Origin of the sequence: Propioniciclava coleopterorum (assembly GCF_011393335.1) — a bacterium.
Taxonomy (GTDB): Bacteria; Actinomycetota; Actinomycetes; order Propionibacteriales; family Propionibacteriaceae; genus Propioniciclava; species Propioniciclava coleopterorum.
Map to the genome: position 1 here is coordinate 844,444 of NZ_CP049865.1, position 56,152 is coordinate 900,595.

Here is a 56,152-nt window from a genome sequence, read left to right on the forward strand (position 1 = left end):
CCAGCGCGTCCATCGGCACGAACAGCCGGTCGCCGGGGTGGCCCCGCTTGGACGGCGCGTACTCCAGCACCAGGTACTCGCGGGTGGCGCCCGCGACGGTGCGGGTGACCATCTCGACGTACTTGCCGACGCCGTGGGCGTCGTGGACGACGAAGTCGCCGGGCTTCAGCTCGAGCGGGTCGATCGCGTTCTTGCGGCGGGTCGGCATCCGGCGGGGCGCCTTGTCGACGCCCTGGACGCCGGACAGGTCGCCGGAGGTGAACACCTGCAGGTTGACCTTGTCGAGGCGGAAGCCGTGCGGCAGGTCGGCGATCACGATGTCGACGCGGCCGGCCAGGTCGTGCTCGCCGAGCACCTCGTGCAGCCGGCTGGCGCGGCCGGGAGAGTCGGCGACCAGGGTGACGCTCATGCCCTGGGCGAGCGCGGCCGCGATGGCCGCCAGCGCCGCCTCGATGTCGCCGCGGAAGGGCTCGTTCTCCTCGGCGAGGATCTGCAGCGACTCCGGGTCCTCCGCGTAGGCGGACAGCGTCCACCAGCCCAGCCCGCGGCCCAGGGCCTCGGTGCGCACCTCGCCCAGGGTGCGGTAGGCCGACCCGGCCAGGTCGATGGGCGCCTTGCCTCCCTCGGCCGCGGCCGCCCAGGACGCCATCAGGAACTCCTGGCTGGTGGCGTGCAGTTCCAGGGCGCGGGCGCGGACCTTCTCGGGGTCGCTCACCAGCACCGTCGTGTCGGCGGGGAGCACGTCGACGAGGAGTTCGAGCCGGTCGACCAGCACCGAGGCCAGCGCCTCCATGCCGTCGACGGCGTGGCCGTCGGCGATGCGGGTGAACATCTCGGTGAGCTGCTCGCCCAGGTCGCCGCGCAACGCCAGGGTGGCGGCGCGCTCGCGGACCTCGTCGCTGAGCAGCAGTTCGCGGCACGGGTCGGCGACGATGCCCGGCACCGTGTCCTCCATCGAGCGCTGGTCGGCCACCGAGAACGGGTGGATCTCCTCCACCTCGTCGCCGAAGAAGTCGACGCGGAACGGGTGCTCGCTGGTGGGTGGGAACACGTCGATGATGCCGCCGCGGATCGCGAACTCGCCGCGGCGCTCGACCAGGTCGACGCGCACGTAGGCGGCTCCCACGAGGGCGGCCGCCAGGTCGTCGATGTCGTAGTCGCGGCCCACCTCGACCGCGACGGGGCGCAGGTCGCCCAGGCCGGCGACCTGCGGCTGCAGCACGGCCCGGACGGGCGCGACGATCACCCGGGGCGCGGGCTGCGGGGCGTTCCCGGCGATCCGACGCAGGACGCCGAGGCGGCGCCCGACGGTGTCCGAGCGCGGCGAGAGCCGCTCGTGCGGCAGGGTCTCCCAGGCCGGGTAGTAGGCGACGGCGTCCTCGCCGAGCAGGGACGCCAGCGCGTCGCGCGCGTTCTCGGCCTCCCGGTAGGTCGAGGTGACCACCAGCAGGGGCCGCCCGGCGTCGGCGCTCAGCGCGGCGGCGAGCAGCGGGCGCAACGCGGCCGGGCAGGTGACGTCCAACGTCGGGTCGGTCCCCGTGCGCGCGTGCTGGATGAGCTGCGCGATGACGGGTTCGGACGCGACGAGCTCGAGCAGGCCCGCGATTTCCACGTCGATCAGTGTAGGACGCCGCCCGGACACTCCCGACCGACCTCGCCCCCGACCGCCTCGCGCCCGACCGCCCTCGCGCTCCCCCACGAGACGACCCCACGAGGTTCGGGCGGCGAGGACTCCCCGGCGGGGTTGACGGCCGCGGCGGCGTCCGACATCCTGGAGGGCTGCCCGGGCGGGCGGCCGGCGTACACGCCGCAACCGAACGAAGGGTCGAGACAGTGAGGCAGGAACAGCTCCGTCGCTATGAGGCGATGTCGCAGCGCTGCCCGGTCGCGCCCTTCGATCTCCAGGTCCGGCCGGCGACACGCTGAGCCGGGCGCACGCCCGCCTCGGCCGTCCCTCGGCCGCACCGTCTCCTCGCAACACCCGTGTGCTCTGCGACGACGACACGCCCCGACGAACGCCGAGCGCCGTGCGCTCCCCCACGAAGAAACAACGAGAGGAAGAATCATGTCCACGTTCCCGGTGCCCCTGACGGGCACCGACAACACCTTGATGTGGGCCACCGAGGCCGACATCGAGGACGCCGCGCGCCGGCAGCTGCGCAACGTCGCCGCCCTGCCGTGGACGCACGGCCTGCGGGTGATGCCCGACGTGCACTACGGCTACGGCGCCACGGTCGGCTCCGTGATCGCGATGCGCCAGGCCGTCGCCCCGGCGGCCGTCGGGGTCGACATCGGCTGCGGGATGACCGCGGTACGGACCAACCTGCGCCCCGACCAGCTGCCCGAGGACCTGCACCTGCTGCGGTCAGGCATCGAGCGGGGCGTCCCGGTCGGCTTCGCCGCGCACAAGGGCGAGGCCCGCACGCTGAGCAGGCACCCCGATCTGGCCGCCCGGTACCGCACGCTGATGGCCGAGTTCGACGACCTGCGCGCGCGGCACCTGACGCGGGCGGCGTCCTCGGGCAAGGCGACCGCGAAGGCGATCAGCCAGGTCGGGACGCTGGGTGGCGGAAACCACTTCATCGAGCTGTGCGCCGGCGACGACGACCGGGTGTGGATCACACTGCACTCCGGCTCGCGCGGCACGGGCAACCAGCTCGCGCAGGTCCACATGGAGGCCGCGCAGGCCCTGTCGCACAACCAGGGGCTGGTCGACCGCGACCTGGCGGTCTTCCTCGCGGGCACCCCGCAGATGGACGACTACCTGCACGACCTGTGGTGGGCGCAGGCCTACGCGCTGCTGAACCGCGACGTGATCCTGCAGGCGGTGTGCGACGAGCTGAGCCACCGCATCGAGGGCATCGCGTTCGAGGCGCCGATCAAGTGCCACCACAACTACGTGGCGGTGGAGACCTACGACGACACCGAGCTGATCGTGACCCGCAAGGGCGCGATCCGCGCCGGGGCGGGTGACCTGGGCGTGATCCCGGGTTCGATGGGGACCGGCTCCTACATCGTGCGCGGGCTGGGCAACCCGGCGTCGTACCAGTCGGCGTCCCACGGCGCAGGGCGGCGGATGTCGCGGAACGCGGCGAAGCGGCGCTACAGCACCGAGGATCTGGCCAGCCAGACCGCGGGCATCGAGTGCCGCAAGGACGCGGGCGTGATCGACGAGATCCCGGCCGCGTACAAGGACATCAACGAGGTCATCGACGCGCAGCGCGACCTGGTCGATGTCGTGGCCCGGCTGCAGACCCTGCTCTGCGTGAAGGGCTGAGGACGGCGTCCGCTCGGAACTCTCCGGGCGGGCGTCGTTCCGCGTCCCGGCCCCGACGCCGCCTCAACGGGGACGCCGCCGCGCGGCCCGCGCCTCGTCGGCGCCGATGGTCGCCACCGGCAGCGGCGGCAGGCCGGGCGTGGCCGGACGCAGCCGCTGCGCCTTCACCAGCGCGTTGAACGCGGCCACGGCGGCGTCCGCGGCCGCGTCGCTGGGGTGGCCGGGCAGCTCGGCCAGCAGTTGGGCCCGCTGCCGGCGCAGCTGGATCTCGGCGGGCGCCAGCGCGGAGGTGTCGCCGGCCTCGCGCAGCTTGCGCTTGACCCACCAGTCGGGGTCGCCGGCGTCCGACAGGTCGAGCGGACGCCCCGCGCCCGGCAGGTCGTCGAACTCGCCGCGCTCCATCGCCTCCCGGATCAGACGGTCCTGCAGGCTCTCGAACGGCTGCTGCGTCATGGCCCCAGTATGGCCTCAGGCGGTGAGCAGGAGCGCGATCAGCGACGCGGCGACGACGACGTAGCCGAGCAGGCACCACCGCAGGACGCGGGGTCGTCGGGCGGCGGGGAACACCCACGGGATCGAAACGCTCGCGACGAGGCCGGTCACCAGCGCACCGAAGGTCCCGAAGATCAGGGTGTAGCCGTGCGGATCCGTGGCGGGTCCGCCGAACCTGCTCCTCAGCACCGCGACGAGGAGCAGGGCGAACGGAAGGCCTGCGACCAGCGAGACGACGGCACCGATGATCCGCGGGACCGGGCTTCCGGACGGCGTCGCCTGCCCGGCCGACTCAGGGGGTGGAGGAGCCATCGCCGACATCATCCGCCCATCCGGGGCAGGAGCGCGGACAGCCCGGCGGAGCGGACGAACCGTTCCGCGATCAGTGCGTGCGTCTCCTCGTCGGGGTGCAGCCCGTCCGGCAGCGGGTGCGCCTCGGCGTCCGCCTCGCCGTAGAGGGCGAGCCCGTCGATCAGGCCGAGCCGGTCGTCCGCGCGCTCCTCGATGATCTCCGCCAGCTCCGAGCGCACCACCTCGAGGGTCAGCGCGCCGCCGGCCACCGCGGCAGGGTCGCCGGTCGCGATGAAGCGGACCTCGCCGCGGGCGAGGGCCTTCGGATCGAAGGCCCCGGGCCCCGGGGTCTTCTCGTGGATCGCGCACCAGGTCGGCGTCAGGAGCCCGATCGGGGTCTCCGGGTGCGCGTCCCGCAGCGCGTCGACGAACCCGTGCACCGCGGACCGCAGGGCCCTGCGCCGCATCAGGTCGGCGTTGACGATGTTGATGCCCAGCGCCACGGTGAGAAGGTCGGCGGGCAGCGCGGCCATCGCTCTGGCGGTGAAGGAGTCCGCCAGCGCGCTCCCCCGAAACCGAGGTTCGTCAGGTCCAGCCCCAACGAACGGGCCGCCCGCGCGACCCACGTGGCGCTCGGCCCGCCGGCGTTCGAGCCCTGAGAGATCGAGCTGCCGTGGTGGACCCACCTCGGCCGGCCCGAGGGCACCGGGCGCAGTTCGGCGGCCGCGGTGATCGAGACCAGCTCGACCGACTCGGTGTGCGGCAGCCAGATCTCCACCCGCTTGTCCCCGGCCGGCAGCCCGATCCGCAGCGTCTCCGGCTCGGCGACGGTGGTGGAGCGCCGCCCCGACGCCATGTCCGTGAGGTGCTGCGTCGCCGTCTCGAGGCTCGCGCGGGCATGGAGGTCGCCGTCGACCAGCACATCGAAGACCCCGACGGCCCGCGGCGGCACCCCCACGTAGCCGAAGCGCTCGGCTCTGGCGGTCAGCTCGACGACGGTGGCGCTGGTGTCGAACGCCAGGCGAACCCCCGACGGCTGGGAGGCCGACATCGCCAGCTGCGGGTCGGCGGCCCGACGGATCGCCCACCCGGGCAGCCGCATCGGGCGCAGCCCCGCCCCGGTCGGGACGATCTCGACGGCGCCGTGCAGCAGCGCCCGATCGATCGGTTCCTGCGTCATGGGGTCACCGCCCTTCCGGCCTGTCCTGCTCGCCAGCATTCCACGAACCGCTCGCCCCGACCATCCGGCCGTCCGTCCGGGGCGAGCGAGCGTTCGGCGCCCGGGCGAGCCTTCAGGAGTTGAAGCGGTTCTGCACCGCGGCCAGGTCGCCGGAGATCAGGGCCTCCACGGCGTCGGCGTTGCGGGACACCTCGACGGCGTAGTCCTCGCGCAGCGAGGCGGGGATCGGGGCCAGCACGTAGTCGGCCGCCTGCTGGCGGCCGGGCGGACGGCCGATGCCGAACCGGATCCGGTAGAAGTCGCCGGTGCCCAGGTGGGCGCGCATCGACTTCAGCCCGTTGTGGCCGTTGTCGCCACCGCCCTTCTTGGCGCGCAGCCGGCCGAAGTCCAGGTCGAGCTCGTCGTGGACGGCGATCACATGGTCGGGGTCGATCTTGAAGAAGGCGCAGGCCTTGGCCACGGCGGCGCCGGAGTCGTTCATGAACGTGCGCGGCTTGAGCAGGATCACCCGCTGCGCGTCCGCGCCGACCCCGCCCATCCCGGAGGCCGCCAGCCGCGTCTCGACGACGTCGGCCCGCATGCCGCGGGGGGCGGCGAACGGCGCGCGCGCCCGCCCGGCCAGCTCGTCGGCGACCATGAAGCCGACGTTGTGCCGGGTGGACGCGTAGGTCGGGCCCGGATTACCGAGCCCGACCACCAACCACGGTGACGCCAACGGATTACTCCGCGGCGTCCTCGGCCTCGGCCGACTCCTCGGCCTCGGCCGGAGCCTCGTCGGAGGCACCCGCGACCGCGGCGTCCAGCTCGGCGTCCAGCTCCTCGGTCGTGGGGGCCGGAGCGATCGACAGGATCAGGTCGGTCGGCTCGCCGGGGAACACGGCGCCCTCGGGCAGGTTCAGGTCGGCGGCGGTGACCTGCTCGCCGATCTCCAGCTCGCCGGCCGGGATCTCGATGTGCGCCGGGATGTTGGTCGCGGCGACCTCGAGGGTGATCGACTGCTGGTCCATGACCAGGATGCGGTCGTCCTTGACGGTGCCGGTGACGAGCAGCGGAACCTCGACGGTGACCTTCTCGCCCTTCTTCACGATGACCAGGTCGACGTGGTCCAGGAAGCCGGTGATCGGGTCGCGCTGCACCTGCTTGGGCAGGGCGAGCTGCTTCTTGCCGCCGTCGATGACCAGCGTCAGCAGCGCGTTCGCGGTGCGCAGCGCCAGCAGGGTCTCGTGGCCCGGAAGCGAGATGTGGATCGGGTCGCCGCCGTGCCCGTAGATCACGGCGGGCACCTTGTTGGCGCGACGGATGCGGCGGGCGGCGCCCTTGCCGAACTCGGTACGGCTCTCGGCCTCAAGCCTCAGCTCGTCAGTCATGATGGTTCTCCTCAACCTTGGCGATACGCGTGGCAAGGGAGGGCCTTGTCGATCACGGGACGCAAGTCCCCTCGCCAAGCAACTTCCCCAGCGTACCCGAGGCTCCGGGCTGACGGGAAACCGGGGCGCCCGCCTCCTCCGGGGATAGGCTTTCGGCGCAATGCTCACCGACCTCGGGGGTGCCCATGGACGTCCTGGCCGTGCTCGGCTCGCTCGCCAACGGCTTCGGCGCGCTCGTCGGCGGCGTCCTGCAGGCCTGGCTGCTCGTGCACGCCGCGCGCCGGGTGCTGGGGGTGCCGGTCGGCTGGATCCGCGCCTTCCTCGTCTCGTTCGTGACGCTGGGCATCTTCTTCGCCGTCGTCACCTGGCTGCTGGAGTCCGGCACCGTGGCGATCACCGACGCCAACGGCGGCGCGGTCATGGCCGTGCTGGCCGTGGCGGCGCTGTGGGCGTTCGCGTTCAGCGCCGCGGTGCTGGTCGGGCTGGAGGTGCTGTGGCCGACCGGCTCGCTGCCGCCGCTGCGCACCTGGCTGTTCGGCTGGAAGCGGCGGCTGGCCACCGCCCGACGCTCCGCGCAGATCAGCGCCATCCTGGCGCGCCACGGACTGGGGTCCCAGCTGCGGGGGCTCGCGGCCAGCAACCGGCCCGCCCAGACCGCCCGGTCGCTGCGGCTGGCGCTGCAGGACTCCGGGGTGACCTTCGTCAAGCTCGGCCAGATGCTGTCCACCCGCGCCGACCTCATGCCGCCGGTGTTCATCGCCGAACTGTCGCACCTGACCAACCGCGTCCCGCCGCAGCCCTGGCCCGTCTTCGCCGAGACGGTGACGACCGAACTGGGACGCCCCCTGGACGAGGTGTTCGCCAGCATCGAGGAAGAGCCCCTCGCGTCGGCGTCCCTGGCGCAGGTGCACACGGCGCGCCTGCTGGACGGCCAGGAGGTCGTCGTGAAGGCGCAGCGCGCCAGCGCCTCCGACCAGGTCGCCCTCGACCTGGAGATCCTGCGGCGCCTCGCCCGGCGGCTCGAACGGTCGGCGCCCTGGGCCCGGCGGCTGGGCGTCGCCGGCCTGGTCGAGGGGTTCGCGGATTCCCTGGACGAGGAACTGGACTACGGCGTCGAGCTCGACAACATGGCGGCGCTGCGCCCCAGCGCGGACGCGCGCGGCATCCGGATCCCGCAGGTCGACGCGTCCCTGTGCTCGTCGCGGCTGATCGTGATGGAGCGCCTCACCGGCACCCCCATCGCGCAGGCGTCCGACCTGATCGCCGGCCTGGACGCCGACGTGCGGGCCGCCGCCGCCCAACGGCTGCTGGCCGCGGTGCTGGGGCAGTTGCTGGACGACGGCATCTTCCACGCCGACCTGCACCCGGGCAACGTGGTGATCTGGGACGACGGCTCGGTCGGTTTGCTGGACTTCGGCTCGGTCGGACGCCTCGACGCCCCGTCGCGGCAGACCCTGGCCATGCTGCTGTGGGCCATCGACGCCGACGACCCGGTGCTGGCCACCGACTGCGTCCTCGAACTGCTGGACCGCCCCGACCGGCTCGACGAGCGCGGGCTGCAGCGCGAGCTGGGCCAGCTCATCACCCGGTACCGCGGCGGCCTGGGACGCGGCGGCAGCCTCAAGGTGTTCAGCGAACTGCTGTCCATGGTGATGCGGCACGGCTTCGGCGTCCCGCCGCAGATCGCGGCCGCGCTGCGCTCGCTGGGCGCCCTGGAGGGCACGCTGAAGCAGCTCGACCCCGGGCTCGACCTCGTGGACGCCGCCCGCACGGTCGCCCGCGAGGTGACCGGCGACCTCACCCCCGAGACGGTGCGGGCCCAGGTGGAGCGCCGGCTCATCCGCGTCCTGCCGGTGCTGGAGCATCTGCCCCGCCGCGTCGACAAGCTCACCGAGGACCTGACCGAGGGCCGGTTCACCGTGCGCGTCCGGGCGTTCAGCGACCCCGCGGACCGTCACTTCCTCACCGGCCTGGTGCAGCAGCTGGTGCTGGCGCTGCTGTCCGGCGCCTCCGTGCTGGGCGGCATCCTGCTGGTCACCACCGCCGCCGGCCCGCAACTGCTCCCCGGCCTGGGGGTGTTCGCGCTGCTGGGCTACCTGCTCGCGTTCGCCGGCCTGGTGTTGGCGCTGCGCGCCGTCGCGCTCATCTTCACGCGCCCGGGCTGAGCCGCCCGTCACCCGGGCCGCGTCCGCCGGGACGCCCCGCCCGCCGACCGCGTCGGCCTACAGGCTGGCCCCGTCGAACAGGCTGGTCACCGAGCCGTCGGTGAAGATCTGGTGGATCGCCTCGGCGATCAGCGGCGCGACCGACAGGATGGTGAGGTTCGGGACGTTGACGCCCTCGGGGATGGGCAGCGTGTTGGTCATGATGACCTCCTCGAACGGCGCCGCGTTCAGCCGCTCGGCGGCCGGCCCCGACAGGATCGGGTGGGTCGCGGCGGCGATCACGGCGGCCGCGCCGTGCTCCTTGAGCGTGTGGGCGGCGGCGGCGATCGTGCCGGCCGTGTCGATCATGTCGTCCACCAGCAGGCAGACCCGCCCGCGGACGTCGCCGACGACCTCCCCCACGGCGACCTCGTTGGCCTTGTTGGGGTCGCGGCGCTTGTGGATGATCGCCAGCGGCGCGCCCAGCCGGTCGGTGTACGCGTCGGCCAGCCGGACGCGGCCGGCGTCCGGGCTGACGACGGTGAGGTTGTCCAGCGGGTACTTGGCGGTGATGTAGTCCACCAGCACCGGCAGGGCGATCAGGTGGTCGACCGGGCCGTCGAAGAAGCCCTGGATCTGCGACGCGTGCAGGTCGATCGACATGAGGCGGTCCGCGCCGGCGGTCTTGTAAAGGTCGGCGATCAGGCGGGCCGAGATCGGCTCGCGCCCGGCGTGCTTCTTGTCCTGGCGGCCGTAGGGGTAGAACGGCGACACGACCGTGATGCGCTTGGCGGAGGCCCGCTTGAGCGCGTCGATCATGATCAACTGCTCCATCAGCCACTCGTTGACCGGCGCCGGGTGCGACTGGATCACGAAGGCGTCCGCGCCGCGCACCGACTCCTCGAACCGGACGTAGATCTCCGAGTTCGCGTACGTCAGGGCCCGGGTCGGGACGAGGTCCACCCCCAGCAGCGACGCGACCTCATCGGCGAGCTCGGGGTAGGCCCGGCCCGACGCGAGGATGAGGTGCTTCTCGGACTGGCGCTTGATCCCGGTCACTGCTCGGCGGTCCCTTCGTTGTCGCCCGCCTCGGCGGCGGCCTGGTGCGTCTTGGTGCCTTCGCGGCGCTTGGCCACCCAACCGGGAATATTACGCTGCCGTCCCCGGGCCACCGCCAGTTCGCCCGGCCCGACCGGCTCGGTGATCGCGGACCCGGCGGCCACGTAGGCCCCGTCCGCCACCTCGACCGGCGCGACGATCACCGAGTTGCTGCCGACGAAGCTCGCCTTGCCGATGACGCTCTTGGACTTGGTGACGCCGTCGTAGTTGGCGAAGATCGTGCCGGCGCCGATGTTGGCCGACTCCCCGATCTCGACGTCGCCGGCGTAGGTGAGGTGCGGCACCTTGGCGCCGGGCCCGATCTTGGCGTTCTTCGTCTCGACGAAGGTGCCGATCTTGCCGTCCTCGCTCAGCTCCGTGCCGGGGCGCAGGTACGCGAACGGCCCGACCGAGGCGCGGACGCCGATGATCGCGAGCGACCCGTGCGTCCGGACGACCGAGGCGTCCTCGCGGACCTCGACGTCGATCAGGGTGGTGTCCGGCCCGATCGTCGCGCCCGAGGCGACCGAGGTCGCCCCCTCGAGGCTCGTGCCGGGCAGCAGGGTGACGTCGGGTGCGAGGTCGACGGTGTCGTGCACCCACGTGCTCGCCGGGTCGAGGATCGTGACGCCGGCGCGCATCCACTTCTCCAGCAGCCGGCGGTTCGCCTCCTGGCCCAGCGCGGCGAGCTGGACGCGGTCGTTGACGCCCTCAGCCTGCCAGCGGTCGTCCAGGATGTGGGAGTGCACGTCGCGGCCCTCGCCGCGGGCGAACTTCACCACGTCGGTGAGGTACAGCTCGCCCTGGGCGTTGTCCGTGGTCAGGGACGCGAGCCCGTCGCGCAGGATCTCGGCGTCGAAGACGTAGATGCCGGCGTTGATCTCGGTGATCGCCGCCTGCGCCGGGGTGGCGTCCTTCTGCTCGACGATGGCCGCCACCTGGTCGCCGTCGGAGTCGCGCACGATGCGCCCGTAGCCGAACGGTTCCTCCAGCACGGTGCTCAGGACCGTCACGGCGTCGCCGTTGGCGCGGTGGACCCCGACGAGTTCGGCGAGGGTCTCGCCGGTGAGCAGGGGCACGTCGCCGTAGGTGACGACGATCTCGCCGTCGACGCCGGCGAGTTGCTCCAGCCCCGAACGGACCGCGTCCCCGGTGCCGTTCTGCTGCTCCTGGACGGCGATCGTGACCTGCGGCGCGATGTCGGCCAGGTGCTCCTCGATCTGCTCGCGCTCGTGCCCGACGACCACGACCAGGTGCTCGGGGTCCAGGTGTTCGGCGGCGCGGATGGCGTAGCTCAACAGCGAACGGCCGGCGATCTGGTGCAGGAGTTTCGACGTGCGCGACTTCATGCGCGTCCCCGCGCCCGCCGCCAGCACCACGACTCCCGCGACTCCCGCTACCTGTTCGTCCATGATCGCTCCTTCGTTGGGGACGCTCGGCAGCCTACCGAACCGACCGCGGTCACCCGTGGTCCCGACAGGGTTCGGGCGGCACAATGGCGCCGTGGAAACAGCCCTCATCCTCGTCGGCATCGCCGTGGTGGTGTTGGGTGGCGAGGCGCTCAGCGAGCGCTTCAACGTCCCCGCCCCGCTCCTGCTGATCGCCGTCGGCGCCGCGGCGTCCTACGTGCCGGTCCTGCCGGAGATCCACCTGGAGCCCGAGGTCGTCCTGCTCGGGCTCCTGCCCCCGCTGCTCTACACCGCCTCGATCCAGACCTCGCTGGTCGACTTCACCGCGAACCGGACGCCGATCCTGGCGCTGTCGGTCGGCCTGGTGGTCGTCACGACCTTCGCGGTCGGGGCCGTCGTCAACTGGCTGATCCCCGACCTCGGCTGGCCCGCCGCGCTCGCGATCGGCGCCGTCGTGGCGCCCCCGGACGCCGTCGCCGCCACCGCCATCGGACGCCGGATCGGGCTGCCCCGCCGGATCGTGACGATCCTGGAGGGCGAGTCGCTGCTCAACGACGCCACGGCGCTGGTGGCGCTGCGCACCGCCATCGCCGCGATCGCGGGCGCGGTGTCCCTGGGCGAGATCGGCCTGGACTTCCTGGTCGCGGCCGGCGGCGGCGCGGCGGCGGGCTTCATCGTCTTCGCGCTGGTGGCGTGGCTGCGGCGCCGGGTCACGACCCCGGTGATCGACACCACGATCTCCCTCATCACCCCGTGCGCGGCCTACATGCTCGCCGAGTCGGTGCACGCCTCGGGCGTGATCGCCGTCGTGGTCGCGGGCCTGCTGCTGGGCCACAAGGCCCCGATCATCCAGACCGCCCCGTCGCGGATCGCCGAGCGCACCACCTGGGGCGCCATCGCGTTCCTGCTCGAGAACGCGGTCTTCCTGCTGATCGGGTTGCAGACCAGGTGGATCGTCGAGGACGTGATCGCCAGCCACCTGCCCCTGGGCTGGATCGTGCTGGTGTGCGTGACCGTGCTCGCGACGGTGATCGTCGTCCGGCTCGGCTGGATCTTCGCGCTGCGCGTGCCCCTGCTCCTGACGTCCAACCGGGGCGCCCCGGCTGGGTGCCGAGCGCGTTCCTGGTCGGCTGGGCCGGGATGCGCGGCGTCGTGACGCTCGCGGCGGCGTTCATCATCCCGCTGTCGGTCCCGCACCGCGAGGTGCTGCTCCTGATCGCCCTGACCGTGGTGGCGGGCACGCTCTTCCTGCAGGGCCTCACCCTGCCCTGGCTGACGCGGCGCCTCGACGTCGAGACCCCCGACCCGGCCGCGGACGCCCTCACCCGCGCCGTCGTCCTCGAGGACGCCGGCCGGGCTGGCCTCGAGCGCCTCGGCACGCTGCACTTCGACGACCCGCACCACGTGCTGGACCTGGTCCGCAAGCGGATCGACGAACGCAGCTTCGCCGCCTGGGAGCGGCTCAGCACCGCCGGGGACCGCGAGTCGCCCTCGCAGCTGTACGCGCGCGTCCGGCGGGAGATGCTGCAGGCCGAGCGCGAGAAGGTGCTCGAGATACGCGGCAGCGGGACGGTGCCCGGCGACATCATCGCCGAAGTGCTGCAGATGCTGGACGTCGAGGAGTCGATGAGCGACACCCGCACCGAGCGGGCGGAGGCGATGCGGACCGCCGGGCTGCGGCTGCGCGAGGCGCAGCAGTGCGACGACCTGGCGTCGCACCCGGCGATCGACGACGCCGAGGCGTCCGCGTGCCCCGCCTGCGTCGCCGAGGGCACCGACTGGGTGGCGCTGCGGCGCTGCCTCGACTGCGGCAACGTCGGGTGCTGCGACTCCTCGCCGTCCCGGCACGCGTCCCGGCACTTCCGCGAGAGCCACCACCCGGTGATGGAGTCGGCTGAGCCCGGCGAGGCGTGGCGCTGGTGCTACGTGCACCACATCACGGGCTGAGCCCCGCGCCGCCGGCCGACGAACCGGCCCGCCTCAGGCGCGGAACTCCGCGGCGCGGAGCTCGGCCAGGTGTTCGTGCACCAGCGCCACCACCGTGGCGCCCTCCCCGGTGGCCGCGGCGACGCGCTTCATCGAGCCGGCCCGGATGTCGCCGGCCGCGAAGATCCCCGGCACGGCGGTCTCCAGGCTCGCCGGCGGCAGCCCGTCGACCCACAGCTCCCGGGGCACGTCGCGCCCGGTCTGGACGAAGCCGGCCTCGTCGCGGCGAACCCGCGCGGGCAGCCAGTCGCAGGCGGGATCGGCGCCCAGCAGGAGGAAGAGCCCGCCGGCCTCGACGCGCTCGACGTCGCCGGCCACCGACAGGTCGAGCCACTCCAGCCGCCCGTCGCCGCCGCCGCCGACCACCTCGGAGCGAGGGCGGACGTCGATGTTCACCGTCGCGTCGATCTCGCGGATCAGGTACTCCGACATCGTGTCCGCCAGGCCGGCGCGCCGCACGACGATCGACACGTGGGCGGCGAACTTGGCCAGGTGGATCGCCGCCTGGCCCGCGGAGTTCCCGCCGCCCACCACCGCGACGCGGCGTCCCTTCATCTCCCGGGCGACCGCGGTGGCCGCGCCGTAGTGGACGCCCACCCCGAGGTACGCGTCCAGCGCGGGGACGCCCAGCGTCCGGTAGGCGACCCCGGTCGCGACCACGACGGCGCGGGCGCAGATGCGCGCGCCGCGCACGAACACGTGGTGGTGCGGCGGCTCGTCGTCGGGGCCGTCCTGGATGTCGGTGACGGGCCGCCCCGTGTAGAACCGGGCGCCGAACCGGAACGCCTGCGTGCGGGCGCGTTGGGCCAGCCGCATCCCGGAGATGCCGCGCGGGAAGCCCAGGTAGTTGCGGATCATCGAGCTCGACCCGGCCTGCCCGCCGATCGCCTCGGACTCCACCACGATCGTGCTCAGCCCCTCCGACGCCGCGTACACCGCGGCCGCGAGCCCGGCCGGTCCGGCGCCGACGATCACGACGTCGGCGACCTGGTCGGCGGGGATGTCGTCGTGGCCGCCGTACATCGCCTCGGCCGCCTTGGCGACCGTCGCGTCGGAGAGGAACTGCCCCCGGAACGCCCGCATCAGCGGCAGGACGGCGTCCGGGCCTGCGGCCTCGATGATCGCCCGCCCCTCGGGGCTGTCGGCGCGATGCGACCGCGACGGCATCCCAGTGCGCTCCAGCCAGTCGCGCAGGGCCGCCACGTTGGCGTCCGGCCGGTCGTAGACGAGCTCGACGCCGGCGACGACCGGGCCGGCGACGGACCAGCCCCAGTCCGACAGGGTCTCGACGAGGGCGGTGTGGAACTCCTCGTCGCGCAGCCCGCGCGGGATCACGAGGTAGGCGTCGAGGTCGTTGTCGAGCGTCGCGAGGCGCAGGGTGTCCGCGGCGTCCGGGAAGTCCTCCGACGCCAGCAGCGTGATCCGGCGCGCCGTCGGGACCAGCGGCCGGAGCCGCCGGAACACGTCGAGCGAGTCGGCGTCCGGCAGCCGGTGTTCGACGGCGACCAGGGCGAGCTGGTGCCCCTTGCGGAGCAGGTCCGCCACGACCTTCTCGGCGTCGTGCCCGCTGGTCGCCGGCACGATCTCGTAGTCGCGGGAGTAGCGCTGGAACTCGCCCAGCAGGGTGGCGCGGTGGGTGTCGGTCACCAGCAGGATGACCGGCCGCTCACCCATGACGCTCCCCCGCTCCGCCGAGGGTGGGGGCGCCGGACGCGTGCGGGTGGAGCACAGCCATGACCCACATGCTGACAGACCCCGCCCGGCCGCCGGAAGAGGGGGAGGATCGGGGGCGAGGTCAGCCGGCGCGGCGGTACAGCGAGGCGACCGCGCCGGAGCGGAAGTCGCGGCGCTCGACCAGCTCCAGGCGGGTGCTCTCCCGCAGCCCTGCGAGCAGCGCGGGCCCGTGACCGACGATCACCGGGTGCACGACGAACTGGAACTCGTCGATCAGGCCGAGGTCGGCCAGCGCCAGCGGCAACCTGACCCCGCCGACGAGCCCGTGGCCGGGTTCCTCCTTGAGTCGGCGCACCGCCGCGCCCAGGTCGCCGCCGAGCAGTTCGGCGTTCCAGTCGGGGGCCGGCAGCGTGGCCGACACGACGTACTTCCTCGTCGGGTCGATGGCCTCGGCGAACGGGATCTCCCACTCCTCCATCCAGGCGGGCCAGACGCCGTTCGCGGGCCTGCGCCACGCGGATTCCATCATGCCGTAGGTCACCCGGCCGTACAGCAGCGCGTCGACCCGCTCCATCTCGGCGGTCCAGAACGCCATCGACTCCGGGTCGGGGGGCAGGCCCGCCTGGTGGTGGACGCAGCCGTCCAGCGTGACGTTGATCGAGTAGCGAAGTGGCCTCATGGCATTCCCCGTCCGGCCCCACGTGACTTCGGGACGCCTTCAGGCTACTGCGGGCGTCCAGCGTCGCCACGGTGCCGCCGCTCCCCGGGTAGGAGTCGAACCTACTTCGCTAATCCTGATTCAAAGTCAGGCGGGCCCTGCCGAAAGACCAACCGGGGACTGGACCCCAGCGGGTCCTCGGCCGAGTGTAGGCCAGCGGGCGGTGCCCCGCACGCGGCAACGGGCGCGGTTCATTGGCGCCCACGCGTCGCTCGCGAGACACTACACGGGTGACCACCCAGCCGAGCACCACGCCGCGCGCCCGCCGCGGGCGGGTGCGGATGACGCGCCAGCAGCGCCGCGAGCAGCTCGTCGGCGTCGCGCGCGAGCTGTTCGCCGAGCGCGGGCTGGACGGCACCTCGGTCGAGGAGATCGCCGCGCACGCCGAGGTGAGCAAGCCGGTGGTCTACGAGCACTTCGGCGGCAAGGAGGGGCTGTACGCGGTCGTCGTCGACCGCGAGGTCCGCCGCCTGCACGACGCGATCTACCAGGCGATCTCCCGCCCGCACACCGACCCGCGCTCGCTGATCGAGCTCGGCACCCTGGCGCTGCTGGACTACATCGAGGAGGAGCCGGACGGCTTCCGCATCATCAGCCGCGACTCCTCGCCGTACGCGCCCGGCGGGACGTTCCAGACGATCCTGTCCAGCGTGGCGAGCCGCGTCGAGGGGCTGCTGGCGTCGCAGTTCGAGCGGCGCGGCTTCGACCCGGGCACCGCCCCGCTGTACTCCCAGATGCTGGTCGGGCTCGTCGCGCTGGCGGGCCAGTGGTGGGTCGAGTCCCACAACCAGACCACCCTGACCAAGCCGCAGGTCGCCGCGCACCTGGTGAACCTGGCCTGGAACGGCATGCGCAACCTGCAGCCGCAGCCCATCCTGCGGGTCAGCGACGCTCTCCCCGCGCCGGACGCCGAGCAGGACTGACCGCCGCCCTCCAAATGCCCGACCGCGGGCCGCGCCGCGCCGGTGTCGTCGTGGTGCCCCGAGAGCCCGACCCCGCCCGCATCGTTCCTTGTCGCGGTGAGCCGGCGCCGCACTGGCGGCACCAGAACGACACGGTGGGGTCAAGTGCCGCGCGTGCACCGCGACGCGCAGCGCCGCCTCAGAGGCCGAGGTCAGCGCGGGTGGGCAGGCCCTCCCAGTCCCCGGGCGAGGCCACGCACGCCGACGCCACCGCGACGCCGCGCTCCAGCGCGGGCGCGAGGTCCAAGCCGTCCAGCAGCCCCGACAGCAGCCCGGCGCACAGGGCGTCCCCGGCGCCGATCACGTCCACGACGGGCACGCGCTGCGCGGGGACGTCGACCCGGCCGGACGCCGTGAACGCGCTCGCCCCCCGCTCGCCGCGCTTGACCACCACGGTCCCCACGCCCGCGTCGAGCAGGGACGCCACCGCGTCCGCCTCGTCGCCGGTGGCGACGAGCTCGAGCTCGTCCTCCGAGGCGATCAGCAGGTCGGTGTGCGGCACGAGCTCGCGCAGCGCCTCGGACGCCGCCGCGGCGTCCCACAGCGCGGGGCGGTGGTTCACGTCGAAAGAGACCGGCACCCCGGCGCCGTGCGCGGCACGTCCCAGCCCGAGCCAGGCGGCGCGCGCGGTCTCCGACAGGGCCGGCGTCACGCCCGTGAGGTGGACGCGGCGGGCCCCCGGCAGCGCGGCCAGCACGTCGGCGGCGGTCAGGGCCGCGCCCGCGGAGCCGCGGCGCAGGTAGGTCGCGCGGCGGGCGTGGTCGGCGGGCGACTCCAGCACCATCGCGCCGGCGGACCGGCGGTCGGCCACGGCGTCCGCGACGTCGACGCCCTCGCCGGCCAGGGTGGCCAGCACCCAGCGCCCCAGCGCGTCGTCGCTCACCCGCCCCACCCAGCGCGCGGCGTGCCCCAGCCGAGCCAGGCCGATGGCGACGTTCGACTCGGCGCCCGCCACATGCGCGGACGCGCGCCAGCCGGGCGCGATCTCGTCGGTGCGGAAGGAGACCAGCGCCTCCCCGATCGTCAGGACGTCGGCGCCGCTCATGCGAACTCCGCCGCCAGCGCGGCGAAGGACGCCGCCCGCTCGGCGAGCTCGTCCAGCGAGCCGCCCGCGACCGCGTCGCCCAGCAGCGGCGATCCGACGCCCACGGCGACGGCGCCGACGCGCAGGTACTCGCGCGCGGCGGCGGCGTCCACGCCCCCGACGGGAACGAACGGGAGCCCGGGCAGCGGGTCGCGCAGCGCCTTGAGGTAGCTCGGGCCCCCGATGGAGGCCGGGAACAGCTTCACCGCCGTCGCGCCGAGCTGCATCGCGGTCAGCGCCTCGGTCGCGGTCGTCGCGCCCGCGAGCACCGGCAGTCCGTGGCCGGCGGCCACGGGCACGGCGTCGGTGATCGCCGGGGTGACGATGAAGGACGCGCCCGCGTCCTCGACCAGGGCGACGTCCTCGGGGCTCAGCACGGTGCCCGCACCGACGATCGCGCCGGGGATGCCGGCGAGTTCGGCGATGGCGTCGGCGGCGTCCGGGGTGATGAGGGACACCTCCAGCAGCGGCAGTCCGGCGTCCACCAGGACGCGGCCGGCCGCGACGGCGGCGGCGGCGTCCCGGGCGCGGATGATGCCCAGCACGCGGTGGGCGGCCAACAGGGGCAGCAGCTCGATGCTCATGCGTCCACCCTTCCGCACGCGGACCGGCCGCGGGAAGGCCGTTCGCGATCCGGCCCCCGGCTCACCATTCCGCGAAGGCGCCGTTGTCGTGCCGCCACACGGGGTTGCGCCAGGCGTGGCCGCGCTTGTCGGCGTCCCGGACGGCGGCCTCGTCGATCTCGATGCCCAGCCCGGGGCCGGTCAGCCGCTCGACGTGGCCGTCCACGAAGCGCAGCGGCGCGGTGTCGGCGACGTAGTCCAGCACCTCGGCGCCCTCGTTGTAGTGGATGCCGATGCTCTGCTCCTGGATCAGGTGGTTCGGCGCCGCGAACCCGACCTGCAGGCTGGACGCGAACGCGAGCGGGCCGAGCGGGCAGTGCGGGGCGAGCTGCACGTCGAAGGTCTCGGCCAGCGACGCGATCCGGCGCACCTCGGAGATGCCGCCGGCGTGCGAGAGGTCCGGCTGCGCCACGGCGATGCCCGCCTGCAGCACCGGCAGGAACTCCTGCCGGTTGTAGAGCCGCTCCCCGGTGGAGATCGGCACGGTGGTGGACTCGACCATCTTGCCGATCAGGTGGCTGTTCTCGGGGATCACCGGCTCCTCGATGAAGAACGGGTGGTACGGCTCGATCATCCCCGCGACGCGGCGGGCGTCGGCGAGCGTGAACCGGCCGTGCAGGTCGACCGCGACGTCGCGGGTGGGCCCCAGCACGTCGCGGGCGGCCGCGACCCGGCGCTCCACCCCGGCCAGTTCGGCGGCGGTCGCGATCGGCGACATCTTCCCCGACGCGTTCATCTTCACCGCGGTCATGCCCGCCTCGACCTGCGCGGCGACGTGGTCGGCGACCTCGTCCGGCTCGTCGCCCCCGACCCAGGCGTACACCCGGATCCGGTCGCGGACCGGCCCGCCGAGCAGTTGGTGCACCGGCAGCCCGACCGAGCGGCCGAGCAGGTCCCACAGCGCCTGGTCGATGCCGGAGACGGCCGAGGACAGGATCACGCCGTAGCGGTAGAAGGACCCCTTGCTCATCACCTGCCAGTGGTCCTCGATGCGGAACGGGTCCTGCCCGATGAGGTACTCCGAGAGCTGCTCCACGGCCGTGCGGACCGTCTCGGAGCGGCCCTCACACGACGCCTCGCCCCAGCCGACCAGCCCGCCGGAGGTCTCGATCCGGACGAACAGCCAGCGGGGGGCGACCAGGAAGGTCTCGACCCGTTCGATGGTTTCCACGTGCGGTTCCTACTCCCTCGTCGGCTGAGCGACGCTCAGCCCTTGGTGGCTCCGGCGGTGAGGCCGGACACGATGTACTTCTGGGTGAAGAGCGCGATCACCATGATCGGCACCGTCACCACGGTGGACGCCGCCATCAGCGCGCCCCAGTCGATGGCCGCGTACCCGATGAAGTCGTAGATGGCCACGGGCAGCGTCTTGGTGGACGAACTCGACAACACGAGCGCGAACATGAAGTTGTTCCAGCTGAAGATGAACGCCAGGATGCCGGCGGTCGCCATGCCCGGCGTGGACAGCGGCAGCATCAGGTGCCAGAACGAGCCGATCGGGGTGAGCCCGTCCACCTGGCCGGACTCCTCCAACTCGACGGGCAGGCCGTCGAAGAAGCCCATCATGATGTAGACGATCAGCGGCAGCGCCACGAACATGTGCGACAGGATCAGCACCCAGTAGGTGCCCACCAGGCGCATCTGGCTGAACAGGTAGTACCACGGCACCAGCAGCGAGACGCCGGGGATGACGCGCGCCATGAGGACGACCAGCGCCGACTTGTTCATGACGAACCGCGACATCGCGAACGCCGCCGGGACGCCCAGCACCATCGACAGCCCGGTCGCGGCGACCGCGATGAGCGCCGAGTTGAAGATGTACTGCCCGAAGTTGCCCTGGGCGAACACCTTGCCGAAGTTCTCCATCGTGGGCGTGAAGATGACGGTCTTCGCGGCGTCGTAGATGTCGACGTTGGTCTTGAAGGCGGCCAGCACCATCCACACGATGGGGAGCACCAGCATCGCGACGATGAGCGCCAGCGCGGTGAAGCGGAAGATCTTGTACCCGGTCGTGGTGATCACTTCGCGGCCTCCTCGCGCTTGCGCGTCAGCAGGAAGATGCTGGCCACGATGATGATGAAGAACAGGATCAGCACGGTGGAGCTCAGCCCGTACTCGTTGTAGTCGAAGCTCAGCCCGTAGCCGTACAGGTTGAGCGTCTCGACCTCGTTGAACGAGCCGCCGCCCTTGCCCTTGGCGGCCAGCAGGATGTCGAACGTCTTCAGGGCGTCGATGCCGCGCAGCATGAGCGCCACGATCAGCGTCGAGGACAGCATCGGCAGCGTGATGTAGCGGAAGGTCTGCCACGCCGAGGCGCCGTCGACGCGGGCGGCCTCGAAGGGCTCGTCCGACAGCGAGGTCAGGCCGGCGAGGATGATGAGCGCGACCATCGGCGTCCACTGCCAGATGTCCATGAACATCGTGGTCGGCAGCGCCGTCAGCTCGCCGGCCAGCCAGGGCTGCGGCGGAATGCCGACGACGCCCAGGATCTTGTTGACCGGGCCGATCGTCGGGTCGAAGATCAGCCGCCACATCATGCCGACGGCCACGGGGGTGGCGACCAGCGGCAGCAGGATGGCGACCCGGACCCACTTCTCGCCCCGGAACGGGCGCCACAGCAGCAGCGCGATCCCGAGGCCGAAGATCATCTCGAAGAACAGCACGACGCCGGTGAACAGCGCCGTGCGTCCGACCGCCGGCCAGAACCGCGTGGTGTCGGTCAGGACGGTGACGTAGTTGTCGATGCCGATGAAGGACGCCTCGGCGCGCACCGAGCCCGAGGCGTCGGTGAGGCTCAGCCAGAGCGTCCAGATGATCGGGAAGATGATGAGCAGCGCGATGAAGACCATCGCGGGAGCGGCGAACAGCCAGCGGCGGTGGCGGTTGGCCCAGCGGGAGTACGCCGACTGCGGGCGCGGGCCGCCGCTCAGGGTGACGCTCGTCACGTCGATCCCCCTTCGTGGTGAGGCGTGCGGAGCCGGGAGCGCGGGCGAGCGCGCTCCCGGCCCTTGGTCACTACTTCTTCTCGGCGTCCAGGACGGCCTGGAAGGCCTTCTGCGCCGTCTCGACGGACGCGCTCAGGTCGCCGCCCTTGATCGAGTCGACGATCGGCTGCCCGACGGCCTCGCGGGCCTTGACCACCTGCGCGACGACGGGGCGGTCGTGGTCGACGCCCACCTTCGCGCTGTCGGTGATCGCCTTGGCCAGGTCGGTCGGGTAGCTGCTGATGCCGTCGGCGCTCTCCCACACGGAGCTGCGCGCGCCGGGGATGCCCGACTTCTGCTGCGCGGCGACCTGCTCCTTGCTCGTGGCCCACTGGATGAACTTCCACGCGTTCTCGACGTTGGTCGAGGCGGCGTTGACGCCCAGCGCCCACGACGGGATGTTGTAGGGCTTCGAGCCGCCGGGGCCGGCCGGGAACTGCGCGAAGCCGACGGTGTCGGACACCTTCGACTTGGCCGGGTCGGTGGCGTTCTTGTACAGCGAGTCGGCCTCGGTGTAGAACGCGGCCTGCCCCTGGGTGAAGACGGCCATCGCCTCGGGCCAGCTCATGTCGGTCGACACGTTGGCGGGGCCGTACTCGCGGATCAGTTCGCCGTACAGCGCGTAGGCCTGTTTGGCGGCGTCGGTGTTGACGCTGGCCTTGCCGGCCGCGTCGACGAAGTCGCCACCCATCGAGAACAGGAAGCTGGAGAACTGGGTCACCGCGGGCGACTTGCCGGTGCGGGCCACGAAGCCGGACATCTCGCCCGCCTCCTTGATCTTCTTGGCGGCCGCCTTGAGCTCGTCCAGGGTCTTGGGGACCTCAATGCCGAGCTTGGACAGGACGTCCTTGCGGTAGTAGAGGACCTCGCGCTCGGTGATGATCGGGATGCCGACGATCTGGCCGTTGTGCGTCGTGGCGGACATCGGGCTGGCCTGGAAGTCGCCCACGTTCCACGCGGCGTCGCCCTTGGCCTTCTCGGTGAGGTCGGCGAAGTACTTGTTCTGCGCGAACAGGCGACCCTCCTGCAGCGGCCGGTACATCATCACGTCGATCTCGGACGTGCCCGCGTTGAGCTTGACGTTGTACTGGTCGGACAGCTGGTCCTCGGCGAGCTGGGTGATCTCGAGCTTGAGGCCGGTGGCCTTCTCGAACTCGGGGATCGCCTTCTTCACGTTCTCGGTCCAGACGTGGTTGGCCAGCGTGATCCGCACGGTCGTGGACGGCGCCTGAGCGGCCCCTCCCCCGCCCGCGGAGCAACCGGCCGCCGCCACCAACGCGATCGCCCCGGTGCCCGCCAGCAGCGTCCGTCGGCTGAAGTTCGTCATGACACCCTCCTTGAGTGTGTGACCGGCGCCCCCCTTGGCACCCGGTCGTCAGAGGCGGTTTGCGTCCTCACCCGTGAGGAGTGCGACCACCTTTCACCGGCAGGGTAGGGGTAGTAAGTCTGACTTGTAAAGCGTTGCGGACATTGCAAAACGGGTTAGGCTGCCCCCATGTCGATCTTCGCCGCCGTCACGCCTCCCGAGGTGCGCGACCGGCATGCGGTGATCGTGGACGCGCTGGGCACAGAGATCTGCGGCACGCTCCCGGTGGGCACCGTGCTGAACGTGGACGACCTCGGGACCCGCTTCGGCGCGTCCCGGACCGCGATCCGGGAGGCGCTGCGCGTCCTGGGCGCCAAGGGGCTCGTCGAGCCCAAGCGCGGACGCGGCACCATCACGATGCCCGCGGGCGACTGGAACCTGCTCGACCCCGACGTGGTGCGCTGGCGGCTGCGTTCGCCCGACCGCTTCCACCAGCTCAAGGAGATGCTGGAACTGCGGGCGGCGTTCGAGCCCGAGGCGTCCGCGCTGGCCGCGTCCTGCGCGACGCCCGACCAGGTCACCGAGCTGCTCTCGGCGGCGGCGAAACTGTGGGGGCTGGGGCACCGCGACGACCCCGAGGGGTTCATCGAGGCGGACGCCACGTTCCATCGGCTGCTGCTCGTCGCCTCCGGCAACCGGATCCTGGCCCAGTTCGCCCCCGTGATCGAGGCGATCCTGCGCGGCCGGCTCGAGGAGGGCCTGACGCCCGAGCACCCCGCCGAGGGCGCCCTCGACCAGCACATGGCGCTGGCCGGCGCCATCGGACGCCGCGACCCCGGCGAGGCCCGCCGGCTCACCCGCGAGCTCGTGGAGGCCACGTACGCCGAGTCCCGCAGCCTGTGGGAGCCCGGGACGCCGTGAGCCGTCGGGGCGTAGCGTGCCCCCCATGACCGGATCGAACCCTCCCGCCGGCGACGGCGTCGTCCTGCAGGCCGCCGGGCCCGACGAGGCGCTGGCGCTGTCCGCGCTCCAGAGCGCCGCCAACCTGCTCGCCGAGATCGGCCCCAGCCCCGTCGAGATCGTCGTGCAGTCCGGCGCGGTCGCGGGCCTGGTCGCCGACCACCCGCAGGCGGGGCGGCTCGCCGAGAAACTCGCCACCCTGCCCACCGTGACGGTGCTGGCCTGCCGCAACGCGCTGCGCGCCCACCACGTCGACGAGGACGCCCTGGCGCCCGGCGTCGGCGTCGTGCCGGCGGGGATCGCGCGGGTCGTCGAGCGGCAGCGCGACGGCTGGGCCTACGTCCGGGTGGGCTGACCGCGCGGCGGGCCGAGCACCCGGACGAGCGCTGCCCCGGCGAGCCCGACGCCCACCGCCACGGCGAGCGGGCCCCACTGCGGCTGCGCGATCCAGAACGCCCACGCCTCCCGCGCGAACGCGAGCATCCGCGTGGGGCTCCCCATGACCAGGCGCGTGCCCAGCGTGGAGGTGATGACGCCGGCGACCGCCGGCACCAACCACAGCGCCGCCAGCGCCCCGACCCAGCCGATCAGTCGGCGCCACGGCGGCACCGTGCAGCGCGCCAGCGCCACCCCGACGAACAGGCCCGGCAGCCACTCCCGCAGCATCGCGGGCAGCGGGTCGGACGCCGGCGCCGGGACGAGCGCCGGCAGGAAGGACGCGACCCAGACCGCCAGGGGGACGGCGGCCACTCCCCACGCGACCGTCCGCTTCACGACGCAGGGGGCGGTCATCCACCACAGCAGCCCGGCCGACGCCGCGAAGGCCGCCACCGTCCCGCCCAACAGGCCCAGAAGTAGGGGGCGCCCCAACCCCGCGGAGTGGCGCCGATCCCCAGCCCGTCCCCCAGGACGGCGAACGACTGGGCCAGGACGACGGCCTGCACCGCGGCCAGCCCCGCCAGGGCGCGGCGGCGCGCGGTCGGCCCCGCGAGGGTCGAGACACGCAGCGCCAGTGCCGCGGCCGCCGCGCCGGCGACGGCGATGCCGACGATCCGGTCCACCATGTACTGGCTCAGCGGCAGCAGCGACAACGGCATGGCCGCGGGCGGCTGCGCACCCACCCCCATGTTCTGCACGGGGAGCCGTGCGCCCTCGAGGAGGTGCGGCAGCAGGGCGAGCAGCCCGGCCGCCACGCCGATGAGCAGGCCCTGCCGCGGCATCGGGAGCGAAGTCCGTGGCGTCGGGCGCGGGGTCCGTTGCGTCGGGGGCGGCGTCCGTTGCGTCGGAGCCGGCGTGACCGGCGTCGGCGCGGGCGGGCGTGGCGGGGAGGGTGCGCGTCCGTCAGATGCGGGGGCGCGGGGCTCGGTCGGGGCCATGACGGCAACGTAGGGTCGCACGGTGGCCGCCGTCCCCCGCCGGGGCGGACGGACGCCCGCGGGCCGATCCACGCGCGACCACGGTGACACCCGCGGCCCCGCCCACCGGCCCCCGGGTGCTGCTGCACAGCCACCGTCGTCGTCCCCTCGACGCCGCATACCCCCGACGCCACGCGGGCCGCCGCCCCACCCTCGACGCGCAGCCGCCTCACCGTCCCTCGACGGCGCGCAGGGCGCTACCAGCGCTGGTGGCACTCCTCGATCCAGCCGACCAGGCCGTCCACCGACCAGGTGCCGGACTGCGTCGTGACGGTGCCGGTCCAGGTGCCGAAGCACTGGTGGGTGCGCGAGCCCACGATGCCGAGTTCGACGGCGGCGACGCGCTCGTGGAACGGGGTCAGGGTCACGTCGACGCGCTCGGCGCCGCGCGCGCCCCGCATCCGCCAGGGCCGGAGCCGGTCGGCCGGGTCGACGTCGACGGTGAGCTCGACGCCGAGCTTGTGCAGGACGCCGTCGACGAGAAGGGCGTTCTCGGTGGAGCCGGTGCCCTCGGTCCACTGGGCGCCCAACTGGAGGCCCTGGGCCACGCCCGGCACGCCCGCGGGGCCCGAGCCGGCCGCCCAGTTCCAGGAGATCCGGCCGGGCCAGCGGCCGCGGCCGTGGTCGAGCACCGCGTAGGACTCCCCCGCCGGCACGTCGTGGCGGACGCCGTCGAGGGTGAGCGTCCCGGAGACGGGGCGGGCGACGTCCTTGACGGTGTACTGGAAGCGGCGCGGCGACCAGGGCACGACGACACCGAGCGACTCGTGCCCCGGCGGGGAGGGGATGTCCAGGTCCAGTTCGATGCCCGGCGCCCGGGCCGCGAGCACGGTGCCGGCGTCGTCCTGGTGGATCTCGATGACCAACCCGGCCCACGCGGCGCGCACCCAGCCGCGTCCCGAGCGCGGCGGCAGCGTGACGCCCGCCGCGAGCGGCGCGGTGACGTCGCGGACCCATTCGCGCCCGGTGGCGCGCTCGAGCACGTACAGCCCGTGGACGCCCGCGTAGTCCAGGGAACTGGCCACCACGCCGATGCAGTGCGTCGGCGTGACGACGCCCCATTACTCCCAGCGCTTGGTGCGGCCCCACCAGCCCGGGCCGGTGCGCAGGTTCGCCCGGTGCAGCGGCCGGCGGGACCAGCCCACGGCGTCGGGGTCGAGCCGGCCGTCGGGGAGGCACAGGTCGACCGGGGCGGTGATCTCCCGCTCGTGGGTCACGCGAACAGGGGCTCCATCGCCCACGCGGCCTCGAGCGCGTCCATCTCCTCCTCGCTCGGACGCCCCACGAACCGCTCGGCGGCGTCCAGCTGCCTGGCCAGCAGTTCGGGGTCGCTGGCCGAGTTGAGGAAGACGCCCGGGCGTCCGAGCACCCACCACACGGCGGTGTCGATCGCCGCCTGGTCCTCCAGCGGCCGGTACCAGGTGGTGGTGTTGCGCTCCTGGTCGCCCCAGGGCGCGCGCGTGATGCTCTTGATCGTCTGCACCGCGATGTCGCGCTCCTCGCACACGGCGGCGAGCGCCTCGAAGTCGGCGGCGTAGGCCTCGTTGCGCATCATCGGGTGGTTGTAGGGCAGCAGCACCGACGCGAAGTCGAAGGCCTCCAGCGAGCGCAGGTGCATCGACGGCACCAGCGTCCCGTGCCCGGTGACGCCGATGAAGCGCACCAGGCCCTCGTCGCGTGCCCGCACGGCCGCCTCGAGGGCGCCGCCGGGCGCCATCGCGACCTCCCACTCGTCCGGGTCGGACAGGTTGTGCAGCTGCAGCAGGTCCACCTGGTCGGTCTGCAGCCGCTCCAGGGAGCGGCGGATCTCGTCGTAGGCCGGCTGGAACGTCCGCTCGCCCGTCTTGGTGGCGAGGAAGAACTCGTCGCGGTGCGTCCTCATCCACGGGCCGAGCCGCAGTTCGGCGTCCCCGTAGCTGGCCGCGGTGTCGATGTGGTTGATGCCGTGGGAGAGGATCAGCTCCATGGTGGCGTCGGCCACCGCCTGGGTGACCTCCCCGAAGGCGGCCGCCCCGAAGATCACCCGGGTGCTGTCGTGGCCGGTGGTGCCGAACGGCTGGGTGGGAATCATGCCAACGCCTCCTCGCGTCCGCGCGCCGCCGGTGGCGCGCGTTCCCATCATGGCACCGGGGCCCCATCATGGCACCGAGGCAGGGATACTGGGCGCGCGGCACATCGGCGTCCGCGGTGAGGAGCCCCCATGACGACCCCGCCCCCCAACCCCCCAGCCCGCGAGGAGGACGTCGCGGCCGCCGAGGCGACGCTGGGACGCCGGCTCCCGCCCTGGCTGCGCGACCGACTGCTCGCCGAGAACGGCTGGCTGATCGACGACCTGCGGGGGCCCACCAACGAGGAGTGGCAGTTCCTCCCGGTCCTAGATCGGCGCGACCGCAAGGCCATGACGCGCACCGCCGAGGGCATCGCCTGGTACACCCGACGCCTCGCCGACGCCGCCGACTTCGGCGCCCTCCCCGACGGGGCGGCGATGGTCGCGTTCGGGCGCGCCCGCTACTCGCATCGCCTGCTGCTGCTGCCCGACCCCGACGACCCGGCGGCGTTCGACGACCGGCTGTTCCGGCAGGTCCACACCGGGGAGCCGACCCCGGTCGACCGCGCCGCGCTCGGCCGTCCCGCCCCGCCGGTCGACCCGGCGCAACTGCGGCCACGCAGCGAGATCCCGACCTTCCGCTACCACCCCGACCCGGTGGGGACGGGGTCGTTCGTGCAGCGCGCCGACCGGACCTGCCCGGCGTGCGGGCTCGCGACCGGCTGGTCCTACGTCACCTCGCCGTACGGGCCGGGGCGCCATCCCGACCTGTGCCCGTGGTGCATCGCCGACGGCTCGGCGGCCCAGAAGCTCTCCGCGTCGTTCATCGACGTCTACTGGCTCGAGGGCCAGGACCCGCCGGCACCCCTGGACCGGCTCGCCGAGCTGGCGCACCGCACGCCCGGCTTCGCGTCCTGGCAGCAGGAGGAATGGCAGTACTGCTGCGGGGACGCCTGCGCGTTCCACGGCGTGGCGACGGCGGACGCGCTGGGCTCGCTGGCGGAGGAGGAGCGTCCGGCCTGGCTCGACGACGCGTTCCTGGCGGCGCTGCGGGACGTGGAGGCCGACGGCGAGGAGCCGGCCGACCCGGTGCCGTTCGCGTTCCGCTGCCTGCACTGCGGCCGGCTGCGCGTCTGGCTGGACGTCTCGTGACCGAGGGTTCGGGGGCCGGGCGTCCGGAGATCGTCTGCCTCTGCGGCTCGACGCGGTTCGCCTCGCAGATGCGGGAGGCGAACCGGCGGCTGACGCTGGCCGGGGCGATCGTGGTCGCGCCGGGCGTGTTCGCCCACGCCGGCGACACCGTGACCGAGCAGCAGAAGGCCGCGCTGGACGCCCTGCACCTGCACAAGATCGACCTCGCCGACCGCGTCCTGGTGGTGAACCCGGGCGGCTACGTCGGCGAGTCGACCGCCCGCGAGATCGCGTACGCCCGCGCGTCCGGCAAGCCGGTCGCCTTCACCCACCCCGAGTGAGCCGCCCCCGACTGGCGGGATGGTCCTCGCCGACCGACGGGGACGGCCCTCGCGGACTGACGGGGACGACCCCTCGTCGACTGACGGGGATGGTCTTCGCCGACTGAGGGATGATCCCTCGCCGGATCGGCGTGCCCACCGCCACCACATCAGCGTCCCTTGCGACAGGCACCGCGCCACGCAACCCGTCTTGTCCCTCGAAACCCGCCACATGCAGACGCCCCCGTTCGGTGCAGCCGCCCGCGTTCCTGCGGGGGCGTCTGCACCGAAAGGGGGCGTCTCGTTCTGGAAGCGGGCGACTCGTCCCAAGCGCGGGCGGCTCGTTCTGGAAGTGGGCAACTCGTCCCAACCGGAGGCGACTCGTCCCAAGCGCGGGCAACTCGTTCTGGAAGCGGGCAACTCGTCCCAACCGGGGGCGACACGTCACCGAAAGCGGGCGACACGCACCCGCACACAACCCGTCTCATCCCTCGATACCCGCCACATGCAGACGCCCCCGTTTGGTGCAGATGCCCGCGTTCCTGCGGGGGCGCCTGCACCCAAAGGGGCAGCTCGTTCTGGAAGCGGGCGACTCGTCCCAAACAGGGGCGACTCGTCCCGAACGAGGGCGACAGGTCCCAAACGCGGGCGACACGTCCCAAACGCGGGCAACTAGTCCCAAACGGGGGCGACTCGTCCCAAACGGGGGCGACTCGTCCCGAAAGCGGGCGACACGCACCCGCGCCACACAACCCGTCTCATCCCTCGACACCCGCCACATGCAGACGCCCCCGTTCGGTGCAGATGCCCGCGTTCCTGCGGGGGCGCCTGCACCCAAAGGGGGCAGCTCGTTCTGGAAGCGGGCGACTCGTCCCAAACGCGGGCGACACGTCCCAAACGCGGGCGACACGTCCCAAACGCGGGTAACTCGTCCCAAACGCGGGTAACTCGTCCCAAACGGGGGCGACTCGTCGCAACCAGGGGCGACTCGTCCCAAACGGGGGCAACTCGTCCCAGCAGCCCGCCGCGTCAGGAGCCGATCAGCCGGGCGCCCGGGACGGGGCCGGATACGCGCCGGACGGCGCGGGCCAGCGGGCTGCCGGCCAGCGCGTTGGACAGCCGGACGGCGGCGTCCTCGTTCTCGGCGAGGAACGCGCACGTCGGCCCGGAGCCCGACACGATCCCGGCGAGCGCGCCGGCGGCGAGCCCGGCCTCCAGCACCTCGGCGAGGTGGGGGCGCAGCGACAGCGCGGCGGGCTGGAGGTCGTTGACGAGGTTGTCGGCCACCTGAGTGATGTCGCCGCTGGCCAGCCCGGCGAGCAGCCCGGCGGGGATCTCCGGGGCGGCGGCGGCGTCGGGGTTGAGCTCGTCGAAGCGGCGGAAGACCGCCGGGGTGGAGAGTTCGACGTCCGGCAGCGCCAGCACCCAGTGGTAGCTGCCGCGGCTCAGCATGGGCACCAGTTCGTCGCCGCGCCCGCGGCCCAGCGCCGTGGAGCCGAGCAGGCAGAACGGCACGTCGGCGCCGAGTTCGCGGGCCAGCTCGGCGAGTTCGTCGGGCGTGATGTCGATGTGCCACAGCGTCGCGCAGGCGACCAGTGCGGCGGCGGCGTCGGCCGAACCGCCGGCCATGCCCCGGTGACCGGGATGGTCTTGCGGATCCGCATCGCGACGCCGTCGTCCCGCCCGCCCGCGTGCTCGGCGAGCAGGTCGGCGGCGCGCAGCGCCAGGTTGGTCCCGTCGCTGGGCACGAGGTCGGCCTGTTCCCCCAGCACCTCCAGGGTGCGGCGTCCGGCGGGCGCGGCCCGCACCTCGAGCTCGTCGAACAGCGACACCGACTGGAAGACGGTCGCGAGCGGGTGGTAGCCGTCGGGCAGCACGCCGCCCACGCGCAGGGCGAGGTTGATCTTGCCCGGCGCCCGGACCTTGATCCGCTCGGCCTTGAGGTCGCGGCTGCTCATGGCCCTTTCCTACCAGCCGGGGCGGGGGCGGTCGAGACGGTGCCCGCGCGGGACGCGCCTCGGCCAGGGCGGTCGCGACCCGGGCGACGCCCGCGGGTCCGGGCGCGTGGGCGCGACGGACGCGCGCTCAGGCGGGCAACTGCTCGGCGATCCGGACGAAGTCGTCGATGGTCAGCACCTCGCCGCGGGCCTGCGGGTCGACGCCCGCCCGCTCCAGCGCGGCGGTGGTGGCCGCCGATCCCCCGAACAGCCCCGACAGGGCGCCGCGCAGCATCTTGCGGCGCTGCGCGAACGCGGCGTCCACCACGGCGAACACCTGCTGCCGGGACGCCGTGGTGTTCGGCGGGGCGTGTCGGGTCAGCGAGACCAGGCCCGAGTCCACGTTGGGGACGGGCCAGAACACCTTGGGCGGGACCGTCCCGATCCGCGCGGAGGACGCGTACCAGGCGAGCTTGACGCTCGGGACGCCGTAGACCTTGCTCCCCGGCTTGGCGACCAGCCGGTCGGCGACCTCGAGCTGCACCATCACCAGGCCGCGGGCGAGGGTGTCGAACCGCTCCAGGGCGTGCAGCAGCACCGGGACGCTGACGTTGTAGGGCAGGTTGGCCACCAGCGCCGTCGGCTGCGGGTCGGGCAGGTCATCGACGGCCAGGGCGTCCGCCTCGATCACCGTCAGCCGCCCGGACGCCTCGGGCGCGCGCTGGTCCACGGTGCGGGCCAGCCGGCGCGCCAGCGCCGACTCGATCTCGACGACGGTGACGTGCCGGGCGATGTCGAGCAGCCCGAGCGTGAGCGACCCCAGCCCCGGCCCGACCTCCAGCACGACGTCGTCGGGCGTGATCCCGCTCGCCGCGACGATCCGCCGGACCGTGTTGGCGTCGTGCACGAAGTTCTGGCCGCGCTGCTTGGTGGGCCGCAGGTCCAGCTCGGCGGCCAGGTTGCGGATGGTCCGCGGGTCGAGCAGGTCAGCCACGGCTCCCCCAGTCCCCGAACAGAGCGGTCGCGTTCGCGTCCAGGGCCCCGCACAGGTCCTCGAGGGCCTCGCCGCGCTGCTCGGCGAGGAACCGCACCGTGTGCGGCAGCAGGTAGCTGGCGTTCGGGCGGCCGCGCACCGGCACCGGCGTCAGGTAGGGCGCGTCGGTCTCGGCGAGGATCCGGTCGCGCGGGGTGAGGCGGGCCGCCTCCCGCAGCGGCTCGTTGGCCTTGAACGTGACCGTGCCGGGGAACGACAGGTACGCGCCGGCGTCGAGGCAGCGGCGCGCCAGGGCGGCGTCCCCGGAGAAGCAGTGCATCTGGACGCGCGCCGGCCAGCCCTGGGCGTCCAGCACGTCGAGCAGGTCGTCGTGGGCGTCCCGGTCGTGGATGACCAGGGCGAGGTCGTGGTCCTTCGCCCAGCCGATCTGGACGGCGAAGGCGTCGCGCTGCCGGGCGCGGGCGGCCTCGTCCTTGACCCAGTAGTAGTCCAGGCCGGTCTCACCGACGCCGCGGATGCGGTCGGAGGTGCCGAGCAGCGCCTCGACCCCTCGCAGGGCCTCGTCGAGGCCGTCGCCGAGTTCGACGGCGTCGTGCGGGTGGATCGCCACGGCGGCGACGACGTCGTCGGACGCGGTCGCGGCCGCGATGGCCGCCACGGAGCTGGGCAGGTCGTAGCCGACGTCGACCAGGCGCGACACGCCCACGGCGCGGGCGCGGCTCACAAGGTCGGCGGCCGACAGGCCGGTCTTGCGGGTGGTCGTCGCCAGGTGCGTGTGCGCGTCCGTCGTGGGACGCGGCAGCGGCGCCGGCGCCTCGGGCAGGCTCGCCTCGCGGCTCATGCGCGCTCCTTCCGTGCCGCCAGCGCGGCGTCGTACAGCTCGGGCTTGGCGACGCCGTGGCGGGCCGCCGCGGCGGCGACCGCGTTCTTGAAGCGTTCCCCGTCGGCGACCTGGGCCAGCACGTCGGCGACGGCGTCCTGCAGCGAGCCGGCGCGCGCGACGGCCCCGGCGACGACCACGGTGATCTCGCCGCGGACCTCACCGGCGGCCCACGCGGCCAGGTCGGCCAGGGTGCCGCGCAGCACCTCCTCGTAGGTCTTGGTGAGTTCGCGGCACACGACGGCGGGGCGGTCGGGGCCGAGCGCCTGCGCCGCGTCGGCGAGGAAGGCGGCGAGCCGGTGCGGCGCCTCGAAGAAGACCATGGTGCGCGGCTCGGCGGCCAGGTCGGCCAGCGCGCGGCGGCGCTCCCCCGGCTTGCGCGACACGAAGCCCTCGAAGGTGAACCGGTCGGTGGGCAGCCCCGAGACGGCCAGGGCGGTGAGCACCGCAGACGGGCCGGGGACGGCGGTGACGCGCACGTCGGCGTCCACGGCGGCCTGCACGATGCGGAAGCCGGGGTCGGACACGACCGGCATGCCCGCGTCGGTCACCACGACGACCCGCACGCCCGCGGTCAGCGCGGCCACCAGGCCCTCGACGCGTCCGGCCTCGTTGCCGTCGAAGTACGACACGACCCGGGCGGTCGGCTCGAGATCCAGGCGCCGGCACAGGTCGCGGAAGCGGCGGGTGTCCTCGGCGGCGATCACGTCGGCGTCCAGCAGCGCCCGGCGCAGCGCCGGGCTGGCGTCGGCGACGTCACCGATCGGGGTCGCGGCCAGCACCAGGACGCCGCTCTCGGGTTCGCTCACGCCCCCAGTATGGCGAACCCGCCACGTCGTCCGGGACGCGGGCCGGGGTGCGCGCCGACCAGCGGCACGCGAGCAGGCACCGCGACGGCGGACACGACCGCCCGGCGGGAAGGACCGCCCAGACCGAAGGCCCGGGGCGCGCGGGGGCGTGCATCGTCCGGGAGGCTGCGCGCCGGTGGCTAGCATGGCCCCCGTGACCTTGGACCGGCTGCGCGACGGCGTGCGCGACAACCCCTGGATCAGTTGGGGCGTCACCGTCGCCATCGGAGCGCTGGCCTTCATCATCCGGGTGGTGAACGTCGGCTTCCCCCGGACGGTGGTCTTCGACGAGACCTACTACGCCAAGGACGCGTGGTCGCTGCTGCAGCACGGCTACGAGGCCGAGTGGAGCAACGGGGAGGTCGTCAACGCGCACATCATCGCCGGCGACCTGTCCGACCTGACCGCCACGGGCTCCTTCATCGTGCACCCGCCGGTCGGCAAGTGGCTGATCGCGCTGGGCGAGGCCGCGTTCGGCATGAACCCCCTCGGCTGGCGGATCGCCGCCGTCCTCTTCGGTGCCCTGCTCGTGATGGCCACGATCCGGCTCGCCCGCCGGCTGTCGCGCTCGCTGCTGATCGGCGCGCTCGCCGGCCTGCTGCTCACCTTCGACGGGCTCGCGTTCACGATGAGCCGCATCGCCCTGCTCGACGTCTTCCAGGCCACGTTCCTGGTGGCCGCCGTGGCGGCCCTGGTCGCCGACCGGGACCACCACCGGCACCGGTTGACGGACGCCATCGAGGCCAAGGGTTGGACCGACCTGCGCGGCACCTTCGGCCCGCTGCTGTGGTGGCGGCCCTGGCGCTGGGTCGCCGGGCTGCTGTTCGGCCTGGCGGTCGCCACCAAGTGGAACTCCCTGTACGTGCTGGCGGTGTTCGGCATCGTCACGGTGATCTGGGACGTCGGCGCACGCTCGCTGGCCGGCGCCGGCTTCCTGTCGTGGACGGCACTGCTCAAGGAGGGGCTGCTCGCGTTCGTGTCCCTGGTGGGGACCGCGTTCGTGGTCTACCTGGTGTCCTGGACGGGCTGGCTGGTCACCGACGGCGGTTACGGCCGCGGCTGGGGGCTGGAGAACCCCGACCACCCCTGGGTGGCCGCGTTCGGGCCGGCGCTCGCCTCGCTCCTGCACTACCACCAGGAGATCTTCGAGTTCCACACCGGCGACTACATGCGCGAGCAGACCCACCCCTACGACGCGCACCCGGCCGGCTGGCTGCTGATGCTGCGCCCGATCAGCTTCGACGCCACGAACGCCATCCCGGTCGGCACCGACGGCTGCGTCGGCCCCGAGACCTGCGTCCGCGTGATCGTCGGCATGGGCACGCCGGTGCTGTGGTGGGCCGGGGCGGCGGCGCTCGTCCTCGCCCTGATCTGGTGGATCGCCGGCCGGGACTGGCGCTTCGGCGTCCCCGTGCTGGGCGTCGCCTCGGTGTGGCTGCCGTGGTTCGCCTCGGCCGACCGCCCCGTCTTCTTCTTCTACGGCATCACGATCATCCCGTTCACGGTGGTCGCGCTCGCGCTGGTGCTCGGCCTGGTGCTGGGGCCCCCGGACGCCCCCGGTCGCCGGCGCGGCGCCATCATCGTCGGCACCCTGACCGGCCTGGTCGTGGCGAACTTCGCCTATCTGTATCCCGTTCTCACCGACGCGTCGCTGCCGTACGGGCAGTGGCTCGCCCGGATGTGGCTGCGGTCCTGGATCTGACCAGTTGCCGAACTGTGACCTATCCGGTCCCAATCGTGACCTGTTCGTGCAGAACCCGCCGATGGGCGGGAATAGGGTGAAATCCGGTCCCATCGACCCGGCCGAGCCCCGCAGGAGGTAGTTCGTGAACGTCCGGCGCCTCGCGGCCTGCCTCGGCACCGCACTCGCCCTGACGCTCACCGCGTGCACCACCGACCCGTCCCCCACGCCGAGCGAGACCACCTCCGTCCCCGCCAACGCGAGCCGCGACATCAACCCGTTGCCCCGCGACCGCGTCCGGAACGGGGCCTGCTGCGGTTCTCGCTGACGGCGCTGCCGACGCAGTGGAACCCCCACCACCCGGCCGCGGCCACCGACGACGCCCGCACGGTGCTGGCCCCGCTCACGCCCGCCCACTTCTCCCTGGACGCCGCGGGCCGCGCCCGGCCCAACCCCGACTTCGTCACGTCGTTCGAGGTCGAGTCGACCCCCGCCACCCGCGTCACGCTGCACCTCAACCCGCTGTCCAGGTGGGGCGACGGCGCGCGCGTGACAGCCGCGGACTGGGTCGCGACCTGGCGGGCCGCGACCGGGCAGGTCGCCGGCCTCGAGCTGGTGGACCTCCCGGGGTGGCAGCGGGTGGCCGACGTGTCGGCGGGCGAGACGCCGACCGACGTCGTGCTCACCTACCACGGGCCCGACCCGGACTGGGCGGAGCCGCTCGTGTCGGGTCCACTGCGTGGCGACGGCATCGGCGACGCCGCCGCGGCCGACTGGGACGCCTACGATCCGGCGCACTACGCCGCACCCTTCACGGTGGCGCACGTCGACCCGGTGCAGGGCCTGATCACGCTGGAGCCCAGCCCGACCTGGTGGGGTGACGCCGCGAAGCTGGAGCAGGTGATGTTCCGCACCGTGCAGCCCGAGGCCGTCGCGGCCGCCTTCCAGCACAACGAACTCGACGTGTGGACCATCGGCACATCCGAGGACCGGCTGCAGCAGAGCAAGGCCGCCGCCGACACCGTGCTGCGGACCGCGCCCGGCCGCAAGGGCCGCTCCCTGCGGCTGACGACCGAGGGCACGCTGGCCGACGTCAAGGTGCGGCAGGCCGTCGTCCAGGCGCTGGATCGCGGCGCTCTGGGCGCCACCGAACTCGACGTCACCCCCGGCACCGTCACGCCGTGGTCGAACTCGCTGCTGCTTCCCACCCAGCCCGGCTACGTCGACGAGGCGCGCGCCACCGGCCTGAGCCACGACGCCGCGCAGGCCGCCACCACGCTGGAGGAGGCGGGCTGGCGCAAGGACCCCGACGGCCACCGCAGCAAGGAGGGGCGTCCGCTCGCCCTGACCTACGGGGTCACGGAGACCGACGCGCTCGCCGGCACCGAGTTCACCGCGCTGAGCGCCCAGTTGGCGGCCGTCGGGATCTCGCTGAGCGCCGTCCCCGGCACCGGCGACCTCACCCCCACCACCATCACCGTCGGGGCGTTCCCGCTGGCGCAACTGCCGGCGTCGGCGAACCGGCCGGAACTGGCCGAACTCGTCACGAAGGTGCGCACCGAGCAGGACGGGGTCCGCCGCGCGGACCAGGCCGGCCAGCTCGCGCGGGCGCTGTGGCAGGACGCCACCGAGGTGACCCTGTTCCAACTGCCGCAGCAGGTCGCGGTCCGCAACGGGCTGGCCAACTACGGCGCGCCGGCCTTCTCCACGACCGACTGGGAGGACGTGGGCTGGGCAACCTGAGCCAACCGCGTCCGGTGGGGGTACATTGCTGCCGTTTGACCTGGTACGGACGAAGGATGCCTCATGGCGTTGTGGAAGTTGCACGGTGACGGATCGCTGAAGCTGGGCGACGTGGTCGCCCCGGACGAGCGGCTGAGTTGGGGCAAGACCGTCGGGCTGGGAGCCCAGCACGTCGTCGCGATGTTCGGCGCGACCTTCGTCTTCCCGCTCCTGATGGGGCTCAACCCGCAGTTGGCCGTCATGATGTCGGGCATCGCGACCCTGGTGTTCCTGGTGGCGGTGAAGGGCAAGGTGCCGAGCTACCTCGGCAGCTCGGCGTCCTTCGTCGGCGTGGCGACCGCGATCTACTCCGCCGGCGGCAACCCGGCCGACGTGAGCGGGGCGATGTTCTGGGTCGGCGTCCTGCTGCTGATCGTCGGCGTCATCATCAGCGCCGCCGGGGCGCGGGTGATCCACCGGGTGCTGCCGCCCGTCGTCACCGGCGCCGTGGTCATGCTGATCGGGTTCAACCTGGCCCCGGTCGTGGCGCGGACCTACTGGCCCCAGGACCAGTGGGTCGCCCTGATCACCATGCTCGCCGTCGTGGTGCTGAGCGTGGGCGTCCGCGGCTTCGTGAGCCGGATCGCGATCTTCGTGTCCCTGATCTTCGGCTACGTCCTGAGCTGGATCCTCGATCTGGTCACCGGCCCCATCACGTCCTTCTCGGCGTCGGCCGGCGAGGTCACCACGCACCTGCGGGTCGACTGGTCGCACGTGGCGGACGCGTCCTGGATCGGCCTGCCACCGGTCACGGACCTGGCCGGCTGGGTGTGGCACTCGGACGCCAACGTGGTCGGCTTCCACCTGCCGAGCTTCAACATCGCGTTCGCGCTGATCGCCATGCCCGTCGTGATCGCGCTGATCGCCGAGAACACCGGCCACGTGAAGGCCGTCGCCGAAATGACCGGCGCCAACCTCGACAAGCAGATGGGCCCGGCGATCGCCGCCGACGGCGCCACCTCGATGCTGGCCACGTTCGTGGGCGCCGGGCCGACCACCACCTACGCGGAGAACATCGGCGTCATGGCCGCCACCAAGGTCTACTCGACCGCGGCCTACGTCGTGGCGGCGGTCGTCGCGATCCTGTTCGGGTTCTCCCCGAAGTTCGGGGCGATCATCTCCGCGACCCCGGGCGGGGTGCTCGGCGGCATCACGGTCGTCCTGTACGGCATGATCGGCCTGCTCGGCGCCAAGATCTGGAAGGAGAACAAGGTCGACTTCGGCAACCCGGTCAACCTCGTCCCGGTCGCGGCGGGCATCATCATCGGCGTCGGCGACGTCTCCTTGACCATCGGCGACTTCACGCTGGGCGGCATCGCGTTCGGCACGCTGGTCACGGTGATCGTCTACCACCTCGCCGTCCGGCTGGCCCCGGCGGAGCTCAAGACCGACCTGGAGGGCGCCGTCCTGTTCGTGGATCGGCCGGGCGCCTACCGCGGCGACGACCAGGACTGACCCCCCGCTCGTGGCCGCCGCGCCGCGGCATTGCTTGCGCACGCCCGTCGGCAGCACCGACCACGAGCGGCGACGGACCGCCCCCTGCGCTCAGCGCGGGGGGCGGCGCCGTACCAGCAGCCGCCCGGCCAGCCCGACGGCGAAGACGGCGGCGCCGGCCGCGACCGAGGCGACGGGCAGCGCCGCCACCAGCAGCAGGCAGAGCGCGAGCCCCAGGCCCTGGACGGCGCGCGGGGCCAGGCGGCCCTCCCGCTGCCGCCAGGCGGCCAGGTTGGCGACGGCGTAGTAGACCAGCACGCCGAAGCTGGAGAAGCCGATGACCTCGCGCAGGTCGGCGACCAGCACGAGGCCCGCGACCGCCGCGCCCACCGCCACCTCGGCCACGTGCGGGACGCCGAAGCGCGGGTGCACCGCGGCCAGGGGCCGGGGCAGGTCGCCGTGGCGGGCCATCGCCAGCGCGGTGCGACCGATGCCCGCGATGAGACCCAGCAACGCCCCCAGCGCCGCCAGCCCGGCGCCGACGCGCACGGCGGGAGCAAGCCAGGGGGCGGGCGAGGCCTCGACGGCCGCCAGCACCGGCGCGGGGGAGGCGGCGACGGCGTCCGGGCCCAGCGTCCCGACCGTGCCGATGCCCACGAACGCGTACAGGACGACGACGACGCCCAGCGCGATCCAGATGGCGCGCGGGATCGCGCGGCGCGGATCGCGGACCTCCTCCCCCAGCGTCGCGATGCGGGCGTACCCGGCGAACGCGAAGAAGATCAGCCCCCCGGCCTGGAGGACGCCGGCCGGGGTCGCGGGCGCCGGCTCCAGCCGCGCGAGCGCCCCCGGCGCGCCGCCGAGCCAGGTGGCGGCGACGACGGCGACCAGGACCGCCCCGACGGCGGCCAGCAGGACGCGGGTGAGCGCCGCGGTCCGCGTGATGCCGCGGTAGTTCACGCCCGCCAGGGCGACGACCGCGAGCGCGGCGACGGGGCGCTGCCACCAGCCGTCGGGGACCAGGTACGTGACGGCGGTGAGGGCCATGGCGGCGGCGGAGGCGGTCTTGCCGACCACGAAGCCCCAGCCGGCCAGGAAACCCCACCAGGGGCCCAACTCCTCGCGTCCGTAGAGGTAGGTGCCGCCGGCGGAGGGGTACCGCGCGGCCAACTGCGCCGAACTGGTGGCGTTGCACCACGCGACGACGGCCGCGAGCACGAGCCCGGCGAAGAGCCACGCCCCGGCGGCGCGGGCGGCCGGCGCCCACACGACGAACACCCCCGCGCCGATCATCGAGCCGAGCCCGAGCGCCACGGCGTCGCGCAGTCCCAGGGTGCGGGCGAGGTCGTTCACCCGCGAGAGCGTAACCCGTGCGGGTGAACGGCCGGCGAACAGGTCGGCGCGTGACGCGGGCTGCCTAACCTGAGGGCATGGAACGACCGGCCTGGGCGCTGAGCAGCCCGCTGATGCAGGAGTACTACGACACCGAGTGGGGGCTGCCGGTGCGCGACACCCGCGGGGTCTACGAGCGCATCACCCTGGAGGGCTTCCAGTCGGGGCTGTCCTGGGCGACGGTGCTGCGCAAGCGTCCGGCGTTCCGGGCCGCCTTCGACGGCTTCGATCCCGACGCCGTCGCCCGCTACGGCGACGCCGAGGTGGAGCGGCTGCTGGCGGACGCGGGCATCGTGCGGAACCGGCGCAAGATCGAGGCGGCGATCACCAACGCGCGCGCCACGGTCGCGCTGACCGAGCGGGGCGAGGACCTCGCCGAGCTCGTGTGGTCGTTCCGGCCGGACGATCCGACGGCGGGCACCGACCTGACCCACTCGCCGGAGTCGCTGGCCTGCTCGAAGGAGCTCAAGCGGCGGGGATTCGTGTTCGTGGGGCCGGTGACGATGTTCGCCCTGATGCAGGCGATCGGGATCCTCGAACACCGGCTCTGATGCGCCGGGCGGCCGCGGGCCGCACCGTCGCGCCGCCCGGCGGTCGGACCGGATCAGACCTGGCCGTTGTCGAAGTAGGCGACGGTCTCGGCGGGCAGCGGCGGAACCGGCAGCGCGGAGCCGTCGCCCCGCAGGGACTGCGCGGCGAGCACCCCGGTCACGACGGCCTCGCGGGCGGCGACCGGGGAGGTGTCGGTCCGGCCGCCCTCGCGGACGAAGCGCAGGAACTCCCGGATCAGCAGCGAGTCCGCGCCGCCGTGCCCGCCCTCGGCGTCCGGGACGGCGTGGGTCTCGTCGGGCTGGGCCCAGCCGCGGTGCCGGCGGTTCCAGACACCGACGAGCTGGCCCGCCTCGTCGCCGAAGTTCTCCAGCCGCCCGCGGGTGCCGATCACGGTGTAGTTGCGCCAGTAGTCGGGCGTGAAGTGGCACTGCTCGTAGGAGGCCAGGACGCCGTTGTCCAGGCGCATGTTCACCTGGCTGATGTCCTCGACGTCGACGACGGGGTTGAGGCCGGTCAGCTCGGTGGGGGGCCAGTTGTCGAGCGAGAACCAGTCCCACATCCGCTGGTCGCTGCGGTCCTGCCGGTCCTCGATCCCGCCGTAGACGACGTTGTCGCCCATCGCCGCCACGGTCCGGGTGTAGCCGCCCGCGAGCCAGTGGATCACGTCGATGTCATGCGCGCCCTTCTGCAGCAGCAGGCTCGTCACCCGGGACCGGTCGGCGTGCCAGTCCTTGAAGTAGAAGTCCCCGCCGTGCCCGACGAAGTGGCGGCACCACACCGCCTTGACCTCGCCGATGGCCCCCTCGTCGATCAGCCGCTTCATGAGGGTGATGACCGGCATGTGGCGCATGTTGTGGCCGACGTACAGCCGGGAACCGGTGCGCTTGGCCGCCGCCAGGACGCGGTCGGCGTCCTCGACGGTGATGGCCAGGGGCTTCTCGCTGAACACGGCCTTGCCGGCCTCCAGCGCCGCGACGATGGGGTCGGCGTGCAGGTCGTCGGGGGTGAGGACCATCACGGCGTCGACGTCGGAGCCGATCAGGTCGGCCAGATCGGCCGTGATGCGGGCCTCCGGGTACGCCTCACCCGCCTCGCGGCGGCTGCGCTCGCTCGGGTCGCAGACGACCGCCACGACGGCGTCGTTGCCCTCGCGTCCCAGTTCGCGTGCCAGGCTGGCCGCCCGGGCTCCGTAGCCGATCAGGCCGATGCGCAGGGTCGTCATGGAAGGTGGTTCCTCTCGATACGTGGTTCGGTGCGGTGGTGGAAGGTCGAGCGGCGCGGGTACAGGCGCCACGGGAACGTGTGGAGCGTGCCGGTCCCGGCGTCCCGCGACGCGGCGTCCAGGACGATCGCGGCCTGCCGGGCGAAGAAGTCCTCGGGCCCGGCGGTCGTGAGCGCGGGGGCGGCCTGCGCGGCCTCGGCGGTGTTGCCCAGCCCGGCGACCATCACGTCGTCGGGGACGCGGAGGCCGAGGTACTGCGCGGCCTGGAGCGCCGCGAGCGCCGCGTAGTCGGTGTTGCCGAGGATGGCCGCGGGTCGTCCCGGCGAACTCAGCAGCCGCAGCGCGGCCCCGAACGCGGACGTCCGGGACCCGTCGTAGTCGGTGGTGCGGTCGCGCTCGACGCGTCCGGCGGTCACCGCCGCCGCGTACGCGTCGTGGCGCGCCGCCTGGGACGGGTGGACGGCGCCGCCCACGGTCGGACGCAGGTACGCGACGTCGCCGGTGTGCGGCAGGATCGCGTCCAGGACCAGCGCCGTCCCGGGGGCGGCGTCGGATCGGATGACGTCGAAGCCGTCCGCGGCCAGCGTGTCGGAGAAGACCACCAGCCGCTGCCCGCGCGCGACGAGTTCGGCGAGCCGCCGCGCCGTCTCGGCACCGGGGGTCGGCGAGTCCAGGTAGGCCACGTCGGGCTGGAGCCGCAGCACGGTGTCGAACCAGTCGCCCCGGCTCTGGACCAGCGCCGTCGCCCCGGACCCCTCGGCCGCCTCGCCGATGGTGTCCGCCACGGCCAGCGCCCACGGGTCGGTCATCATGCGCAGCGAGAGCAGCACCAACCCGGTGCGGCCGGTGCGCATCGCCTGGGCGGCCCGGTTGGGACGATAGCCCTGCTCGGCCGCCGCCCGGCGCACCCGGTCGACGGTGCTCGTGGGGATGGCGTGCGGCTTGTCGCGCAGCACCAGGGAGACGGTCGCGGCGGAGACGCCCGCCGCCTCCGCGACGGACCGCAGCGTGGATCGCGTCATCGCCTCTCCCAGTAAAACGTTTGACTGACGGTACCCAGCGGCGCGTGACGCCCGCAAGGGGGTTGTCACGAATCCCCGACGAACCGACGCGAGTGCGTCGTCCGGCGCCGGCCCGCTCCCCGGCTCGGGGGAGCGGGCGCCCGCTCAGGAGGCGGCGTCCTTCGCGACGGGCGGGACGCCGTCGGCCCCCTCGGCGCGGACGGCGTGGCCGCCGAACTGCTGCCGCATGGCGGCCACCATCTTCATCGTGAGGCTGTCCTCGCGCTGGCTCTCGAAGCGCGCGAACAGCGCGGCGGCGATCGTCGGCACCGGGACGCCGAGGTCGACCGCGGCGTTGACCGTCCAGCGGCCCTCGCCGGAGTCGGCGGCGTAGCCGTCGATCTTGTCCAGGTGCGGGTCGGCGTCCAGCGCCAGCACGAGCAGGTCCAGCAGCCACGCGCGGATCACGGTGCCCTCGCGCCAACTGCGGAAGATCTCGGGGACGTTCTCGACGACGTCGGAGGTCTCGAGCAGGTCGAAGCCCTCGGCGAAGGCCTGCATCACCCCGTACTCGATGCCGTTGTGCACCATCTTGGAGAAGTGGCCGGCCCCGACGCCGCCGGCGTGCACGAACCCGAACTCCCCCTCGGGCTTCAGCGAGGTGAAGATCGGCCGGACCACCTCGACGGCGGCGTCCTCGCCGCCGACCATGATCGCGTAGCCGTTCTCCAGGCCCCAGATGCCGCCCGAGACGCCGCAGTCCAGGAACCGGATGCCGCGCTTGGCCAGCAGTTCCGCGTGCGGCTCGTCCTCGGTCCAGCGGGTGTTGCCGCCGTCGATGACGATGTCGCCCGGCGCCAGCACCTCGGCCAGTTCCGCGATGACGGAGGTGGTGATCGGCCCGGCCGGCACCATCACCCACACCACCCGGGGCTCTCGCTCAGGGCGGCGACGAGCCCGGCGGTGTCGGGGACGTCGGTGAGGTCGGGGTTCTTGTCGAGGCCGACGATGTCGTGGCCGGCGCGGCGCAGCCGCTCGCGCATGTTGCCGCCCATCTTGCCCAACCCGATGAGTCCCATCTGCATGGTCATGCTCCCTTTCGACGGTCGTGCTCGGAGACTAGTCGCCGCGCCGCGCCCGCACCACGCCCCACGTCGGGACCGCCACACCGCCCGGACTAGACTCGGGAGTGATCCGTAGCCGCCCGACGAGCCATGTTGCGAGGTTGTTTTCCGTGAGCGCATCGCCCTCCCCGTCGCACGCCCCGCGCGTGCTGAGCACGGGGCTCCTGCTCGCCCTCGCAGCGGCGGTCGTCGCCGCCTACGTGACGGTGTGGCTGGTGGGCCTCGACCTGTCGGTGCGCCCGCCGCTGCCGGCCCGGTTCCAGGCCGATCACGTCACCGGGCTGATCTCGCTGGTGGCCGACCTGACCGCCCGGCTGGGCGCCGTGGGCGCGCTCGGCGCGTTCGTCGCCGCCCTCGCCGGCGGCCTCGACGCCGGCCGGCTCACCGAGCGCGGCGGCCGGTTCGCCGCCTGGGGCGGACGCCTGGCGCAGGTGTGGTTCGCGGCATCGGTGCTGAACACCTTCGCTAACCCGGCCTACGTCAACGGGGTGGGGCTGCACACCACGCTGACGCCGGCGTCCTGGTGGACCTTCCTGTGGGCGTCCCCCTCCGCGCTCGCGTGGCTGTACTCCGCGGCCGTGGCGCTGGGTTGCGTCGTCGCCGCCTACGCGTCGCGGCGCTGGGCGACGTTCGCGCTGTGCTGGGCGGCCGGGGTCTCGGCGCTGCTGTTCGTCTCGGTCACCGGCAACGTCACCGTCGGGCTCGATCACGACTGGGCCACCGACGCCGCCGTCATCCTCACCCTCACCGCGGTGCCCCTGCTCAGCCTCGCGGTCGGCAGCTGGCTGGCCGGCACCACCGCCGCGGCGCGCGGCTACCAGCGCGTGGCACTCCCGCTGCTCCTGATCGCCGCGGCGGGCCAGGCGGTCGTCGCCTGGCAGCAGTTGGCGGGCGTCCCCGCGACGGCGACCCCGTTCGGGCTGTGGCAGCTCGTCATGGCCGGGATCGCCGTGCTGTGGCTGGCGAGCTGGGCCCTGCGGGCGGTCCGCGGCGCGCGTCCGGGTGCCTCGGTCGGCCTGGACGCCGTCCTGGGGGTCGCGTACCTGGCGGCCCTGACCGCCGAGAACCACGTCCCCTCGCCGCGCTTCCTCGAGCCGCAGACCGTGATGATCAACTACCTGGGCTACCAGGTGCAGGTCGGCCCGACCATCGAGCGGCTGGTCTCCCTGGGGCGTCCCAACCTGCTGTGGGTCGTCATCGTCGTCGCCGCGATCGCCTGGTACGTGACCGCCTGGCTGCGCGCGCGCCGGCTGGGGCGCCCCTACCCGCTGCTCCGGCTCGTGTCCTGGTGCGCCGCGTGGCTGTTGACCCTGTTCCTGGCCGTCACCGGGCTGTGGGAGTACTCCACGGTGCAGTACAGCTGGCACATGGTCGTGCACATGACCGTCAACATGATGGTGCCGGTGCTCGCCGTGCTGGGCGCCCCCCTGAGCCTGATCCGCGCGGCCTCCGATCCGCAGCCCGGCCACGTCGGCGCGGCCGCCGGCCTGGACGCGCTGGAGGCGTCCCGGCCCTGGCAGATCATGACCAGCCCGCTCGTCGCCTGGCTGCTCTACGTCGGCAGCCTGTTCATGGTGTACTTCACCCCGGCGTTCAGCTGGCTGATGAAGTACCACTGGGCCCACCAGCTGATGCTGCTGTTCTTCATGGCGACCGGCTACCTGTTCTTCGAGCAGATCATCGGCTCGGACCGTCCCGGACGCCAACTCCCCCACCTGCTCAAGCTCGCGCTGGTGATCTCGATCATGCCGTTCCACGCGATCTTCGCGGTCAGCATCCTGTCCAGCCGGACGCTGATCGGCGCCGAGTTCTACCAGACCATCGCGCCGCCGTGGATCCCCGACCTGCTCGCGGAGCAGAACATCGCCGGTCAGGCGACGTGGTTCCTGGGCGAGGTGCCGCTGTTCCTCGTGATCGCGGCCCTGGCCGCGCAGTGGTTCCGGTCCGACAGCAAGGAGGCGGCCGACTCGGACGCCGCCGAGGAGTCCGGCGACGACGACTCCTTCGACGCCTACAACGACATGCTCGCCGAGCTGGCCCGCCGCGACCGGCAGGCCGAGCGCGAGGCCCACCTGAGGAAGTTCCAGCCATGACGCAGACCCAGGCCACCCCGAGCGCGCTGGACCAGCGCGTCGAACTCGACATCTCCGGGATGACCTGCGCCGCGTGCGCGTCGCGCATCGAGAAGAAGCTCAACAAGATGGACGGCGTCCACGCCACCGTCAACTACGCCACCGAGCGGGCCGTCGTGCTGGGCCTGCCCCCCGCGCGGGCCGAGGAGGCCGTCACGGTCGTGGAGAAGGCCGGCTACGGCGCGTCCGAGGTCCGCGAGGGCGAGGAGGCCGGGGGCTACACCGACCGGGTCAAGATGCTGCGGAACCGGCTGATCGTCGCCGCGCTCCTGACCGTCCCGCTCGGCGACGTCGCCATCGTGCTGGCGCTGGCGCCCCAGATGCGGTTCCCCGGCTGGCAGTGGGTGCTGCTCGTGGCAGCGATCCCCGTGGTGTTCTGGTGCGCCTGGCCGTTCCACAAGGCCGCCTGGCGCAACCTGCGGCACGGCTCCACGTCGATGGACACGCTGGTCTCCCTGGGCATCCTCGCCGCCTTCACCTGGTCGCTGGTCTCCACGATCCTGGGGGCGGAGGACCACGAAGGCTTCTGGGTCGGGTACGGCATCGCCCCCTCCGGCGCCGACTCGCTGTACCTCGAGGTCGCCGCGGCCGTGACGACGTTCCTGCTGGGCGGGCGCTACATGGAGGCCCGCTCGAAGCGGTCGGCCCGCGGCGTCCTGTCGGCGCTGAGCAGGCTGGCGCCCACGTCGGTGCGGGTCATCCGCGACGGGGTCGAGGAACTCATCCCGATCGGCGAGCTGGCCATCGGGGACCGGTTCTCGGTGCGGCCCGGCGAACGCATCGCCACCGACGGCACCATCGCCCTGGGCAGTTCCGCGATCGACACCTCGATGATGACCGGCGAGCCCGTCCCGCGGGAGGTCACCGAGGGCGACACGGTGCTGGGCGGCACCGTCAACACCACCGGCGCGCTCATCGTCACCGCCGACCGGGTCGGCGCCCACACCCAGCTCGCGCAGATGGCGGCCACGGCCGAGCAGGCCCAGGCGCGCAAGGCCGCGGTGCAGACCATGGTGGACCGGGTCGTGTCGTGGTTCGTGCCCACGGTGCTGGTGATCTCGGTCGTGACGCTCACCATCTGGCTGCTGGCCGGCGGCGGCCCCCGCGCCGCGTTCAGCGCCGCCCTGAGCGTCCTGATCATCGCCTGCCCCTGCGCGCTCGGGCTCGCCACCCCGACCGCCCTGATGGTGGGGGTCGGACGCGGCGGGCAGCTCGGCATCCTCATCAAGGGCCCGGACGCGCTGGAGGCGTCCGGCGTCATCGACACCGTCGTGCTGGACAAGACCGGCACGCTGACCACCGGCGAGATGACCGCGGGCGAGGTGATCGCCTTCGACGACGCCGGCGCGGAGGCCGTCCTCGCGGACGCCGCGGCGGTCGAGCAGCAGTCCGAGCACCCGCTGGGCCGCGCCGTGGTCGTGCGGGCCCACGCGGACGGCCCCACCTGGCCGCGCGCCCACGACGTCACCGCCGTCCCCGGGCGGGGAGCCTCCGGCACCGTGCGCGGCGTGCCCGTGCTCGTGGGCAACGCCGCGCTGCTCGACGAGGCCGGCGTGGCCGTGCCCGAGGAGGCACTCGCCGCCGTCGAGGCCGCGTCCGCGGTGGCCGCGAACGCGGTGCTCGTCGCCGTGGCCGGCCGCTGCGTGGGGGCGATCACCGTCGCCGACGAACTCAAGGAGTCCGCGCCCGAGGCCGTCGCGCGGCTGAAGGACATGGGCCTGCGGACCGTGCTGCTGACCGGCGATCGCGAGGTGGCGGCCCGGCTCATCGGCGACCGGGTCGGCGTCGACGAGGTGGTCGCCGAGGTGCTGCCCACCGACAAGGCGGCCGTCATCGAGCGGCTGCAGGCCGAGGGCCGGCGCGTGGCCATGGTCGGGGACGGCATCAACGACGCGGCGGCGCTCGCCTCGGCCAACCTCGGGCTCGCCGTCGTCTCCGGAACCGACGTGGCGCTGAAGTCGGCCGACATCATCCTGGTGCGGCAGAACCTCAACGTCATCCCGGACGCCATCGCGCTGGCGCGCCGCACCCTGCGCACCATCAAGGGCAACCTGGTGTGGGCGTTCGGCTACAACATCGCCGCGATCCCGCTGGCGGCGTTCGGGCTGCTCAACCCGCTGATCGCCGGCTTCGCGATGAGCCTGTCCAGCGTCTTCGTGGTGTCGAACTCCACCCGGCTGCGGCGGTTCGCCCCGGGCGGACGCCGCTGAGGGACGCGGGCTACGGGCTCGGCGCGGACGCCGGGCGGCCGCGGTCGGAGGTCTCGGGCATCCGCCAGAAGACCACGGCCGACACCAGGCACAGCGCCACCATGACCGCCTCGAACACCCAGAAGACCTCGGCGCGCAGCGTCGCGGTCGCGAGCACCGGCGCCAGCCCGCCGAAGACCGCCACGGCGATCCCGTAGGGCAGCGAGATCCCGGCGGTCCGCACGGCGGCCGGGAACTGCTCGGCCATCACCGCGGCCAGGGAGCCGGCGTAGGCGGCCAGGAAGATCGCGTTGACGGCCACGGCGACCAGCACGCTCGACATGGTCGTGCCGATGGTGGCCAGCGTCGGGACGAACGAGACCGCCGAGCCCAGCGCGAACGCCAGCAGCAGGGGGCGGCGTCCGAAGCGGTCGGACAGCCAGCCCGACACCGGCTGCAGGATCGTGAACAGCGCCAGGCCCAGCATGGCCGCCAGTTGGGCGTCCGCGAGTTCGACGCCCGTCTTGAGGTTCACCAGGCTCGGCAGCGACACGAACCAGAACTGCACCAGGGCGGTGCCGGCGGCGACCATCCCGACGACGCGCAGTGCGGCGCGCGGGTGCTCGCGCAGCACCTGCGTCAGCGGCCGGCTGGCCAGCCGCCCCTCGTCGCGGGTGCGCGTGAAGATCTCGGTGTCGGGGACCGCGAGCCGCAACCACAGGCCCAGCAGCCCCATCACCGCGCCGACGCCGAAGGCGACGCGCCAGCCCCACGCGGCGAGGTCGGCCTCGGGCAGCGTGGCGAACATGAAGGCCGCCAGGATCGAGGCCAGCAAGGTGCCCGCGCCCACCGACACCTGCTGGAACGACCCGGCCCACGCGCGGCGTCCGGGAGGCGCGTTCTCCACCAGGAAAGCCGAGGAGGCCCCGAACTCGCCGCCCGCCGAGATCCCCTGGACGCAGCGGGCCAGGGTCAGCAGCACGGGGGCGAGGATCCCGATCTGGCCGTAGCCGGGCAGCACGGCGATCGCCAGGCTGGCGCCCGCCATCAGGCCGATGCCGAGCGTCATGCCCGCCCGGCGGCCGTGGCGGTCGCTGTAGGAGCCGAGCAGCGCGCCGCCGAGCGGGCGCATGAAGAAGCCGATGGCGAAGACCAGGAAGCCGGACAGCACCTGGGCGAACCGGTCGCCGGCCGGGAAGAACGCGGCGGCGAAGTAGGGCACGAAGAACGCGTAGACCGACCAGTCGAACCACTCCACGAGGTTGCCCACGGTGCCGGCGAACAGCGCGCGCCGGTGCCGCGAGGTGACAGCAGGTGTGGTGCTGATGGCGTTCCCCTTCGACTCGACCATCCCAACCGTAATGCTCCGCTATTCAATCAGCACGGACTTGGGGCGGGTTGCGCGGTCCGCCACCCGGTGCGGGTGGCGACGCCGCGCCGGTTGCGGTGCCTCGCAACACCCCGCGGCCGCTCGGCTCAGCGGCGCTCCCCCGCGCCCCGGGCGAGCAACGCCGTCGCCAGCGCGGCCGCCTCGCGCCGGTCGGGCTTGCCGGTGGGGCGCAACGGGAGGCTCGCCAGCCGGACCAGCGCGCGCGGGCGCTCGGCCGGGCGCAGGGCGTCGGCGGCCGCGCGGACGGCGGCCAGGTCGACGTCCGGGTCGGTCGTGACGGCCGTGACCAGGTGCCCCAGCGGTCGTCCGGGACGCCCACGACCAGCCACTCCCCGCCCAGGCCGGCCAGCGCGGCCTCGATGACCAGCGGCGAGACGTTGGCGCCGCCGCTGATCAGCACGTCGTCGGCGCGCCCCTCGACCACGAGCCGCCCGTCGACCAGCCGCCCGACGTCGGGGGTGACGAGCCAGCGGCGTCCCGCGTCGGTGACGAAGGGCTGGCCGGCGGCGTCCGGCGACAGGTCCAGGTAGGCGTCGGCGAGGGTGGGCCCGGCGAGCCGCACCCGCCCGTCGACCACGCGGACGCCGACCCCGGCGAGCGGGACGCCGTCGTAGACGCAGCCGCCGGCGGTTTCGGTGGAGCCGTAGGTCGTGACGACGCGGACGCCGGCCGCCGCGGCCCGCGCGGCCAGGTCCGGGCTGAGCGCGGCCCCGCCGACCAGCACGGCGTCGAAGGCGGCCAGCAGCCGCGTCCCGGACGTCAGCGCCGCGTGCAGTTGCGTCGGGACGAGCGACAGGTAGCGCCGCTCGCCCTCGGTGCCGGCCAGCGCGGCGGCCAGCAGGGCCTCGTCGAAGCCGGACGCCGGGGCGTACACCCGCGGCTCGAACCCGGCCAGCGCGCTGCGCAGCACCACCTGGAACCCGGCGACGCCGTGGACCGGGAGCGACGTGACCCAGCGTCCGGGGCCGCCGAGTCGCTCCAGAGTCGCCGCGGCGGACGCGAGCAGCGCGTCCAGCCCGAGCCCGACCAGGTGGCCGCGGCCGTCGGTCGACCCGGACGTGGCGATCACGATCTCGGGCGCGGCGTGCCCCGGGACCAGCCGCCGCACCGCCGCGTCGAAGCCCTCCTCGTCGGCCGCCATGACCCACGTGGCCTCGCCGAGGCGTCCGGGGTCGTCGGCGCGGCCCCGCACCGCGGCCAGCAGGTGCCCGTACAGCGCCCGGACCGAGCGCTCCCCCGTCCCGCCGCGCCCCCAGGCCAGGGGGCGACCGCCGTAGTCGACCACGGCTCAGAAGTAGTAGGGGTGGCCCGACCAGTCGGGTTCCCGCTTCTCCACGAAGGCGTCGCGGCCCTCCTGGGCCTCGGCCGTCATGTAGGCCATCCGCGTGGCCTCGCCCGCGAAGACCTGCTGCCCCGCCAGGCCGTCGTCGGCGAGGTTGAACGCGTACTTCAGCATCCGGATCGCCTGCGGCGACTTGGTGGCGATGATGCGCGCGTACTCCAGGGCCAGCGACTCGATGTCGTCGTGGTCGGCGACCTCGTTGACGACGCCCCACCGCTCGGCGTCGTCCGCGGAGTACTCCCGGGCCAGGAAGAAGATCTCGCGGGCGCGCTTGTCGCCCGCCTGCCGGGCGAGCAGTGCGGAGCCGTAGCCGGCGTCGAAGGAGCCCACGTTGGCGTCGGTCTGCATGAACTTCGCGTGCTGCCGCGAGGCGATGGACAGGTCGCAGACCACGTTGAGGGAGTGACCGCCGCCGGCGGCCCAGCCGCTCACGACGGCGACGACGACCTTCGGCATGGTGCGGATGAGCCGCTGCACCTCGAGGATGTGGAGGCGTCCGGCGCGCGCCGGATCGATCTGCTCCCGCCGGGTGGCCCGGTCGGCGCGCGGGTCCGCGCCGTCGGTCTCGTAGAGGTAGCCGTCGCGACCGCGGATCCGCTGGTCGCCGCCGGAGCAGAACGCCCAGCCGCCGTCCTTGGGCGAGGGACCGTTGCCGGTGAGGATGACCGTGCCGACGTCGGAGGTCATCCGGGCGTGGTCGAGCGCCCGGTAGAGCTCGTCGACGGTGTGCGGGCGGAACGCGTTGCGCACCTCGGGCCGGTCGAACGCGATCCGCACCGCGGGCAGGTCGCCGCCGTCGGCGTCCACCGCCCGGTGGTAGGTGAGGTCGGTGAAGTCGAAGCCCTCGACGGCGCGCCAGCGGGTCGGATCGAACGGGTTGCCCATGGTGGGCCAGCCTACTCAGCGCGGCGGCCGCCGGTCGGCCGCGCTCCGCCGCGGGGCCGCGCGATCGGGAGGTGGGTGGCCCTCGGCGGTAGACTCGCCCCTCGTGACCAACCCGTCCGACGACGCGCTCGCATCTCCGGCTGCCCACACCATCGAGGAGCCGTTGGAGGACTCGCTCAGCCGCGGCCTGCCGCTGGTGTGGGCGACCGGCGCCGGACGCGGCCGCCGGGCGCTGCTGGGCTGGGGCGAGGCGTTCCGCGCGACCGCGCAGGGCCCCGATCGGTTCGCCGAACTCGACGCGGCGTTCGCCGCCCACGCGGCCTCGCCGGACGCCGGGGACACGCCGGTCGCCTTCGTGACGGCGGCCTTCGCCGACGACTCTGCGTCCGCGTCGGTCCTGATCGTGCCCGCCCTGCTGGGGCGCTGGGCCGACGGGGTGCTCACCGTGACGCCGAACACCGACGCCGCCCCCGGGATGTTGCCGCCCCTGGGCGAGCGGGCCGAGTTCGAGGAGTTGGACCTGCGCCCGGGGACGCTGTCGCGGCAGGGCTTCCGGCAGGCGGTCGCCGCCGCTGTGGAGCGGCTGGCCGACGGCGAACTGGAGAAGGTGGTGCTGGCGCGCGACCTGGAGGCGGCCGCCGACGACCCCCTGGATGTGCCCGCGCTCCTCATCCGCCTGCAGCAGGCGAACCCGCAGTCCTACACCTTCCACGTCGACGGCATGGTCGGTTCCTCCCCGAGTTGCTGGTCGCCGTCGAGGGCAGCCACGTCCGCTCGCAGGCCCTGGCGGGGTCGGCGCCCGTGACGGGGAACGTGGCCGAGGACGACGTGACCGCCACCCGGCTGGCCGCCTCGGGCAAGAACCACGCCGAACACGTCTACGCGGCCACCTCGGTCGCCGAGAAGCTCGGGACGCTCGCGTCGGTGCAGCACTCGGACCCGCACGTCATCCGGCTGCCCCGCATCATGCACCTGGCCACCGACATCTCCGGCGACCTGCATGCGCCCGCCACCGCGCTGGCGGTCGCCGGCGTGGTGCACCCCTCCGCGGCGGTGTGCGGGACGCCCACGGAGTTGGCCGCGCGGGTGCTCGCCGAACTTGAGGGCTTCGACCGCGGCCGCTACGCCGGCCCGGTGGGCTGGCTGGACGCCGACGGCGACGGCGAGTTCGCGATCGCGCTGCGCTGCGGCCAGGTCTCCGACGACGGCAGGAGCATCCGCCTGTTCGCGGGCGGGGGCATCGTCGCCGGGTCCGACCCCAGCGAGGAACTGGCGGAGACGGCGCGGAAGTTCCTGCCCATGTACGAGGCGCTGTCGCCGGTGGACCGGCCGTGATCGCGGTCTACGCGACGTCGCTGCGCGACCGGTTCCGGGGGCTGGACCGGCGCGGCGGCGTCCTGTTGCGCGGTCCGGCGGGCTGGGGCGAGTTCTCCCCGTTCTGGGACTACGACGACGCCGCCTGCGTCCCGTGGCTGCGGGCCGCGCTCGAGGCGGCGACCCTGCCCTACCCCGAGCCGGTGCGCGACCGCGTGGCGGTGAACGCGACCGTGCCGGCCGTCGGGCCGCAGCGCGCCGCCGAGATCGTGAGCCGTTCCGGCTGCTCGACGGTGAAGGTCAAGGTGGCCCAGGCCGGCCAGAGCCTCGCCGAGGACCTCGACCGGGTCGCTGCCGTCCGCTCCGCCCTGGGCGCCGAGGGCCACATCAGGGTCGACGCCAACGGCGCCTGGTCCCTGGAGGACGCCCGCGCAGCCGTCCCCGCCCTCGACCGCGCCGCCGGCGGCCTGCAGTACGCCGAGCAGCCCGTCGCGACCGTGGACGATCTGGCCCGGCTGCGCCGCAGCGTCGGGGTCCCGATCGCCGCCGACGAGTCCATCCGCCGGGCCACGGACCCGCTCGCGGTGAAGCGGGCCGAGGCCGCCGACGTGGTGGTCATCAAGGTGCAGCCGCTGGGCGGCGTGCGCGCCTGCCTCGCCCTCGTCGAGGAACTGGGCCTGCCCATGGTGGTGTCCTCGGCGCTGGAGTCGTCGGTCGGCATCGCCGCCGGCGTCGCCCTCGCGGCGGCCCTGCCGGGCATCGAGTACGCCTCCGGGCTGGCCACCGTGGCGATGTTCGACCACGACGTGGCGTCGCGCCCGCTGCTGCCCGAGGCCGGGACGCTGCCCGTCGGCCGCGTCACCCCCGACGCGCTCGCGCCGGCGTCCGAGGACACGGTCAGCCGCTGGCTCGCCCGGCTGGAGCGGGTCGCCGACCTGGCGGCCATCGACCTGGACGAGGTGCTGCGGTGAGCGCGACCGAGGTGGCCCGCGAGCTGATCCTGCAGTTGGTCGCGGCCGGGGTCCGCGACGTCGTCGTCGCGCCGGGCTCCCGCTCGGCGCCCCTGACCTACGCGGCGGCGGACGCCGAGGCGTCCGGCCTGCTGCGCGCGCACGTGCGGTTGGACGAGCGCACGGCGGGCTTCTTCGCGCTCGGCCTGATCAAGGCCTCGACGCTGGCGGGCCGGACGCGCCCGGTGGCGGTCGTCACGACGTCGGGCACGGCGGTCGCCAACCTCCATCCGGCGGTGCTGGAGGCGTCCCACACCGGGCTGCCCCTGCTGGTGCTCAGCGCCGACCGTCCGCACGAGTGGCGGCACACCGGCGCCAACCAGACCACGATCCAGTCCGGGATGTTCGGCGAGGCCGTGCGGTGGTCCAGCGAACTGCCCGCCCGGGTCAACCCCGCTTCGATCCGCGGCCACGTCGCCCGGGCCGTCGCCGCCGCGGAGGGCACCCTCACCCGCGACCCCGGACCCGCCCAGCTCAACGTCGGCTTCGCCGAGCCGCTGGTGCCCGCGTCCCCCTGGGACGTCCCCGCGGCGCCCGAGCCGATCCGGGTCGCGGCGCGGCCCGCGGGCGAGGCACTGCCCGTGCCCGCCGGACGCCGCACCCTGGCGATCGCCGGCGACGCGGCCGGCCCGGACGCCGCCCGGGTCGCGCTGGCCGCGGGCTGGCCGCTGCTGGCCGAGCCGTCGTCGGGCGCCCGGCTGCCCGGCGCGATCGTCCGCTACCAGGCGCTGCTGCGCGCCGGGCTGGCCGCCGACGCCGAGCGCGTGGTCGTGTTCGGGCACCCCACGCTGTCGCGCACCGTCTCCTCGCTGCTGGGCCGCGCCGACCTCGAGGTGATCGTGGTCTCCCCCACCGCACGCTGGACCGACGTGATGGGGCGCGCCTCGGCCGTCATCCCGGCCGTCGCCCCTGCCGCGCCCGCGGCGTCCGACGCGGCGTGGCTGGACCGCTGGCGGGACGCCGACGCGGCCGCCGCCCCGGGCGACCCGGGGCTCTCCCCCATCCAGCGGGCCGCGCTGGCGCTGTGGGGCGGCGAGGGCGTCCTGCTGCTGGGGTCCTCCAACACGGTGCGCGCGTTCGACGCGGTGGCGCCGGGGTCGCGGCGCGGCGCGCGCGTCCTGGCGAACCGGGGGCTGGCGGGCATCGACGGCCTGATCTCGACCGGGCACGGGCTGGCCGTGGGCCTCGGCGAGGCCGTGACGGTGGTGCTGGGCGACCTGAGCTTCGCCCACGACGCCGGCGGGCTGGGGCGCGGCGAGCGCGAGCCCGAGCCCGACCTCGACGTGGTCGTGCTCGACGATCATGGCGGCGGGATCTTCGCCGGTCTGGAGCACGCCGCGGCCCCGCGCGCGACGTTCGAACGGGTCTTCGCGACGCCGCAGACCCTCGACATCGCCGGCATCGCCCGCGGCTTCGGTGCGCGCCACGCGCGCGTGGGGGTGGACGATCTGGCGCGGGCCGCCGCGTCCGATCAGGGCGGACGCCGCGTCCTGGAGGTTCCGCTGCCGCCGGTCTAGCCGGTGGCGATGAACAGGACCGCGAGCATCATCACGACGCTGAGCGGCACCATGAGGCGGCGCTGCCGCCGACTGCGGGACATCGCGAGCGCGACGACCTTGACCGCGCCGTAGGCGAACACGACCCAGGCGAGCGTGCCGACCAGCCAGGATTCCCCGCCCGGCAGGACACCCGCCCGCGAGAGCAGGACGAGCGCCGTGACCACGTAGACCCCGATGGAGAGCCGGGCGGCCTTGCGGACACCGTCGCCGTGCAGTTGCCGTTCGCCGCCCCACGTGTACTCGCCGACCGGCTTGCCCGCCGCCACCATGGCCTGCAGCCCACCCAGGAAGGTGAGCATGAGCAGCGCCACGCACAGCGACAGCACGGTCATCTGGTGGTCCCCCGTTCCGAGCCGTGGACGACCCGTCGATCCAACCTAGCGGCCCCAGCCCCTCTTTGGGACGTTTCACGAGGGTCGAGATTTTGCCTACCCGGTCATCCCCGCAGCGGCGCGCGGGCGAGGACGCGGCAGCCGCCGGACTCCCACCAGGTCAGCAGGAGTTCGTCGGCGCGCCCCGCCGCCGGAAGCAGCGGTCCCACCCGCGCCGCCGTCGAGGCGAGCGTGACGCGCTCCCCCAGCCGGTCGAGGGTCAGGTGCGGCGTCGGCTCGGCGCGTCCCCAGTAGGGCGTGACCTCGGGTGCCGCGCGGCGCGCCGCCGCGGTGAGCGCCGCGAACGGCCCGGCCGGCTCGGGCACCAGGTGGATCACCCCGTCGGGGAAGACGGCGAGCCGCTCCAGCGCGTAGTCGAACGGGGCGACCGACGCGGCCACCTGCTCCAGGAGGTCCGTCGACGCCGGACAGGGCGCCAGCACGGTGATGTGCGCGTGGGCGAACCGCGGGTCCGCGGACACGAAGCCGGGGTCGTAGAACGCCGTCCGCGCACGCACCCAGTCCTCCAGCGCCGGTACCCCCACCAGCAACACCGCGTGCCCCTCCACGGGAGCCCAGCCTAGGGCGCCGGCACCGGAGGGGCGGATACGGGTCGCCGGGCGCCCCAGCAAGCGGTTTCGTTGC

General features: G+C 73.6%; 53 protein-coding genes, 1 tRNA gene and 3 pseudogenes (1 of these 57 cut by a window edge). 19 read left to right on the forward strand and 38 right to left on the reverse strand.

Translation table 11 applies throughout. The annotated features are described in order from the left end of the window. Positions 1-1,618, reverse strand: partial view of a transcription-repair coupling factor gene (gene mfd / locus G7070_RS04090; protein ID WP_431977932.1) — the 5' portion only. It extends 1,859 nt beyond the left edge of the window; only the first 1,618 of its 3,477 coding nucleotides appear in the window; the start codon lies at positions 1,616-1,618; its stop codon lies off the left edge, out of view. A 447-nt stretch (positions 1,619-2,065) separates the two neighbouring features. On the opposite strand from mfd, the gene G7070_RS04095 reads away from it, so the two are divergent. Then, positions 2,066-3,277, forward strand: a complete 1,212-nt coding sequence (locus tag G7070_RS04095) for an RtcB family protein (RefSeq protein WP_166232173.1) — start codon at positions 2,066-2,068, stop codon at positions 3,275-3,277. A 63-nt stretch (positions 3,278-3,340) separates the two neighbouring features. Here G7070_RS04095 and G7070_RS17555 read toward each other — a convergent pair whose 3' ends face one another. The 6 genes from G7070_RS17555 to G7070_RS04120 form a co-directional block, all read right to left on the reverse strand. After that, the gene (locus G7070_RS17555; RefSeq protein WP_206079937.1) at positions 3,341-3,730 is read right to left on the reverse strand and encodes a DnaJ family domain-containing protein; all 390 of its coding nucleotides are present in this window, start codon (positions 3,728-3,730) and stop codon (positions 3,341-3,343) included. A gap of 15 nt (positions 3,731-3,745) precedes the next feature. Continuing rightward, positions 3,746-4,081, reverse strand: coding sequence for a hypothetical protein (locus G7070_RS04105; RefSeq protein WP_166232175.1), 336 nt, complete (start codon positions 4,079-4,081; stop codon positions 3,746-3,748). Between the two features lie 8 nt (positions 4,082-4,089). Then, positions 4,090-4,593: an SGNH/GDSL hydrolase family protein gene (locus G7070_RS18135; protein WP_211198157.1), complete on the reverse strand. Its 504-nt coding sequence runs from the start codon at positions 4,591-4,593 to the stop codon at positions 4,090-4,092. Further along, complete coding sequence (locus tag G7070_RS18140; protein WP_211198158.1) at positions 4,527-5,240, reverse strand: SGNH/GDSL hydrolase family protein; 714 nt, start codon at positions 5,238-5,240, stop codon at positions 4,527-4,529. The genes G7070_RS18135 and G7070_RS18140 overlap by 67 nt, the downstream gene beginning before the upstream one ends. A 112-nt stretch (positions 5,241-5,352) precedes the next feature. Further along, positions 5,353-5,955 carry an aminoacyl-tRNA hydrolase gene (gene pth, locus G7070_RS04115; RefSeq protein ID WP_166232177.1) on the reverse strand — a complete coding sequence of 201 codons (603 nt, stop codon included), beginning with the start codon at positions 5,953-5,955 and terminating at the stop codon, positions 5,353-5,355. Between the two features lie 4 nt (positions 5,956-5,959). Next, positions 5,960-6,607, reverse strand: coding sequence for a 50S ribosomal protein L25/general stress protein Ctc (locus G7070_RS04120; RefSeq protein WP_166232179.1), 648 nt, complete (start codon positions 6,605-6,607; stop codon positions 5,960-5,962). A 185-nt stretch (positions 6,608-6,792) separates the two neighbouring features. Between G7070_RS04120 and G7070_RS04125 the strand changes: the two genes are divergently transcribed. After that, positions 6,793-8,772 (forward strand): ABC1 kinase family protein, encoded by a 1,980-nt coding sequence (locus G7070_RS04125; protein ID WP_166232181.1) that lies wholly within the window; start codon positions 6,793-6,795, stop codon positions 8,770-8,772. A 57-nt stretch (positions 8,773-8,829) separates the two neighbouring features. Here G7070_RS04125 and G7070_RS04130 read toward each other — a convergent pair whose 3' ends face one another. Both G7070_RS04130 and glmU read right to left on the reverse strand, forming a co-directional pair. Continuing rightward, entirely contained in the window at positions 8,830-9,810 is a 981-nt protein-coding gene (locus G7070_RS04130) for a ribose-phosphate diphosphokinase (protein WP_166232183.1), read from the reverse strand. After that, positions 9,807-11,261, reverse strand: a complete 1,455-nt coding sequence (gene glmU / locus G7070_RS04135) for a bifunctional UDP-N-acetylglucosamine diphosphorylase/glucosamine-1-phosphate N-acetyltransferase GlmU (protein ID WP_166232185.1) — start codon at positions 11,259-11,261, stop codon at positions 9,807-9,809. Before glmU ends, G7070_RS04130 begins: the two co-directional genes overlap by 4 nt. A 91-nt stretch (positions 11,262-11,352) precedes the next feature. Between glmU and G7070_RS17560 the strand changes: the two genes are divergently transcribed. Together G7070_RS17560 and G7070_RS18385 are read left to right on the forward strand one after the other, a co-directional pair. Next, entirely contained in the window at positions 11,353-12,414 is a 1,062-nt protein-coding gene (locus G7070_RS17560; RefSeq protein WP_206079938.1) for a cation:proton antiporter, read from the forward strand. Then, complete coding sequence (locus tag G7070_RS18385; protein ID WP_246227303.1) at positions 12,366-13,205, forward strand: UBP-type zinc finger domain-containing protein; 840 nt, start codon at positions 12,366-12,368, stop codon at positions 13,203-13,205. The genes G7070_RS17560 and G7070_RS18385 overlap by 49 nt, the downstream gene beginning before the upstream one ends. A 33-nt stretch (positions 13,206-13,238) precedes the next feature. Here G7070_RS18385 and G7070_RS04145 read toward each other — a convergent pair whose 3' ends face one another. The 3 genes from G7070_RS04145 to G7070_RS04155 all read right to left on the reverse strand — a co-directional run bounded on the left by G7070_RS04145 (position 13,239) and on the right by G7070_RS04155 (position 15,756). Beyond that, positions 13,239-14,918 carry an NAD(P)/FAD-dependent oxidoreductase gene (locus tag G7070_RS04145; RefSeq protein ID WP_166232187.1) on the reverse strand — a complete coding sequence of 560 codons (1,680 nt, stop codon included), beginning with the start codon at positions 14,916-14,918 and terminating at the stop codon, positions 13,239-13,241. 121 nt (positions 14,919-15,039) lie between these two features. Next, positions 15,040-15,597, reverse strand: a complete 558-nt coding sequence (locus tag G7070_RS04150) for a dihydrofolate reductase family protein (protein ID WP_166232189.1) — start codon at positions 15,595-15,597, stop codon at positions 15,040-15,042. An 80-nt stretch (positions 15,598-15,677) separates the two neighbouring features. Further along, positions 15,678-15,756, reverse strand: a tRNA-Gln gene (locus G7070_RS04155). Between the two features lie 110 nt (positions 15,757-15,866). Between G7070_RS04155 and G7070_RS04160 the strand changes: the two genes are divergently transcribed. Then, complete coding sequence (locus G7070_RS04160) at positions 15,867-16,559, forward strand: TetR/AcrR family transcriptional regulator (RefSeq protein ID WP_246227305.1); 693 nt, start codon at positions 15,867-15,869, stop codon at positions 16,557-16,559. 178 nt (positions 16,560-16,737) lie between these two features. Here the strand turns inward: G7070_RS04160 and G7070_RS04165 are convergent, their stop codons facing one another. The 6 genes from G7070_RS04165 to G7070_RS04190 form a co-directional block, all read right to left on the reverse strand. After that, positions 16,738-17,643, reverse strand: a complete 906-nt coding sequence (locus G7070_RS04165) for a sugar kinase (protein ID WP_166232191.1) — start codon at positions 17,641-17,643, stop codon at positions 16,738-16,740. Further along, positions 17,640-18,266, reverse strand: a complete 627-nt coding sequence (locus tag G7070_RS04170) for a bifunctional 4-hydroxy-2-oxoglutarate aldolase/2-dehydro-3-deoxy-phosphogluconate aldolase (protein WP_206079939.1) — start codon at positions 18,264-18,266, stop codon at positions 17,640-17,642. The genes G7070_RS04165 and G7070_RS04170 overlap by 4 nt, the downstream gene beginning before the upstream one ends. Positions 18,267-18,327: 61 nt before the next feature. Then, positions 18,328-19,476, reverse strand: coding sequence for a galactonate dehydratase (gene dgoD / locus G7070_RS04175; RefSeq protein ID WP_166232193.1), 1,149 nt, complete (start codon positions 19,474-19,476; stop codon positions 18,328-18,330). Positions 19,477-19,511: 35 nt separating this feature from the next. Next, on the reverse strand, positions 19,512-20,327 hold the full coding sequence (locus G7070_RS04180) for a carbohydrate ABC transporter permease (RefSeq protein WP_206079940.1): 816 nt from the start codon (positions 20,325-20,327) through the stop codon (positions 19,512-19,514). Beyond that, positions 20,324-21,250, reverse strand: a complete 927-nt coding sequence (locus G7070_RS04185; RefSeq protein ID WP_206079941.1) for a carbohydrate ABC transporter permease — start codon at positions 21,248-21,250, stop codon at positions 20,324-20,326. Before G7070_RS04185 ends, G7070_RS04180 begins: the two co-directional genes overlap by 4 nt. Positions 21,251-21,320: 70 nt before the next feature. Beyond that, positions 21,321-22,616, reverse strand: a complete 1,296-nt coding sequence (locus G7070_RS04190; protein WP_166232195.1) for an ABC transporter substrate-binding protein — start codon at positions 22,614-22,616, stop codon at positions 21,321-21,323. 168 nt (positions 22,617-22,784) lie between these two features. Between G7070_RS04190 and G7070_RS04195 the strand changes: the two genes are divergently transcribed. After that, positions 22,785-23,516, forward strand: coding sequence for a FadR/GntR family transcriptional regulator (locus G7070_RS04195; protein WP_166232197.1), 732 nt, complete (start codon positions 22,785-22,787; stop codon positions 23,514-23,516). Positions 23,517-23,541: 25 nt separating this feature from the next. Continuing rightward, entirely contained in the window at positions 23,542-23,910 is a 369-nt protein-coding gene (locus tag G7070_RS04200; protein WP_166232199.1) for a DsrE family protein, read from the forward strand. Here the strand turns inward: G7070_RS04200 and G7070_RS04205 are convergent. From G7070_RS04205 to G7070_RS04220, 6 genes and pseudogenes are all read right to left on the reverse strand, one after another. Beyond that, complete coding sequence (locus G7070_RS04205) at positions 23,892-24,347, reverse strand: hypothetical protein (RefSeq protein WP_166232201.1); 456 nt, start codon at positions 24,345-24,347, stop codon at positions 23,892-23,894. The genes G7070_RS04200 and G7070_RS04205 overlap by 19 nt on opposite strands. Next, on the reverse strand, positions 24,344-24,775 hold the full coding sequence (locus tag G7070_RS04210) for a hypothetical protein (RefSeq protein ID WP_166232203.1): 432 nt from the start codon (positions 24,773-24,775) through the stop codon (positions 24,344-24,346). Before G7070_RS04210 ends, G7070_RS04205 begins: the two co-directional genes overlap by 4 nt. 392 nt (positions 24,776-25,167) lie before the next feature. Beyond that, positions 25,168-25,602: a DUF2804 family protein gene (locus G7070_RS19745; protein ID WP_431977933.1), complete on the reverse strand. Its 435-nt coding sequence runs from the start codon at positions 25,600-25,602 to the stop codon at positions 25,168-25,170. Beyond that, positions 25,588-26,019, reverse strand: a pseudogene (locus tag G7070_RS19750) (DUF2804 family protein); the annotation flags it as partial. The pseudogene G7070_RS19750 and the gene G7070_RS19745, both read right to left, overlap by 15 nt. A gap of 12 nt (positions 26,020-26,031) precedes the next feature. Further along, positions 26,032-26,187 carry a DUF2804 family protein gene (locus tag G7070_RS17570; protein WP_206079943.1) on the reverse strand — a complete coding sequence of 52 codons (156 nt, stop codon included), beginning with the start codon at positions 26,185-26,187 and terminating at the stop codon, positions 26,032-26,034. Beyond that, positions 26,184-27,041, reverse strand: a complete 858-nt coding sequence (locus tag G7070_RS04220; RefSeq protein WP_166232205.1) for an aldo/keto reductase — start codon at positions 27,039-27,041, stop codon at positions 26,184-26,186. Before G7070_RS04220 ends, G7070_RS17570 begins: the two co-directional genes overlap by 4 nt. A 129-nt stretch (positions 27,042-27,170) precedes the next feature. Here G7070_RS04220 and G7070_RS04225 point away from each other — a divergent pair, with 129 nt between their 5' ends. Beyond that, positions 27,171-28,169: a CbrC family protein gene (locus G7070_RS04225; RefSeq protein WP_166232208.1), complete on the forward strand. Its 999-nt coding sequence runs from the start codon at positions 27,171-27,173 to the stop codon at positions 28,167-28,169. Next, the gene (locus G7070_RS04230) at positions 28,166-28,489 is read left to right on the forward strand and encodes a hypothetical protein (RefSeq protein ID WP_246227307.1); all 324 of its coding nucleotides are present in this window, start codon (positions 28,166-28,168) and stop codon (positions 28,487-28,489) included. The genes G7070_RS04225 and G7070_RS04230 overlap by 4 nt, the downstream gene beginning before the upstream one ends. Positions 28,490-29,497: 1,008 nt before the next feature. Here G7070_RS04230 and G7070_RS19755 read toward each other — a convergent pair. The 4 genes and pseudogenes from G7070_RS19755 to rsmI form a co-directional block, all read right to left on the reverse strand. Continuing rightward, positions 29,498-30,426, reverse strand: a pseudogene (locus G7070_RS19755) (4-(cytidine 5'-diphospho)-2-C-methyl-D-erythritol kinase). A 127-nt stretch (positions 30,427-30,553) separates the two neighbouring features. Next, entirely contained in the window at positions 30,554-31,399 is an 846-nt protein-coding gene (gene rsmA, locus G7070_RS04240) for a 16S rRNA (adenine(1518)-N(6)/adenine(1519)-N(6))-dimethyltransferase RsmA (protein WP_166232210.1), read from the reverse strand. Beyond that, on the reverse strand, positions 31,392-32,240 hold the full coding sequence (locus G7070_RS04245) for a TatD family hydrolase (protein ID WP_166232212.1): 849 nt from the start codon (positions 32,238-32,240) through the stop codon (positions 31,392-31,394). The genes rsmA and G7070_RS04245 overlap by 8 nt, the downstream gene beginning before the upstream one ends. Beyond that, positions 32,237-33,088 carry a 16S rRNA (cytidine(1402)-2'-O)-methyltransferase gene (gene rsmI, locus G7070_RS04250; protein ID WP_246227310.1) on the reverse strand — a complete coding sequence of 284 codons (852 nt, stop codon included), beginning with the start codon at positions 33,086-33,088 and terminating at the stop codon, positions 32,237-32,239. Before rsmI ends, G7070_RS04245 begins: the two co-directional genes overlap by 4 nt. A 184-nt stretch (positions 33,089-33,272) precedes the next feature. On the opposite strand from rsmI, the gene G7070_RS04255 reads away from it, so the two are divergent. The 4 genes from G7070_RS04255 (at position 33,273) to G7070_RS04270 (ending at position 38,045) form a co-directional block, all read left to right on the forward strand. Continuing rightward, positions 33,273-34,829 (forward strand): dolichyl-phosphate-mannose--protein mannosyltransferase, encoded by a 1,557-nt coding sequence (locus tag G7070_RS04255; protein WP_166232215.1) that lies wholly within the window; start codon positions 33,273-33,275, stop codon positions 34,827-34,829. A gap of 124 nt (positions 34,830-34,953) precedes the next feature. Beyond that, positions 34,954-35,136, forward strand: a complete 183-nt coding sequence (locus tag G7070_RS04260; RefSeq protein WP_166232217.1) for a hypothetical protein — start codon at positions 34,954-34,956, stop codon at positions 35,134-35,136. Positions 35,137-35,198: 62 nt separating this feature from the next. Next, entirely contained in the window at positions 35,199-36,551 is a 1,353-nt protein-coding gene (locus G7070_RS04265) for an ABC transporter substrate-binding protein (protein WP_166232219.1), read from the forward strand. A 63-nt stretch (positions 36,552-36,614) separates the two neighbouring features. Continuing rightward, positions 36,615-38,045, forward strand: a complete 1,431-nt coding sequence (locus G7070_RS04270) for a uracil-xanthine permease family protein (protein ID WP_166232221.1) — start codon at positions 36,615-36,617, stop codon at positions 38,043-38,045. A gap of 90 nt (positions 38,046-38,135) precedes the next feature. Here G7070_RS04270 and G7070_RS04275 read toward each other — a convergent pair whose 3' ends face one another. After that, a complete protein-coding gene (locus G7070_RS04275; RefSeq protein ID WP_206079944.1) occupies positions 38,136-39,377 on the reverse strand; it encodes an APC family permease in 1,242 nt (413 codons plus the stop codon). A 77-nt stretch (positions 39,378-39,454) separates the two neighbouring features. On the opposite strand from G7070_RS04275, the gene G7070_RS04280 reads away from it, so the two are divergent. Next, complete coding sequence (locus G7070_RS04280) at positions 39,455-39,967, forward strand: DNA-3-methyladenine glycosylase I (protein ID WP_166232223.1); 513 nt, start codon at positions 39,455-39,457, stop codon at positions 39,965-39,967. Between the two features lie 53 nt (positions 39,968-40,020). On the opposite strand, the gene G7070_RS04285 is transcribed toward G7070_RS04280, so the two are convergent. From G7070_RS04285 to G7070_RS19525, 4 genes are all read right to left on the reverse strand, one after another. After that, on the reverse strand, positions 40,021-41,190 hold the full coding sequence (locus tag G7070_RS04285) for a Gfo/Idh/MocA family protein (RefSeq protein ID WP_166232225.1): 1,170 nt from the start codon (positions 41,188-41,190) through the stop codon (positions 40,021-40,023). Further along, the gene (locus G7070_RS04290; protein ID WP_166232227.1) at positions 41,187-42,212 is read right to left on the reverse strand and encodes a LacI family DNA-binding transcriptional regulator; all 1,026 of its coding nucleotides are present in this window, start codon (positions 42,210-42,212) and stop codon (positions 41,187-41,189) included. Before G7070_RS04290 ends, G7070_RS04285 begins: the two co-directional genes overlap by 4 nt. Positions 42,213-42,356: 144 nt before the next feature. Then, positions 42,357-43,106 (reverse strand): NADP-dependent phosphogluconate dehydrogenase, encoded by a 750-nt coding sequence (locus tag G7070_RS04295; protein WP_348981482.1) that lies wholly within the window; start codon positions 43,104-43,106, stop codon positions 42,357-42,359. Beyond that, on the reverse strand, positions 43,106-43,282 hold the full coding sequence (locus G7070_RS19525; protein WP_348981483.1) for an NAD(P)-binding domain-containing protein: 177 nt from the start codon (positions 43,280-43,282) through the stop codon (positions 43,106-43,108). Before G7070_RS19525 ends, G7070_RS04295 begins: the two co-directional genes overlap by 1 nt. A 143-nt stretch (positions 43,283-43,425) precedes the next feature. Between G7070_RS19525 and G7070_RS04300 the strand changes: the two genes are divergently transcribed. Both G7070_RS04300 and G7070_RS04305 read left to right on the forward strand, forming a co-directional pair. Further along, positions 43,426-45,408, forward strand: coding sequence for a cytochrome c oxidase assembly protein (locus tag G7070_RS04300; RefSeq protein ID WP_166232229.1), 1,983 nt, complete (start codon positions 43,426-43,428; stop codon positions 45,406-45,408). Continuing rightward, positions 45,405-47,657 carry a heavy metal translocating P-type ATPase gene (locus G7070_RS04305; RefSeq protein ID WP_166232231.1) on the forward strand — a complete coding sequence of 751 codons (2,253 nt, stop codon included), beginning with the start codon at positions 45,405-45,407 and terminating at the stop codon, positions 47,655-47,657. The genes G7070_RS04300 and G7070_RS04305 overlap by 4 nt, the downstream gene beginning before the upstream one ends. Before the next feature lie 10 nt (positions 47,658-47,667). Here G7070_RS04305 and G7070_RS04310 read toward each other — a convergent pair whose 3' ends face one another. The 3 genes from G7070_RS04310 to G7070_RS04320 are packed head-to-tail and all read right to left on the reverse strand — an operon-like array spanning position 47,668 to position 51,253. Next, complete coding sequence (locus G7070_RS04310; RefSeq protein WP_166232233.1) at positions 47,668-48,987, reverse strand: MFS transporter; 1,320 nt, start codon at positions 48,985-48,987, stop codon at positions 47,668-47,670. Between the two features lie 22 nt (positions 48,988-49,009). Next, positions 49,010-50,311 carry an AMP-binding protein gene (locus tag G7070_RS04315; protein ID WP_206079945.1) on the reverse strand — a complete coding sequence of 434 codons (1,302 nt, stop codon included), beginning with the start codon at positions 50,309-50,311 and terminating at the stop codon, positions 49,010-49,012. Positions 50,312-50,314: 3 nt separating this feature from the next. After that, positions 50,315-51,253 carry a 1,4-dihydroxy-2-naphthoyl-CoA synthase gene (locus G7070_RS04320; protein WP_166232235.1) on the reverse strand — a complete coding sequence of 313 codons (939 nt, stop codon included), beginning with the start codon at positions 51,251-51,253 and terminating at the stop codon, positions 50,315-50,317. A 475-nt stretch (positions 51,254-51,728) separates the two neighbouring features. Between G7070_RS04320 and G7070_RS04330 the strand changes: the two are divergent. The 3 genes and pseudogenes from G7070_RS04330 to menD all read left to right on the forward strand — a co-directional run bounded on the left by G7070_RS04330 (position 51,729) and on the right by menD (position 55,094). Further along, positions 51,729-52,588 (forward strand): annotated as a pseudogene (locus G7070_RS04330) (isochorismate synthase). Then, entirely contained in the window at positions 52,585-53,538 is a 954-nt protein-coding gene (locus G7070_RS04335) for an o-succinylbenzoate synthase (protein ID WP_348981484.1), read from the forward strand. The pseudogene G7070_RS04330 and the gene G7070_RS04335 overlap by 4 nt, the downstream one beginning before the upstream one ends. After that, positions 53,535-55,094 carry a 2-succinyl-5-enolpyruvyl-6-hydroxy-3-cyclohexene-1-carboxylic-acid synthase gene (menD, locus tag G7070_RS04340; protein WP_166232241.1) on the forward strand — a complete coding sequence of 520 codons (1,560 nt, stop codon included), beginning with the start codon at positions 53,535-53,537 and terminating at the stop codon, positions 55,092-55,094. Before G7070_RS04335 ends, menD begins: the two co-directional genes overlap by 4 nt. Here the strand turns inward: menD and G7070_RS04345 are convergent. Both G7070_RS04345 and G7070_RS04350 read right to left on the reverse strand, forming a co-directional pair. Then, a complete protein-coding gene (locus G7070_RS04345) occupies positions 55,091-55,468 on the reverse strand; it encodes a hypothetical protein (protein WP_166232243.1) in 378 nt (125 codons plus the stop codon). The two genes, menD and G7070_RS04345, sit on opposite strands and share 4 nt — an antisense overlap. 104 nt (positions 55,469-55,572) lie before the next feature. Continuing rightward, positions 55,573-56,076, reverse strand: coding sequence for a 2'-5' RNA ligase family protein (locus G7070_RS04350; RefSeq protein ID WP_246227314.1), 504 nt, complete (start codon positions 56,074-56,076; stop codon positions 55,573-55,575). Positions 56,077-56,152: the final 76 nt, after the last annotated feature.

Coding starts and splice junctions, on each gene's coding strand:
- G7070_RS04105 (WP_166232175.1), bottom strand. CDS start 4,081: ATGGCTCCTCCACCCCCTGAGTCGGCCGGGCAGGCGACGCCGTCCGGA.
- G7070_RS04310 (WP_166232233.1), bottom strand. CDS start 48,987: ATGGTCGAGTCGAAGGGGAACGCCATCAGCACCACACCTGCTGTCACC.
- G7070_RS19525 (WP_348981483.1), bottom strand. CDS start 43,282: ATGACCATGCAGATGGGACTCATCGGGTTGGGCAAGATGGGCGGCAAC.
- G7070_RS04200 (WP_166232199.1), top strand. CDS start 23,542: ATGACCGGATCGAACCCTCCCGCCGGCGACGGCGTCGTCCTGCAGGCC.
- G7070_RS04170 (WP_206079939.1), bottom strand. CDS start 18,266: ATGAGCATCGAGCTGCTGCCCCTGTTGGCCGCCCACCGCGTGCTGGGC.
- G7070_RS04125 (WP_166232181.1), top strand. CDS start 6,793: ATGGACGTCCTGGCCGTGCTCGGCTCGCTCGCCAACGGCTTCGGCGCG.
- G7070_RS04270 (WP_166232221.1), top strand. CDS start 36,615: ATGGCGTTGTGGAAGTTGCACGGTGACGGATCGCTGAAGCTGGGCGAC.
- G7070_RS04320 (WP_166232235.1), bottom strand. CDS start 51,253: ATGGGCAACCCGTTCGATCCGACCCGCTGGCGCGCCGTCGAGGGCTTC.
- G7070_RS04145 (WP_166232187.1), bottom strand. CDS start 14,918: ATGGGTGAGCGGCCGGTCATCCTGCTGGTGACCGACACCCACCGCGCC.
- G7070_RS04255 (WP_166232215.1), top strand. CDS start 33,273: ATGGCCCCCGTGACCTTGGACCGGCTGCGCGACGGCGTGCGCGACAAC.
- G7070_RS04280 (WP_166232223.1), top strand. CDS start 39,455: ATGGAACGACCGGCCTGGGCGCTGAGCAGCCCGCTGATGCAGGAGTAC.
- G7070_RS04095 (WP_166232173.1), top strand. CDS start 2,066: ATGTCCACGTTCCCGGTGCCCCTGACGGGCACCGACAACACCTTGATG.
- G7070_RS04290 (WP_166232227.1), bottom strand. CDS start 42,212: ATGACGCGATCCACGCTGCGGTCCGTCGCGGAGGCGGCGGGCGTCTCC.
- G7070_RS04345 (WP_166232243.1), bottom strand. CDS start 55,468: ATGACCGTGCTGTCGCTGTGCGTGGCGCTGCTCATGCTCACCTTCCTG.
- G7070_RS04190 (WP_166232195.1), bottom strand. CDS start 22,616: ATGACGAACTTCAGCCGACGGACGCTGCTGGCGGGCACCGGGGCGATC.
- G7070_RS04285 (WP_166232225.1), bottom strand. CDS start 41,190: ATGACGACCCTGCGCATCGGCCTGATCGGCTACGGAGCCCGGGCGGCC.
- G7070_RS17555 (WP_206079937.1), bottom strand. CDS start 3,730: ATGACGCAGCAGCCGTTCGAGAGCCTGCAGGACCGTCTGATCCGGGAG.
- G7070_RS04205 (WP_166232201.1), bottom strand. CDS start 24,347: ATGACCGCCCCCTGCGTCGTGAAGCGGACGGTCGCGTGGGGAGTGGCC.
- G7070_RS04305 (WP_166232231.1), top strand. CDS start 45,405: ATGACGCAGACCCAGGCCACCCCGAGCGCGCTGGACCAGCGCGTCGAA.
- G7070_RS04295 (WP_348981482.1), bottom strand. CDS start 43,106: ATGGTGCCGGCCGGGCCGATCACCACCTCCGTCATCGCGGAACTGGCC.
- G7070_RS04195 (WP_166232197.1), top strand. CDS start 22,785: ATGTCGATCTTCGCCGCCGTCACGCCTCCCGAGGTGCGCGACCGGCAT.
- G7070_RS04165 (WP_166232191.1), bottom strand. CDS start 17,643: ATGAGCGGCGCCGACGTCCTGACGATCGGGGAGGCGCTGGTCTCCTTC.
- G7070_RS04245 (WP_166232212.1), bottom strand. CDS start 32,240: ATGAGCCGCGAGGCGAGCCTGCCCGAGGCGCCGGCGCCGCTGCCGCGT.
- G7070_RS04120 (WP_166232179.1), bottom strand. CDS start 6,607: ATGACTGACGAGCTGAGGCTTGAGGCCGAGAGCCGTACCGAGTTCGGC.
- glmU (WP_166232185.1), bottom strand. CDS start 11,261: ATGGACGAACAGGTAGCGGGAGTCGCGGGAGTCGTGGTGCTGGCGGCG.
- G7070_RS04225 (WP_166232208.1), top strand. CDS start 27,171: ATGACGACCCCGCCCCCCAACCCCCCAGCCCGCGAGGAGGACGTCGCG.
- G7070_RS04210 (WP_166232203.1), bottom strand. CDS start 24,775: ATGCCGCGGCAGGGCCTGCTCATCGGCGTGGCGGCCGGGCTGCTCGCC.
- G7070_RS18135 (WP_211198157.1), bottom strand. CDS start 4,593: ATGGCCGCGCTGCCCGCCGACCTTCTCACCGTGGCGCTGGGCATCAAC.
- G7070_RS18140 (WP_211198158.1), bottom strand. CDS start 5,240: ATGACGCAGGAACCGATCGATCGGGCGCTGCTGCACGGCGCCGTCGAG.
- G7070_RS04150 (WP_166232189.1), bottom strand. CDS start 15,597: ATGAGGCCACTTCGCTACTCGATCAACGTCACGCTGGACGGCTGCGTC.
- G7070_RS04220 (WP_166232205.1), bottom strand. CDS start 27,041: ATGATTCCCACCCAGCCGTTCGGCACCACCGGCCACGACAGCACCCGG.